Raw genomic sequence first — 57,268 nt, forward strand, 5'->3', positions numbered from 1 at the left:
GGGGTCAAGCCCGGCCATGACGACGAGGGGTGTGGACGGCACTGGGTCAAGCCCGCGGATGACGAGTTGAAAATCCGGTCCCACTAAACTCAGGCAGATTCTACACCGACTTGACGCTGCCCAGGAAAGTCTCGACGTGCTTGCCCAGGCTGGCGCCCGATTCGGCCAGGACGTCGGCGACCTTGTTCATGGATTCGGCGATATCGCCGGTCTCGGACGCCGCCCTCGACACCTCGCCGATATTGCGGGTGACATGGTGGTTGCCGTCGGCGGCTTCCTGAACGTTGCGGACGATTTCCTGGGTGGCGGCGTTTTGCTCCTCGACCGCAGCCGCGATCGACGAGACCACCTCGTCGACCTGGCCAATGGCCGAGCCGACCGTCTTGATGGCATCGACGGCGCCCTGGGTCGAGGTCTGGATCTCGCCGATCTGCATGGCGATCTCGTTGGTGGCCTGCGCCGTCTGGTTGGCCAGGGCCTTGACCTCGTTGGCGACGACCGCGAAGCCCTTGCCCGCCTCGCCGGCCCGGGCCGCCTCGATGGTCGCGTTCAGGGCCAAGAGATTGGTGCGTGACGCGATGTCGTTGATCAGCTTGACGATCTCGCCGATCTTGCCGGCCGAGGCGCTGAGCCCTTCGATGGTCTGGTCGGCGGCGGACACGCCATCGACCGCGTCGCGGGTGATGCGGGTGGAATCCTGGACGCGCCGGCTGATTTCCATGGTCGAGGCCCCCAGTTCCTCGGCGGCGCTGGCCACCGTCTGGATGTTGGCCGACGCCTGTTCCGCCGCCGCGGCGACGGCGGCACTGCGCTGGCTGGTCTGGCTGGCCGCGTCATGCAGGCTGTTCGATGTGGCGTGGACGTTCTGCACGGTGATATCGACCTTGGCGATGACGCGGCGGATCATCACGTCGAAATCGGCGGTCAGCAGCTCTCGGGTGCGGCCGCGGGCCAGTTCGCGTTCCTGGTCGGCGCGGGCCTGGGCTTCCATCTGGCGGCCCAGGATCAACTGCTCCTTGAAATGGCTGACCGCACGGGCCATCAGGCCGATTTCATCCTTGCGGGTGGTCGACGGCACGGCGACATCAAGGTGGTCGGCGGCCAGTTCCTCCATCACCCCGGTCATCTCGCCCAGCGGGCGCACCACCGACCGGGTCACCAGGGCGCCGACGATGGCGCCTACCAGGATCGACAGCACCCCCAGCCCCATGACGAAGCCCATGGCGTCGCTGGCGCCCTTGACGTTGGCGGTCGAGGTGGCCGACAGGTCGGCGGCGGCCTTGTCGACCTTGGTGGTGATCATCGTGCCGCCTTGGGTGGCGGCGTCCTGGATGCGGCCGGCGACCGCGTCGAACGCCTCCATCATGGCGTTGCCGGCTTTCGGTCCGCCGGCGACATAGGCTTCGGCCATCTTCAGGCCGGTCGCGTAATAGGGCTCGAAATCGACACCCATCTGGTCGAGCAGGCGGCTCATCTCGGGCATGCCGGCGGCGCTGGCCACCTTCTTGGCCTCGACCAGGCGGCTGCGGAAGGTGTCGGCGTGGGCGGCGGCCTGCTTGAGGCCGTCATCCAGGCCATCCTGGCCGCGGGTGGCCGAGATGTCTTGCAGGAATTGCTGGACCTGCACCACTTCCAGGCGCAGCGAACGCAAATGCCCCAGCAGCACGATGTCGGTCTTGGTGAAGGATTCCACCGCCTGCAGATTCTCGACGATTCCTTCCTGCAGATCGACGATGGCATGGCGGGTGACCAGCAGCGACACCACGAACGAGGCGAAAATCGCCGCCAGCATTCCGAACAGCTTGAACTTCAGCGACATGCGCCCCCCACCGGTTTGGCCCGGCCCGCGAAGAATTTCGCTCGGCCTGCGCCGTCTACCCAAACCCTACCAAGAGCATAAGGGCTTTCGAGTGGGGAAGGCCATTGATTTATCAATAACTTAGTGTCTGCTAATAAAAGATGAGTCTGATCTTGGTGGGCCGGCCCTTCAGGCCTGCGGCAAGAAATGGCCCCGCCGCACATCGCCTCACGGACCAACCAACGGCAGATGGCGCATTCACCCTTTGCCTTCGCCGCAAACCGTGCAACATGCTGTTTACGTTAAGGGTTTCATGGATTCGGACATGGTCCATCACACAGACGATAGCCTCGGCCCACGGGCAAACTCTTCAAGAGGAACCCCTGTCGACGAGGATGGCGCGCCGCGGGTCTCGCTGAAGTTCAATCAGCTTTCGCACGGGCCGTCGCCCTGGCTGCTGATCTTCAGGATTCATTCCAGAACCCACAAGGTCTGCTGGCTGGGCCCCATGTATCTCCTGCCCGTGATCGGCTATTTGATCTATTTGGGCTATGGCGAAAATGCCGCGATGGTCGTCGGCCTGGTTTGGATCGCCTGGTCCTTTTTGTCGGCCCCGCTGATCGGACTGGCTATCCGCAATTGGGGCGACCGGTTCCTTGGCTGCGACTTTTCGCGCAACATCAACCCCACCAAAATGGAACGCCGCATCGCCGAAATCGGCATGTTGGTGCCGATCCTTTCCGGTCTTGCCTATATTGGCATGGCCCTCATTGCCAATGGCTTCCACGAGATCCTGGCAAGTCTTGGCAGCGGTTTGGCCGTTGCGGTTTTCCTGACCTTTTTTGGCGCCTTCATTCTTCCCTTCCTGATCATCGTCGGCACCGGCTTCAAACTGCGCCCGGTTATTGACGACGTCGATCGCAGTGAAGAGGTCAGCGTCATGCTACAGGGCAGCAATAGCTGACGAGCCACACCCCAGCGACATCCGGCGACGCTGCCGCGGCGACATCACGCCACCAAGCGCTCGGCCAGGACCGAGGCGATCCGCATCTTGCCCGACCCCTGCCTTCCGAGGGCGGCGGTCGTTTCCCCCTTTGCCTTCCCGCCCGGCTTGCGCTATATGAACCCTTCGCCGTTCGCGGCCTTGCGCAGCCGTAGCTCAGCTGGATAGAGCGCTGCCCTCCGAAGGCAGAGGTCGTAGGTTCGAATCCTACCGGTTGCGCCAATCTCTCTCTTTCCACGCCGCCAATATCCGCTAAGGCGTCGATGCCAGCGGGACGGTGACGCTTACCCGCGTTCCCTGGCCCGGCTCCGAGAACAGGCTCAGTCGTCCGCCCTGCATCTCGGCAAAACTGCGACATAACGGCAGGCCCAGTCCGGTGCCCTCCAAGGCGGGGGAGCCGTGCTCGATCTGGACGAAGGGGCGCATCGCCGCTTCCGCTTCGGCTGCGGTCATGCCTTGGCCGGTGTCGCTGACGCTGATTTCGGCGAAGCCGCCGCTGGCGGTGGCCGCCAGGGTGATGGTGCCGCCGCGCGGGGTGAACTTGACGGCGTTGGTCATCAGGTTCAGCAGGATCTGCTTGGTGGTGCGGCGGTCGGCCCACAGGCCGGGCAGGTCGTCGGGCATCCGGTTGACCAGGGTGATGCCCTTCCGGGCCGCCTGAAGCTCCAGCATGGTCAGGGCTTCGGGCGCCACCTCCTGGACAAGGAAGGATTCGGGATAAAGATGGTATTCGCCGGCCTCGATCTTCGACAGGTCCAGAATCTCGTTGATCAGGCTAAGGAGATAGGTGCCGCTGCTGCAGATATCGTGGGCATATTCCACGTATCGCGCCGGCGTGATCGGCCCGAACACCTCCGAGCGGATCAGGTCGGAAAAGCCGATGATGGCGTTGAGCGGCGTGCGAAGTTCATGGCTCATGGAGGCCATGAATTTCGATTTGAACTGGTTGGCGTGGTCGGCGCGGTCACGCTCGACCCGCAATTCCGCCGTCCGTTCCTCGACGGCGGTGCGCAGCAAGCGATTGATGCGCGTTTCCGAGTGAAGCACCGCCAGTCCCATGGCGAAGGTCAAGACCAGCACCAGGCCACTAAGACCCAGGGTGCGGGTCAAGGTGCCGGACAGGGTGTTCTGAAGGGCGGCGGAATTCCGGTCGGACAAGGTCGTGTAGTAATCGGCGAACTCGACGATGGTGTTTTGCAGGTCGAGCTGTTGGGTTCGGGCTTCGCGCATCGCGGACAGGAATGCCTCGCTGCCGGGGTTCTCGACGGCCAATTCCATGGCGTGGTCGACGATCGGGCGCATCGTCATGATCGCCTTGCCCATGCGGGCAAAGAAGGTCTGCTCCACCTCGTTCAGCCCCATCTGTTCCAATTCCAGGCGGGCTTCGATCATATGGCGGGCATGCTCGTTGAACTTCTGGCGTTCCTCGTCGCGTTCGAAATAGTCGTCGATCGTGGCGACGTAGGACAGCATGTAGGTGCGGTAATACACGATTTCACGCATCGCCGCCGCCAGCTTGGCCTTTTCGCGCAGGACGATGTTCTGGTCATAGGCCGCCTTCGATACGTCCAGATAGGACGAGACCAGATAGACCAAGGTGGCGATGCAGGCGAAAATCGTCGCCAGCCCCCCGAACAGGACGACGTTCGACCGCAGCCGCGACGCGGGTCGTGCGCCCATGGATGCTTGCCACCGGGTCACCGTGATCGCCCCCCAAATTGCGTCCCCGATCCGACAAGGGGTAGTGAAACACGGTTGCTGTTTCGATCCTAGACGGGATATGCCTGATTATACCAACGGTCGAAACCATCGACCGTTGGGCGGCTACACGTCCAGATTGGCCACCTTCAGCGCGTTCGACTGGATGAATTCGCGGCGCGGCTCGACGACGTCGCCCATCAGGGTCGAGAACACCTCCTCGGCGTCGTCGGCGTGGGCCACCTTGACCTGCAGCAGCGAGCGGGCCTCGGGGTCCAGCGTGGTTTCCCACAGCTGGTCGGGGTTCATCTCGCCCAGGCCCTTATAGCGCTGGAAGGCGATGCCCTTCTTGCCCAAATCCATCACCGCGCCGACCAGGGCGACCGGGCCGTCGATGCGGGTCTCCTTGTCCTTGGCGACCAGGGTGGCGGCGCCCTGATAGGTCTCGATCAGGGTGGCGGCGATCTCGTCCAGGCGCCGGGCCTCTTGCGAGCGCACGATGGCGGCGTCCACCGCGTGGGTCTCGGTGACGCCGCGCAGGGTGCGGCTGAACAGCCAACCGTCGCCTTCCACCCATTGGGCGGCCCAGCCGCGTTCCAGGTGGCTTTCCAGCGCGTTCAGGCGGGCGGCGATGGCGGTGCCCATGGCCTCGCCGCTGGCGCGGTCGGTCAGCAAGCCGCTCTTGAAGGCGCCGGCGATGGCGGCCTGCTCGACCACCTTCATCGGCAGGCGCCGGGTCAGCGGGGTGATCAAGGTGCGCACGGTGCGGGCCTGCTCGGTCAGACGCTTGAGGTCGGCTCCGCCCAACTGGGCCCCCGACGACAGGTTCAGCACCGCGTCGGCCAGGCCGCCGTCGATCAGATATTCCTCGAGCGCGCGCTCGTTCTTCAGATAGACCTCGGACTGGCCGCGCTTGGCGCGGTAAAGCGGCGGCTGGGCGATGTACAGATAGCCCTTCTCGATGATCTCGGGCATCTGGCGATAGAAGAAGGTCAAGAGCAGGGTGCGGATGTGGCTGCCATCGACGTCGGCGTCGGTCATGATGATGATCTTGTGATAGCGCGCCTTGGCGATGTTGAAATCGTCGCGGCCGATGCCGGTGCCAAGTGCGGCGATCAGCGTGCCGATTTCCGCCGACGACAGCATCTTGTCGAAGCGGGCGCGCTCGACATTCAAGATCTTGCCCTTCAAGGGCAAGATGGCCTGGTTGGCGCGGTTGCGCCCCTGCTTGGCCGAACCACCGGCCGAGTCACCCTCGACGATGAACAATTCCGACAGCGCCGGGTCGCGTTCCTGGCAATCGGCCAGCTTGCCGGGCAGGGTGGCGATGTCCAGCACGCCCTTCCTGCGCGTCAATTCGCGGGCCTTGCGGGCGGCCTCGCGGGCGGCCGCCGCCTCGACCGCCTTGCCCACCACCTTGCGGGCCTCTTGCGGGTGTTCCTCGAACCATTCCGCCAGCTTCTCCGACACCAGCGATTCGACGATCGGGCGCACCTCGGACGAGACCAGCTTTTCCTTGGCCTGGCTCGAGAACTTGGGGTCGGGCATCTTGACCGACAGCACGCAGGTCAGGCCCTCGCGCATGTCGTCGCCCGACAGCGCGATCTTTTCCTTCTTGGCGATGCCCGATTCGTTGGCATAGGCGTTGATGGTGCGGGTCAGCGCGGCGCGGAAGCCGGCCAGATGGGTGCCGCCGTCACGCTGGGGCACGTTGTTGGTGAAGCACAGGCAGGTCTCGTGGTAGCTGTCGGTCCATTCCATCGACAGCTCGATGCGCACGGTTTCCTTTTCGGCGGTGACCAGGATGGGGGCGTGCAGCGCCTCCTTCGAGCGGTCCAGCCACTGGACGAAGGCCTGGACGCCGCCATCGTAATGCAGCTCCACCTCGTGCGGCTCGGCGTGGCGGTGGTCCTTCAGGGTCAGGGTGGCGCGCCAGTTCAGGAAGGCCAGCTCGCGCAGGCGGTGTTCCACCGTGGCGAAGTCGAATTCGGTGAACGAGAAGGTGCCCTTGGACGGCAGGAACAGGACCTGGGTGCCGGTGCGGTCGCCGCAATCGCCGACCACCGCCAGCGGCGCCTCGGGCTCGCCCAGGCGGAAGCGCATGAAATGTTCCTTGCCGTGGCGCCAGATGCGCAGCTCCAGCCATTCCGACAGGGCGTTGACCACCGAGATGCCGACGCCGTGCAGGCCCGACGAGATGCGGTTGGAATTCTGGTCGAACTTGCCGCCGGCATGCAGCTTGGTCAGCGCCACCTCGGCCGCCGAGATGCCTTCCTCGGCGTGGATGGCCACCGGGATGCCGCGGCCATTGTCGGTGACCCGCACCGAGCCGTCGGCATTCAGGATCACTTCGCAGGAATCGCCATAGCCGTTCATGATCTCGTCGATGGCGTTGTCGACCGCCTCGTAGATCATGCGATGCAGGCCCGAGCCGTCGTCGGTGTCGCCGATATACATGCCGGGACGCTTGCGCACCGCTTCCAGGCCGCGCAGGACCTTGATGGAATCGGCGCCGTACTCTTCTTCGGCGATGGCGGTCACGGGTTCGGTCATCGAAATTGATCCTCTGCTCACTCATCATGGGCGACGGAGGACTCCGCCACCTTGAAGAACTGCGCCCGTTCGCCGAAGCCGGCGAACAGATGGGCGTCGGTGCCGGTCAGCCAGCTTTGCGCCGACAGCCCGGCCAATTGGTCGAACAAGGCGTTGCGGCGCTCCTCGTCCAGATGCGCCGCCACCTCGTCCAACAACATCAGCGGCGCGATGCCGCTGACGGCCGTCTTGACCCGGGCCTGGGCCAGGACGATGGACACCAGGACCGCCTTCTGCTCGCCGGTCGAGCATTGCCCCGCCGGCATGTCCTTGGCGGCGTGCCACACCCCGACATCGGTGCGGTGCGGCCCGAAGGTCGCCGCCCCCGCCGCCCCGTCACGCGCGCGCGCGCGTAAGAGAGCGGCCCGGACCATGTCCTCGGCCTGGGCCATGTCGGCCCCGGCCAGCATCTCCTCGACCTCGCCGGCCAGCGTCAGGCGCGCCGCCGGAAACGGCCCGCTTTGACCGCCGGCCTCGGCGTTCAGCCGTTCGGCCGCCCGGACCCGGGCTGAAGCCATCGCCACCCCGTGGCGGGCCATGCCGTCCTCCAGCATCGCCAGCCAAGCCCCGTCGGCTCCGCCCCCCTTCAAAAGCCGCGTGCGTTCCCGCATCGCATGCTCGTAGGCGGCGGCATGGGCGCCGTGCTCGGCTTCCTGGCCCAGCGTCAGCCGGTCGAGGAAGCGGCGCCGTCCGCCGGCACCTTCGATCAGCAACCGGTCCATCGCCGGCGTCAGCCACAGGGCCGAGGTCAACAGCCCCAATTGCTGGGCCTTGGCGACGCGGCCGCCGATCTTGACCACCCGGCGTTCGGTGCCGGGCTGGCGGCCGGTGCCGATCTCGACCTGGCCGTCCGGCCCATCCAGAACCGCCGCCACGCCCCAGCCGTCGACGGCGGCGCCCTTGCGCGTGACCTCGGCCAGGGTGGCGCGGCGCAATCCGCGTCCCGGCGTCAGGAATGACAGCGCTTCCAGAAGGTTGGTCTTGCCCGCCCCGTTGGGGCCGGTCAGCACCACCGGACGCGCATCGGCGTCCAGGCGCAGGAAGCGGTAACAACGGAAATCGGTCAGCGTCAGACGGCGAACCGCCAGATGCTGCGACCGCAGGCTGGTATCCTCGCGCTCCGTGATCACACCCGCATCGGCATCAGCACATAGACGGCGCTGCCATCGGCGGAATCCTTGACCACCGTCGGGCTGGCGGCGTCGGCCATCGAGAAGCGGGCGCCGTCTCCCTCGACCTGGGACAAGATGTCCAGCAGGTAGCGGGAGTTGAAGCCGATTTCCAACGGCGCGGCGTCGTAATTGGCCTCGATTTCCTCGGTGGCGTTGCCGTTCTCGGGGCTGGAGGCCGACAGGGTGACGGTGCCCTTTTCCAGGGCCAGCTTGATGGCGCGGCTTTTCTCGGTCGAAATGGCCGAGACGCGGTCGACTGCCTGGGCGAAGCTTTTCACATCGACGTCCAGGGTCTTGTCATTGCCCTCGGGGATGACCCGCTCGTAATCGGGGAAGGTGCCGTCGATCAGCTTGCTGGTCAGCACCGCATCACCGAAGGCGAAGCGGATCTTGGTTTCCGACAGCGACACGGTGATTTCGCACTCGGTCTCGTCGATCAGCTTGCGAATCTCGTTGACGGTCTTCCTGGGCACGATGATGCCCGGCATGCCCGCCGCGCCGTCGGGACGGGTGATTTCCACCCGGGCCAGGCGATGGCCGTCGGTGGCGGCGGCGCGCAACACCTCGCCAGCCGGCGAGGTCGCGGCATGCAGGTAGATGCCGTTCAGGTAATAGCGGGTTTCCTCGGTCGAGATGGCGAAGCGCGTGCGGTCGATCAGCGTCTTCAGCTCGGCGGCCGACAGGGCGAAGGCGTGGGGCAGCTCGCCGCCCGACAGCACCGGGAAATCCTCGACCGGCAGGCAGGACAGCGAGAATTTCGACCGCCCCGAGCGCAGCGACAGCAGGCCGTCCTCGGAATGGTACTCGATCTCGACCTGGCTGCCGTCGGGCAGCTTGCGCACGATCTCGTAGAAGGTGTGGGCCGGGGCGGTGGTGGCGCCCGGCCGGCTGACGTCGGCCGGCACCGTCTCGACGATGTCGAGATCCATGTCGGTGGCGTTCAAGGACAGCGAGCCGGGACGGCCCTCAAGCTTGACGTTGGACAGGATCGGGATGGTGTTGCGGCGTTCGACGACACTCTGGACGTGAGCCAGGGACTTCAACAGCTGGGAGCGCTCGATGGTCAGCTTCATGGCGTTCTGGATGGATCCGTTGATGCCTTGTGGTCCCGCTGGCAGGCAGGGTCGCGCAGTATATCACAGCAAGGCTAACCGCAAAGCGGATTCAAGGGCTTGGTCAGACCGGTGGAAAGTGAAGCCAAGGCCCGGCTCCAATCGCCGTCGGCGGCTTGGCGGTACACGCGGCAGGCGGGAAACCACGGTGATCTTTCGCCGGTCACGAGCCAACGAAATTCCGGCGGCCGCGGCACCAGCACCTCGACCGGTCGACCCAGCGAGGCGGCCAGATGGACATTGGTGTTGCTGACCGCCACCTGGCGCTCCAGCAGCGACAGCAAGGCGGTCATCGCCTCCAGGTCGTCATTGGCGTCGGAACAATCCAGAACCTCGCGGCCCAGGGCGGCGGCGAAGGCGTCGATCTCGCCCTGGCCGGGGCCGCGCTGCAGCACGACGATGCGGGCGTCGATGCCCCGCAGGGCGGCTGCCAGCAGGCCGGGCGCGATATCCTTGGACAGTTTGTTGAAGCCGGCGATGCCGGCCCGCCAGGTCACCCCGACATAGGGCGGCGGGCCGAAGGCGGCCAGGCGGGCGCGGGCCTGTTCGACCCGCTCCGGCAGCGGCTTCAGGGTGATGGGCGGCAGCGGCCCGGGCTCGGCCAGCAGCCACGGCAGGTCGCCGGCCCAGATGCCGATATTGGCGGTGATCTTGCTGGTTCCGTCGGCGGTGCGGGCCAGGAACGGCAGACGGGCGGCGATCGGGGCCAGCTTCGGCCCCGGCACATAGGTCAGGTTGGCGCCGCGCGCGGCGAGGCGTTCGACGAAGCGCATCAGGAACAATTCGTCGCCCAGACCCTGCTCGCGGACCACCAGCACGTCATAGCCGTCCAGCCGCTCGGGCAGCGGCCGCACCGGAATGCCCGGACGGCCCAGGGCGGTGTGGCGATAGCGGTAATGGTCCCAGCCTTCGGCCAGGCGTCCCAGCGCCAGCAGCATCATCGCCAGCGATCCGCGCGCCCGGTGGTTGCCGGGATTGCGCTTCAGGCACTCGGCCCAGGCCGCCTCGGCCTCGTCATAGCGCTCCAGGGCGTACAGCGCCTGGGCCAGCGAGTTCAGGCTTTTGTCGGTATTGGCGTCGGGAACGGACAGCGCCTTCCTCAGCAACGGCACCGCCTCGGCCGAGCGGCCCAGCAAGTGCAGGCAGGTGCCCTCGATGGCAGTGGCGCCGACGGTGCGGGCCTGGTCCAGCGCTTCCTCGGTGCGGCCGGCTTCCATCAAGATCGAGGCCAGCAGGTGGCCCAGGCCGGGATGGCTGGGCGCCAGCTCCAGCGCCTTGCGCAGGGGGGCAACCGCCTCGTCGGGCAATTGCACGGCGGCCAGGGCTTGGCCCAGGAAGCGCCAGACATCGGCGGAAGGGGCCAGGCGGGCCAGCCGCTTCAAGGGCGCCACCGCCTCGCCGGGGCGGCGATCGGACAGCATGATGGCGGCCAAGAGGTGCAGGGCGTTGGGATCGTCGGGGGCCTGGGCCAGCAGGGCGCGGCATTCGCCTTCGGCCTCGGCCAACCGGCCCTGGTCCTTCAGGGCGATGGCGGCGGCCAGGCGGTCGGATTGGTGCGCCTGCCCGGTCAAATCGGCGGTCAGGGCCGCCAACGCCGGGCGCCAGGTGCCCCCGGCCTCCTGGCGGTACAGCCGGATGCCGGGAAACCACGGCGATTCCTCGCCCTGATCCATCCAGCGAAATTCCGGCGGATGCGGCAGCAGCAGGCTGGCCGGCTTGCCCAGCAGGGCGGCAAGGTGAATGTTGGTGTTGCTGACCGCGACCTGGCGATCCAGCAGGGACAGCGCCGCCAGCATGTCTTCCAGATCGTCATTGGCGTCGGACAGGTCCAGCACCGGCCGGCCCAGGGCGGCGGCGAAGCGATCGATCTCGCCCTCGTGGGGGGCGCGCTGCAGCACCACGATGTCGGCCTCGACCGGGGCCAGGGCGGTGGCCAGCCCCTCGGCCGACAGCGCCTTGGACAGCCGGCCGACCAACTGGAGGCCGGCCCGCCAGGTCACCCCGATCAGCGGCCGGGTCGAAAAGGCGGCCAGCCGGGCCTGCATGGCCTCGACCCGATCCGGCAGGGGCGCCAGGGTCAGAGAGGGCAGGGGGGAATCGGCATCCAACAGCCACGGCAGGTCGCCCAGCCACACATGGTGGTCGGCCTTGGGACGCTCGTCGGGGCCGACCGTTCCGGCCAGCACCGTCAGCCGGCCGGCCAGGGCGGCCAGCTTGGGCGACGGCCGGTACAGCACGCGGGCGCCGCGGGCGGCCAGGGGGGCGGCGAAGCGCAGAAAGAACAATTCGTCGCCCAGGCCCTGCTCGGTTTCCACCAGGATCGTCTGGCCGTTCAAACGCTTGGGCAGGTGGCGTGCGGGCGGGTGCGGGCGGGCCGAGACGTGGCGGCGGCGATAGAACGACCAGCCGTCGGCGAACATCCCGCGTGACAGCCGGATCAGCCCCAGAGCGGCGGCGGCGACATTCATGCCCGGTTCCAGTTCCAGGCACCGGGTCAGCGCCGCTTCCGCCTCGTCGGCCCGGCCCAGGCTCCACAACAGGATTCCGAAATGACCGAAGGCCTGAGCCCGTTCGGGATGGCTGTCGATCAGGCGGCGATAGGTCGCCTCGGCCGCGTCGTGGCGGCCTTCGGCGACCGCCACCAGGGCCAGCACCGTCTCGGCGGCATAAAGCTCGCCGCCGGCCGCGTCGATGGCCGCCTGCGCGGTGGCCTTGGCGTCGGCCAGTCGGCTGCAATCATGGAGCGCCATGGCCAGTTTGGCGCGATTGTCGGGACTGGCCTCGATGGCGGCGGCGGCCTGGCGGCAGCACAGGACCGAACCCAACCGGCCCAGCCGGGCATGGGCTTCGGCCATCAGGTCCAACAGGTCGGTACGGGTAGGCGTGGCGGCGAAGGCCTGGCCCAGCAGGGACAGCGCGCGATCGGCCTCGCCGTCCAGGATCAGGCCGGCGGCGCGCACCAAGATGTCCTGGTCATCGCCCCCGGCCATCGGTTGCCCCTAGCCTTGCAGCATACGGCGCAGCAGGTCCACGTCTTCCGAGAAATTCTGGTCCGAGGCCTTCAATTCCTCGACCTTCTTGACCGCGTGCATGACGGTGGTGTGGTCGCGGCCGCCGAACTTGCGGCCGATTTCCGGCAAACTGCGGCTGGTCAGCTGCTTGGCCAGATACATCGCCACCTGGCGCGGACGGGCGACCTGGCGCGAGCGCCGGGCCGAGCCCATCTCGGCCAGCTTGATGTTGAAATGCTCGGCGACCCGCTTCTGGATCTCCTCGATGGTGATGCGCCGGTCCGAGGCGCGCAGCAGGTCGTGCAGCACTTCCTGGGTGGTTTCCAGGGTGATGGCGCGGCCGACCAGCTGCGAATGGGCGACGACGCGGTTCAGCGCGCCTTCCAGCTCGCGGACGTTGCTGGCGATCTTGTGGGCCAGGAATTCCATCACCTTGGGCGGCACCGGCACGCCCATCTGCTCGGCCTTGGATTCCAGGATGCCCAGGCGCAGCTCGTAGGTGGTGGCGTGCAGGTCGGCGACCAGACCGGAATTCAGCCGCGACTTCAGGCGCTCTTCCATGCCTTCCAGGTCCGACGGCGACTTGTCGGCCGAGATGACGATCTGGCGGCCCTGATCGACCAGGGCGTTGAAGGTGTGGAAGAACTCTTCCTGGGTGGCGTCCTTGCCGGCGATGAACTGGACGTCATCGACCATCAGCACATCGACCGAGCGGAACTGTTCCTTGAAGCTCATGGTGTCCTGGCTTCGAAGCGCCCGGATGAAGCGGTACATGAACTTCTCGGCCGACAGGTAAAGGACGCGGCGGCTGGGATCGTGCTCGCGGATGTGCCAGGCGATGGCGTGCATCAGATGGGTCTTGCCCAGGCCGACGCCGCCATAGAGGAACAGCGGATTGAACGACACCTGGGCGGCCTCGGCCACCCGGCGGGCGGCGGCATAGGCGAATTCGTTGGGCTTGCCGACGACGAAATTCTTGAAGGTCAGGCGCTGATCCAACTGGGCGCCCAGTTCCTCGACCTCGGGGGCCGCCGGGCTGGCGGCGATGGCGGCCGGCGCCGAGGAGGCGACCAGGGTCGGCTTGGCAAGGGCCGTCTTGCCGGCCGCGGTGGCCCCGGCATCGACGACGATGTCGACGGCGCGGATCGACGGGTCCTCGGCGCCCCACAGGGCGCGCAGACGCTCGCCGTAATGGGTGGCGACCCAATCGCGCATGAAGCGGGTCGGCAGGGCCAGGCGGACGGCGCCGTCCTTCAGGCTGTGCACCACCACCGGGCGCAACCAGCTGCGCCAGGCGGCATCGCCGACCTCGTCGCGCAAGCGGCCTGCAATCCGCTCCCATTGGCTGTTGATCATTATTCTATCCCCGAACACTAGCCTTTAACGGACGTAAGATCGCCCGATCGTCTTGACCGGACGTCCCTTGGCCGAACACAAAAACGCGAGCGATGCGCGATGTGCGCAACCCCTCCCGTTTCGACGAACCCGATGTGAATGAAGGATTTCTTCCCTCATCCACGCCAACGCGCCGCGGTCCCCAAACCGGTGATCGGCGCGGTCGGCAGGTCCTTCCCACCCTGTAATCCCCAAACCCAATTAGTAGGTAACCACAATATGTGAACGCAAGGCAACGGCAATAAAGTAGTAGCACAATAAAAGTATCGCGCCCCCAATAAATAGCGGGGGTTATATTTAAAATTATAGCAAATGTTTGTCAGATTTACTTCGCTCGGGTCGAGCGAGGAACCGGACTCTATCGATCGATCCGACTCGATTCAACGGGATCGGAACAGGAACATGACAAATTTTTCGCTTGCAATCCGAAACCCCAGGGAATCCGCCGATTGCAAACGACAAGGGCCGCGCCCGAAAGGCGCGGCCCTTGAAAACAAAGGATTTTTCGCCCAGGCTTTAGGCCAGCGGCTTCATGTCCTTGACGCGGGCGGCCAGGCGCGAAACCTTGCGCGACGCGGTGTTCTTGTGCAGCACGCCAGCCTGGGCGCCGCGCACCAGCTCCGGCTCGGCGGCCAGGAAAGCGGCCTTGGCTTCTTCGGCGTTACCGGCAGCGATCGCCAGCTCGACCTTCTTGACGAAGGTGCGGATGCGGCTCACGCGGGCGCGGTTCACCTCGGTGCGGCGCTCGGTCTGGCGGATGCGCTTCTTTGCCGACTTGTGATGGGCCATGTGATCAACCTGCAAGATAAGGGTTCAGTCGAAATCGAAGGCGCGTTTATAAGTGCAGGGCATCGGGGGCGTCAAGCGGGAATCTTCACCGCGGGTCGGCTGGTGCAGGCGCGGGGGTGACTTGGGCTCCGTGGCGCGCTATGGTTCTTGATCACTTCGTTGCGCGAAAAGGCCGCCGCCATGGCCAGTGCCGTCCGCTTGATGCCGAACCATGACCCCCACTGGCGGGCCCGTCTGGCCCAGGCCCGGGCGCGTCAGGCCGACCTTCTGGGGCACGAGGGGCTGCTGACCGCCGCCGAGCAGGCCGAGCTTGAAAGCCTGCGCGGAATCATCAAGGAAGCCTTCCGCTCGGGCTTTCGCACCACCGCCGAATATCGCGATTTCCAGTTCGCGCGCGCGCGCGAGGTTCTGGATGCCGAGGGCATCGCCCTGGATCTGCCGTTCCTGCCCGACGACGCCACCCTGGACGAGATCGACCGCGCCCTGGCCGCCATCCGCCAGACCATCGAGGCGGCGACGGCGGGTTAGCCCCCCGTGAAAAAGTCCCTCGGCTCCCCTCATGGCGGCGGTCAAACACGAAAAATAGGCGCAGGGCCGCCCAGCAACCTGCCTGACAAGACAGTTGCCGAGCGGCCCCAGCCCCGGCCGATCGGACTATTGCGGAAGGACGACCATCGATACCGCCCCGCGCACGCGGCTGACGGCGTCTTGCATCTCGGTCTGGAAGCGCTCGCTGATGGCCTTGGCCGCCTGGGCCTGGTCGGCCGACATGGTGCGGAACACCTGCTCGGCCGATTCCTTGGTGCCGGTCAATCCGGCCTCGACGGCATCGACCGCCTTGCCGGCTTCGCGCACCTGGGTCTGGACCATGTTCAGGGTCTGCGGGTCCAGCGCCGACAACAGGTGCCCCAGGCCGCTGACGGCGTTGCGCAACTGCGCCCCGGTCTGCGACACCGGCAGGGCGGCGCCTTGCTGGACGGCGTTGTCGGCCAGGGTTCGCACCGCGGCGATCATGGTCTGCAATTGCTGGACGATGTCGGCGGGACCGGCGCCCTGACGCTGGCGCTCGTGGTCCTGCTGGGCCATCGAGGCTTCGGTCTGGCGCAAGGATTCCGGAAGCTCCCGATCAGCCGAGGACACCGCCGCAGCGGATTCGGATGCGGGAGACAACGAACTCAGGAATGAGGCGATTCTGCCGATTCCCATGAGCAAACCCCAAGAACGCGTCCTTTGGACGCTGAAGGACATCCTTTTCAGGAACTTACAGTGTAGCCTACTTTCTCGAAGGATTTCAAGTTGTGCGCAACGGCGCGGCCCGAGGGCCGCGCCGTCGGCGATCTGGAGCCGATCATTCGGCTGCGGCCGCCTCGGTCACCGGATGATCCAGCCGGGTCAGCATCTCCTTGGGGATCACCTGGACGAAGCGGGCGGATTCGCGGTCCCAATCGGCCAGCAATTCCTCGGCCCACTTGGATTGGGTCTCGAGGGCGTGCTCGCGCAGCAATCCTTCCAGCACGCCCAGCCAATGATTGGTCTGGACCTTCTGCCACACCACGCTTTCCGGGTTGACCCGGTTGCGGAAGGTGTCGTCGCCGTCATAGACGAAGGCCATGCCGCCGGTCATGCCGGCGGCGAAGTTGGCGCCCACCGGCCCCAGGATCACCGCGGTACCACCGGTCATGTATTCGCAGCCGTTGGACCCGCAGCCCTCGATCACGGTGATCGCCCCGGAATTTCGGACGGCGAAGCGCTCGCCGGCCTGGCCGGCGGCGAACAGCTTGCCGGCCGTCGCTCCGTACAGGCAGGTGTTGCCGATGATGGTGTTGAGGTTCGACGCAAGGTTGGACGATACCGACGGACGCACGACGATGGTGCCGCCCGACAGGCCCTTGCCGACATAATCGTTGGAATCGCCGAACACCTCGAGCTTCAGTCCCTGGACGGCGAAGGCGCCCAGGCTTTGCCCGCACGAGCCGCGCAGCCGCACGGTGATATGGCCGGGATTAAGCCCGGTCATGCCGTACTTCTTGGTGATCTTGTGGGACAGCTTGGTGCCGATGGCGCGTTGGACGTTGCGGACATTATAGGCCAGCTGCATCTTCTCGCCGTCTTCCAGGGCCGGGCCGGCATCCTGGATCATCTGGGCGTCCAGGGTCTCGGGAACCTCGTTCCTTTCTTCCTGGGTGCAGTGGCGGGCGAAGCCGCCGGCGTCGGCCTGGGCCAAGAGCGGGTTCAGGTCCAGATCGTCCAGGTGGGCGGCGCCGCGGCTGACCTGGCGCAGCAGGTCGGTGCGGCCGACGATCTCGTCCAGCGAGCGGGCCCCCAGGCTGGCCAGGATCTCGCGCACTTCCTCGGCGATGAAGGTGAACAGGTTTACCACCTTCTCGGGCGAGCCGGTGAAGCGGGCGCGCAGTTCGGGGTCCTGGGTGCAGACGCCGACCGGGCAGGTGTTGGAATGGCACTGGCGCACCATGATGCAGCCCAGCGCCACCAGGCTGGTGGTGCCGATGCCGAATTCCTCGGCGCCCAGCATGGCGGCGATGACGATGTCGCGGCCGGTCTTCAGGCCGCCATCGGTGCGCAGCTTGACCCGGTGGCGCAGCCGGTTCAGCGTCAGCAATTGGTGCGCTTCCGACAGACCCAGTTCCCACGGCAGGCCGGCGAACTTGATCGAGGTCTGGGGGCTGGCGCCGGTCCCGCCGACATTGCCGGAAATCAGGATGGTGTCGGCCTTGGCCTTGGCGACGCCGGCGGCGACGGTGCCGATGCCGGACCGGGACACCAGCTTGACCGTGACCCGGGCGTCGGGGTTGATCTGCTTCAGGTCATAGATCAACTGGGCCAGGTCTTCGATGGAATAGATGTCGTGGTGCGGCGGCGGGCTGATCAGCATGACGCCGGGGGTGGCGTGCCGAAGCTTGGCGATTTCCACCGTCACCTTGAAGCCGGGCAACTGGCCGCCCTCGCCGGGCTTGGCGCCCTGGGCGACCTTGATCTCGATCTCGCGGCACATGTTCAGGTATTCGGCGGTGACGCCGAACCGGCCCGAGGCGATCTGCTTGATGGCCGAGTTGGCGTTGTCGCCGTTGGGGCGCGGGCGATAGCGCTCGCGGTCCTCGCCGCCCTCGCCCGACACCGACTTGGCGCCGATACGGTTCATGGCGATGTTCAAGGTGCCGTGGGCTTCCGCCGACAGCGCCCCCAGGCTCATGCCCGGGGTCAGGAAGCGCTTTCTGATTTCAGTGATGGATTCCACCTCGTCGATCGGAATCGCCGCCGCATTGGGCTGGAAGTCCAGCAGGTCGCGGATGGTGATGGGCGCCAGCCGGCGCACGCCGTCGGAATATTTCTTGTAGGTGGTGTAGGAATCGGTCGACACCGCCGTCTGCAGCAGATGGATAAGCGTGCCGTCGAAGGCGTGGGCTTCCTGGCCGCGCCGCACGCGATAGAAGCCGCCGACCGGCAGCACCGCCGAGGCGGTGGCGAAGCCGGCGGCATGCTGGCGGGTGGTCTTCTTGGCGATGCCGTTCAGGCCGATGCCGGAAATGCGGCTGGTCATGCCGGGGAAGAACTCGGCCACCAGCGAGCGGGACAGGCCGATGGCCTCGAAGTTGCAGCCGCCGCGATAGGACGAGATCACCGAGATGCCCATCTTCGACATGATCTTCAGCAGACCCTGGTCGATGGCCTTCTTGTAGTTGCGCACGCATTCTTCCAGCGTGAGCCCGGGGAACAGGCCGCGGCGCCAGCGATCGGCGATGGCTTCCTGGGCCAGATAGGCGTTGACGGTGGTGGCGCCGACACCGACCAGCACGGCGAAGTATTGGACGTCCAGCGCCTCGCCCGAGCGGACGTTCAAGGACGTCCAGGTGCGCAGGCGCTCGCGCACCAGATGCGAATGCACGCCCCCGGCGGCCAGGATCATCGGCACGGCGGCGCGGCACGAATCCATGCTCTTGTCGGACAGGATCAGGTGGGTGCAGCCGGCGCGCACCGCCTCTTCCGCCTCGCGGCGGATGCGGGCCAGCGCGTCCTTCAGGGCATGCTCGCCGGCACTGGGATCGAAGGTGCAGTCGATCTCGGCGGCGGCGGCTCCCATGTGGCGGCGCATGGCCTCGAACTCGGCGGTGGACAGGACCGGGCTGTTGAGCGCCAGCACGTCGCACTGGCTTTCATGCTCGTCCAGGATGTTGCCCAGATTGCCCAGCCGGGTCCGCAGGCTCATCACCCGGGATTCGCGCAAGGAATCGATCGGCGGGTTGGTGACCTGGCTGAAGTTCTGCTTGAAGAAATGGTGCAGGCCCCGGTACTGGTCCGACAGGACCGCCAGCGGCGTGTCGTCGCCCATGGAACCGACCGCTTCCTTGGCCTCCTCGACCATCGGCTGCAAGATCAGCTCCATGTCTTCCATGGTCAGGCCATAGGCCAACTGGCGGCGGCGCAATTCCTCGGTCGACAGCTCGGCCGGCTCGTTGGCGGCGCTCTTGACCAGGCTGTCCAACTCGGTGATGCGCTTGGTCCACTCGCCATAGGGCTTCAAGGATGACAGCCAGTCCTTCAACTCGCCGTCGCGGTAAAGGCGGCCTTGTTCCAGATCGACGGCGATGGTCTGGCCCGGCCCGACGCGGCCCTTCTCGATGATGTCGGATTCCGCCACCTTGACCATGCCGGTTTCCGAGCCGACGATCAGCAGGCCGTCGGTGGTGATGGTGACGCGCATGGGACGCAGGCCGTTTCTGTCCATGCCGGCGATGACCCAGCGGCCGTCGGTGGCGCAGATGGCGGCCGGGCCGTCCCACGGCTCGATGACGGCGTTGCAATAGCCGAAGAAATGGCGGTGGGAATCGGGCATCAGGGCGTTCGAGCCCAAGGATTCCGGCACCAGCATCTGCTTGACCATCGGCGCGGTGCGGCCGGCGCGGACCATCACCTCGAAAACGTTGTCGAGCGCGGCCGAGTCCGAGCCGCCGGCCTGGATCACCGGCTTGATGTCCTCCATGTGGTCGCCGAAGGCTTCGTGGCCCATGCGCGGCTCGTGCGCCTTCATCCAGTTCAGGTTGCCCGACAGGGTGTTGATCTCGCCGTTATGGGCCAGCATGCGGAACGGCTGGGCCAGGCGCCAGGTCGGGAAGGTGTTGGTGGAATAGCGCTGGTGATAGATGGCGAAGCGCGACACGAAGCGCTCGTCCAGCAGGTCGGGATAGAAGCTGGTCAGCTGCTCGGCCAGGAACATGCCCTTGTAGATGATCGAGCGGCCCGACAGCGAACAGATATAGAAGTCGGTGATGTGCTCGGCCAGCACCAGCTTCTCGATGCGCCGGCGCAGGATGTAAAGATCGGTTTCGAACCGCTCTTCCGGCGTGCCAAGGGTGTTGGCGATCATGATCTGCTCGATCTCGGGGCGGGTGGCGTTGGCCTTCTCGCCGATGATCGAGACGTCGACCGGCACCTGGCGCCAGCCATAGATGGCATAGCCGAAATTCAAGATCTCGGCCTCGACGATGCAGCGGCAGCGTTCCTGCGCGCCCAGGTCGGCCTTGGGCAGGAAGATCATGCCCACACCCAGCCGGCCCGGCACCGGCTCGTGGCCGGTGTGGCGGATATGTTCCCGGAAGAAGTCCTGCGGCAGCTCGACATGGATGCCGGCGCCGTCGCCGGTCTTGCCGTCGGCATCGACGGCGCCGCGATGGAACAGCACCTTCAGGGCCTCGATGCCGGCGACCACCACGTCGCGGCGGGGCTTGCCGTCCAAGGTGGCGACCAGGCCGACGCCGCAGGCGTCGTGCGGCATGGTGTCGATGCCGGCCGCTTCCAGGATGGCGGCGTTCTTCAGGTACTCGGCTGCGAATTGCTCGCTCATGACAGGCTCCACGGTCGGGATGGTCCCGGAAGGGTCGAATGGGTTACTGGGCCGCCTTGGGCTTGGGCTTGGCCTTGTCCTTGGTCTTGTCCCGGGGCTTGGCCTTGATGTGGGAATCGATGGCGGCCGCCGCGTCGCGGCCGTCCTTGATCGCCCACACCACCAGCGAGGCGCCGCGCACGATGTCGCCGGCGGCGAACACGCCGTCCAGGCTGGTCATCAGGCGGTCGTCCACCGTCAGGGTGCCCCAGCGGGTGGTCTTCAGCCTGGGTTCGCCGAACAGGGCCGGCACGTCCTCGGGCTCGAAGCCCAGGGCCGAGATGACCATGTCGGCCGGCAGGTCGAAGCCCGAGCCCTCGATCACCTGCGGGCTGCGCCGGCCCGACGAATCGGGCATGCCCAGATGCATGCGGTGGGCGCGCACGGCCGTCACCTTGGTCTCGCCCAGCACCGCTTCGGGGGCGGCCATCCACACGAACTCGACGCCTTCTTCCTCGGCGTGGGCCACCTCGCGCTGGCTGCCGGGCATGTTGGCGCGGTCGCGGCGGTACAGGCACTTGACCGAGCGCGCGCCCTGGCGGATGGCGGTGCGCACGCAATCCATGGCGGTGTCGCCGCCGCCGATCACCACCACATTCTTGCCCTTGGCGTCGAGCGCCGGGTCAAGCCCCTGGTCGCCCAGATCGGCGCGGTTGGACCGGATCAGGTAATCCAGCGCGGCATGAACGCCGGCCAGCTTGGCGCCTTCGCAATCCAGCCCCCTGGCGCGATAGACCCCGGTGGCGATCAGGACGGCGTCGTGGCGCTCGCGCAGGTCGGCGAAGGACAGATCGCGGCCGATCTCGGTGCCCGAGACCAGGGTGACGCCGCCTTGCGCCAGCAGCTTGGTGCGGCGCTCGACCACGTTCTTTTCCAGCTTGAAGCCGGGGATGCCATAGATCAGCAGGCCGCCCATGCGGTCGTGGCGGTCATAGACGGTGACCTGATAGCCGATCCGGCGCAGCGCTTCCGCCGCCGCCAGACCGCCCGGCCCGCCGCCGACGATGCCGACCGAGGCGGCCAGTTCGCGCGGCGGCACCACCGGCTCGACCCAGCCCTCGGCGAAGGCGGTTTCGGTGATGTGCTTCTCGATGGCGCCGATGGTGACGCCGCCATGCTTGGATTGCTCGAGGACGCAATGGCCCTCGCACAGGCGGTCCTGCGGGCAGATGCGGCCGCAAATCTCGGGGAAGGAATTGGTCGAGGCGGCCATCTGGTAGGCCTCCTCCATCCGGCCGGTGGCCGACAGCATCAGCCAGTCGGGGATGTTGTTCCCCAGCGGGCAGCGGATTTGACAGAACGGAATGCCGCATTGCTCGCAGCGCGAGGCCTGGTCGCCGGCCCGCTCGGGTTCGAAGGCGCGGCTGATCTCGCGGAAGTCGCCGCGCCGCTCGGCCGCCGGGCGCTTGGCGGGCTGGCAGGGATCCAGGCGGGTGAATTGCAGCATCTTGCGAGCCATGGCAACGGACCTTGGAAAGGGAATGATCGGACGATTCTTTTACGGCAGGAAGGTTGCCGAATTCCAGAAGATTCTTCGGCAAAGGACAGTCATGCTGCCATAAAATGACAGATTGAACCGGTGCGTCGGCCGACCGGGGCTGGAATCTTCGGCGAATTGGTACCGAAACGAGACTATCGCGCTTTAACAATCGGTTAAGAAATGCCCTCCAATACCCTGACCTCATTCATTTTTCTTGTCATTGTGGACCGTGAAACACTATAGTCGCGGGGTCTGGAAAACAGGGGGTCTCCCGTCGTGCCGTACCGCGCCCTTGCCGTGCTGTGTTTGCTGCTGGCCTTGTCGGCCTGCGCCCGCGGTCCGGCGCCCTCGGCCTTCGTCTTCGGCCCGCCGGCCCAGCCGCCGTTGGTCGATCCCGACGCCGCCTGCCTGCAGGACTTGGCGGCGCTGCAGGTGGCCTATCAGCCGGTGCAGGCCTTCGGCGACCCCGAACAGGGGTGCGGCATCGCCAATCCGGTCAGCGTCAGCGCCTCGGGCGCCCAGTTCAACCGCCCCAGTGTGATGACCTGTTCCCTGGCCCGCACGGTGGCGCAGTTCGAGCAGCAGATCATTCAGCAGGCGGCGCTGGCCCGCTTCGGCCAGCCGGTCAGGAAGATTCTGCATGCCGGCACCTATGATTGCCGCATGCGCAGAAACGGCGCCACCTTGGCCGCCGCCGGCTCGACGGCGTCGAAGGGCGGCCGGTTGTCCGAGCATGCCAAGGGTCAGGCCATCGACATCGTGGGCTTCGAACTGGCCGACGGCACCCCGATCTCGGTCAAGAAGGACTGGCGCGGGGCCGGCACCAAGTCGGCCTTCCTGCACGAGGTGGCGCGGGGGTCATGCAGCACCTTCAATGTGGTGTTGACCCCCAACCATGACCGCTTGCACCAGGACCATCTGCATCTGGATATCGGCCCCCACACATTGTGTGGTTATTAGGGGCTCCACCACCTTGTGATTTGGTGGTCGCATGTTATGATTCCCGACCGCCCGCGATAACAACAAGCCGTACAAGCGGGCCGGCCAAAAACCCTGTTCAGGGGGCGGAGGACACTTTGGAGATGAAGCAACCATCCGGTCGCGGCCGGGCGGGGGGCGGGCTGTCATGCTGATCGCCAGCGCCCTTTTGTCCTTGCCGCTGCTGTCGCTGTTCATCATCGCCTTCGGGCGGTGGGAGCGGGCGCACGCGGTGGCCTATGCCGGTTGCTTCATCGCCTGCGTCTCGCTGTTTTCGGGCGGGCTGGAACATCTGGGCGGGGTGTGGGGGGCGCCCAGCCTGGTGCTTCCGTTCGGTCTGCCGTGGCTGAAGGCGCATTTCCGCATCGACAATCTGTCGGCCCTGTTCCTGCTGGTGATCAATTTCTCGGGTGCGATCGCCTCGGCCTACGCCATCGGCTATTCCGAGCATCTGCATGAACGCCGCCGGGTCACGCCGTTCTATCCCTTGTTCCTGTTCGGCATGAACACCGTGCTGGTCGCCGACGACGCCTTCGTCTTCCTGGTGGCGTGGGAATTCATGTCGCTGGCCTCGTGGCTGATGGTGCTGGCCGACCATGAAAAGCCCGACAATCGCCGGGCCGCGGCGGTCTATCTGATGATGGCGGTGTTCGGCACCTTCTGCCTGTTGCCGGCGCTGGGCCTGATGGCCGGGGCCGGCGGCGACTATACCTTCGCCGCCATGCGGCTGAAGGACCTGACCGGGGTGACCGGCTTCCTGGTGGTGCTGCTGACCCTGTTGGGCACCGGTTCGAAGGCCGGACTGGTGCCGTTGCATGTGTGGCTGCCATTGGCCCATCCGGCCGCGCCCAGCCATGTCTCGGCCCTGATGAGCGGCGTCATGACCAAGGTTGCCCTGTACGGGCTGATCCGCATCCTGTTCGACCTGCACGGCGATGTCGGCTGGCAGTGGGGCGCGGCGATGATGGTGGTCGGCGGCATCACCGCCGTCATGGGCGTGCTGTATGCGGTGATGCAAGACGACATCAAGACGCTGCTGGCCTATTCCACCGTCGAGAATGTGGGCGTGGTGGTGATCGGTCTGGGCCTGGCCATCGCCTTCAAGGCCGACGGCGAGAATCTGCTGGCCGCCCTGGCCCTGGTCGCCGGGCTTTACCACATCGTCAACCACTCGGTATTCAAAAGCCTGCTGTTCCTGGGGGCCGGCGCGGTGATCACCGCCACCGGCAAGCGCTCGATCAGCGCGCTCGGCGGATTGCTGAACCGGCTGCCGGTGACGGGCGCGGCCTTCCTGGTCGGCGCTGCCGCCGCCTCCAGCCTGCCGCCCCTGAACGGCTTCGTGTCGGAATGGCTGATCCTGCAGACCCTGTTCAAGGGGCCGGGCCTGCCCCATTGGGCGATGAAGTTCGGCGTGCCGGTGGTCGGCGCCTTGCTGGCCCTGGCCGCCGCCCTGGCCGCCGCCTGTTTCGTCAGGGCCTACGGCGTCGCCTTCCTGGGCCGGCCGCGCACCGATGCCGCCCGCCAGGCGGGCGAGGTCACCTTCGGCATGCGCGCCAGCCTGGTGGTGCTGGCCGGCGCCTGCGTGGTGCTGGGCGTCATCCCGGTCACCGTCACCGACGCGCTGTCCCATGTGGTGCAGCCGCTGACCGGGGTGTCGTTCAAGGTGTCGGCCGATCTGGGCTGGCCGTGGCTCAGCCCGGTCTCGTCCAATCGCGGGTCCTATTCCGGCACGGTGCTGGTGATGGTCGGGCTGGCGCTGTTCGGGGCGGTGATCTTGCTGGTGCACCGTTTCGGCACCGAGGCGGTGCGCCGCGCGGACGCCTGGGATTGCGGCCACCGGGAAGACATTCCCCAGACCCAATATACCGGCCCGTCCTTCGCCCAGCCGATCCGCCGGGTGTTTGGCGGCACCGTGTTCCGGGCGCGTGAGAGCGTGATGATGCCGCCGCCCGGCGACGATTCGCCCGCGCGCCATACGGTGTCGATGATCGACCCGGTGTGGGACGGCGTCTATGGCCGCATCGGCGGCATCGTCAACTGGGCGGCCGATCTGGTCAACCGGCTGCAATACCTGACGGTGCGCGGCTATCTGCTGATGATGTTCTGCACTCTGGTCTTCATGCTTCTGGTGGTCGCGGTGAGGCAGCAATCATGACGGCGGTGGTCTGGCAAATCGTGCAGATCGTGCTGGTGCTGGCGACGGCGCCGCTGGTCACCGGCTGGGTGCGCTGGGTCAAGGCGCGCCTGAACGGCAGGCGCGGTGCGCCGCCCTGGCAGCCCTACCGCGATTTCTATCGTCTGCTGCAAAAGGAAGCGGTGGTGGCCCATTCGGCCTCGTGGATCTTCCGCGCCGCGCCCTACATCACCTTCGCCTCGGTGTGGCTGGCCGCGTGCATCGTGCCGACCTTCACCACCAACATCTTCCTGGCCCCGGCCGCCGACCTGATCGCCCTGGTGGCGTTGCTGGCCATCGGCCGGTTCTGGACCGCGCTGGCCGGCATGGATGTCGGCACCGCTTTCGGCGGCCTGGGTGCTTCCCGCGAGATGATGATCGCCTCGCTGGCCGAGCCGGCCATGCTGATGGTGACCTTCTCGCTGTCCTTGGTGGCCGGCACCACCCAGCCGGCGCAGATCGTCGTGTTCGTGCTGGGCGGCAATGTCGGCATCGAGGTCAGCCTGGGCCTGGCGCTGGCCGCCATGCTGATGGTGGCCATCGCCGAGAACGGCCGCATCCCCATCGACAACCCCGCCACCCACCTGGAGCTGACCATGGTGCACGAGGCGATGGTGCTGGAATATTCCGGCCGCCACCTGGCGATGATCGAGGCGGCGCAGATGGTGCGGCTGACCTTGTTCATGGCCCTGATCGCCTGCCTGTTCGCGCCGTGGGGCATGGCCATGCCCGGGGCCGGGCTGCCCGGCATCCTGGTCGGCATGGCCGCCTTCGCCGCCAAGCTGTTCATCCTGGCCACCGCTCTGGCCTGGTTCGAGACGGTGATCGCCAAGATGCGGGTGTTTCGTTATTCCGACTTCCTGGGCGGCGCCCTGCTGCTGGGACTTCTGGCCACCATCTTCCTTTACGTGTCGGAGGCTGTCTGATGCTGCAGCAGTTCTCCTATGACCTTGCCCACCTGATCGGCGCCACCGTGCTGATGGCCGGGTTCGGCATGCTGTACCAGCGCCGGCTGTTCGCCGTTTTGAACACCTTCGCCTTCCAGGCGCTGGCCCTGGCGGCGGCGGCCGCCTGGCAGGCCCATGTCCAGAACGCGCCGCATCTTTACGCCACCGCCGCCATCGCCCTGATCTTCAAGGCCATCGCCGTGCCGATCGCCCTGCATTGGCTGGTCGAACGCCTAGGCATCCACCGCACGGTGGAAACCGCCTTGTCGATCGGCTGGACCATGATCGTCGGCGTCGCCCTGGTGGCGCTGGCGATCATGCTGGTGCTGCCGGTCACCGCCAAGGCCGCGGCGCTGACCCGCGAATCGCTGTCGATCGCGATGTCGGTCGTGCTGCTGGGCATGCTGATGATGATCACCCGCAGGAATGCGGTGACCCAGGTGGTCGGCTTCATGGCCCTGGAAAACGGGCTGATCCTGGCCGCCGTCTCGGCCAAGGGCATGCCGCTGGTGGTGGAAATCTCGATCGCTTTTTCGGTGCTGGTGGCGATGACGGTGTTCGGCATCTTCTTCTTCCGCATCCGCGAGCGCTTCGACAGCCTGGATCTGCATTTCCTGGAAACCTATCGGGGGGACCGGCAATGAGCGTGACAGCGGCCATGCAGGCCGGCGCCGCCAACCCGATCTTGTGGATCCTGGCCATACCGCTGGGGGCCGCCGGCTTCCTGGCCGTCCTGCCGGGCTGGCGGCTGGCGACCTGGCTGAACGTGGCGGTGTCGGGGGCGACGTTCCTGTCGTCGCTGGTGCTGTTCCAGCACCGCCCCGAGCCGACCCGATTGCTGTTCATCGACGATTTCAACGTCTATCTGGTGGCGCTGACCGCCTTCGTCGGCTTCACCACCTCGATCTTCTCGGCCGCCTATATCAGCCGGGAATCACGGGCCAAGCATCTGTCGGACATGCATCTGCGCTTCTATCACGCGATGTATCAGGCCTTCTTGTTCACCATGCTGCTGGCCCTGGTCGCCAACAATATCGGCGTGATGTGGGTGGCGGTCGAGGCGGCGACCCTGACCACCGTCTTGATGGTCAGCCTGTACCGCACGCGCGAAGCCATCGAGGCGGCGTGGAAATATTTCATCTTGTGCTCGGTCGGCATCGGCCTGGCGCTGTTCGGCACCACCTTGGTCTATCTGGCGGCCCAGCCGGTGATGGGCGACGGCGCCGACGCCATGGCCTGGACCTTGCTGATCACCAAGGCGGCCGGCTTCCACCCCGACCTGTTGAACCTGGCCTTCGTGTTCCTGCTGGTGGGCTATGGCACCAAGGTCGGTCTGGCCCCCTTGCACGCCTGGCTGCCCGACGCCCACGCCGAAGGCCCGACGCCGATCTCGGCGGTCCTCTCGGGGCTGCTGCTGAACGTCGCCCTTTATGCGTTGCTGCGCTTCAAGATGCTGATCTCGACCAATCCCGAGACGCTGGCGCCCGGCCCGCTGATGATCATGATGGGCCTGTCCAGCCTGTTCCTGTCGGGCTTCATGCTGTACCGGCGCGGCGACATCAAGCGGTTGTTCGCCTATTCCTCGATCGAGCATATGGGCGTCATCACCTTCGCCTTCGGCCTGGGGGGCGCGGTGGCCAACTTCGCCGGCCTGATGCACATGACCATGCACAGCCTGACCAAGTCGGCGATCTTCTTCGCGGTGGGCATCATCACCCAGAATGCCGGCACCAAGCGCATCGCCGACATTCGCGGCCTGACCGCCAGCCATCCGGTGCTGGGTTGGGGCTTCGTCATCGCCGTGCTGGCCATCGCCGGCCTGCCGCCGATGGGGGTGTTCATGAGCGAGTTCCTGGTCGTCACCTCGGCCTTCTCGAAGCAGCCGCTGCTGGCGCTTCCGCTGGTGGTCGGGCTGCTGCTGGCCTTCGGCGCCCTGGTGTCGCGCCTGCAGGGCATGGCGTTCGGGCCGCCGCCGCCGCCCAACCGCCGCGCCCATGGCGGCGGCAACTGGCTGGGAACCATGATGGCCACCGTGCCGCTGTGGCTGCATGTGGCGTTGGTGATGATCGCCGGCCTTTGGCTTCCGGCGCCCCTGGTGGCGTGGTTCGAAGCCGTGGCCAAATTGCTGGGATGACCGCGCGATGATGGGCAACATCACCCTGATGGAGTTTCTGTCGGCCGGCCGCGAGGTGGCGGGCCACAAGCCCTGGCCGCGCTTCCAGCTGGATGCCCGCACCTGGCGCAAGCTGGCCGAGCAGATGACGGTGTCCAACTGGGAAATCATGGCCGAATGGGGCGAGCCGGCCGAGGTGCACGTCCTGCTGCGCGGCGAGGATTCGGGCGCCATCGCGGTGGCGTCGCATCCTTGTCCCGACGGCAAGTTCTTCGCCCTGGGCCAGGCGCGACCGTCGGCGATCCGGCTGGAGCGGGCCATCCGCGACCTGTGGGGCCTGGTGCCCGAGGGGCTGGAGGACCAGCGTCCGTGGCTGGATCATGGCCGCTGGGGCGTCAAGCACCCGCTGGGCAAGCCGCGCGAGACCGAGGCCAAGGCCACCACCTATCGCTTCCACACCGCCGAAGGCGACGGCCTGCACCAAATCCCGGTCGGCCCGGTCCATGCCGGCGTGATCGAGCCCGGCCATTTCCGCTTCCATTGCCAGGGCGAGACGGTGGTGCGGCTGGAACAGCGGCTGGGTTATGTCCACAAGGGCATCGCCGGGCTGACCGCCGGCAAGCCGATCATGGATGCCGGTCGCATCGTCGCCCGCGTCTCGGGCGATGCCACGGTGGCCTATTCGCTGGCTTTCGCCCGCGCCGTCGAGGCGGCCCTGGGGCTGGAGCCGCCGCCGCGCGCGGTATGGCTGCGCGCCCTGATGGCCGAGTGCGAGCGCATCGCCAACCATCTGTTCGACATCGGCGCCATCTGCAACGACGCCGCCTTCTCGATCATGCTGTCCCATCTGGGCGCGCTGCGCGAGACGGTGCTGCGGGCCAACGCCGCCTGTTTCGGCCATCGCCTGCTGATGGACCAGATCATCCCCGGCGGCGTCGTCCGCGACCTGCCCGACGATGGCCCGGCCATCTTGCACCACGCCCTGCATGCGGTGAAGAAGGGCTTCCACCGCGCCATGCAGTTGTACGACGAGACGCCGTCGCTGTTGGACCGCACCACCGGGACCGGCTTCCTGTCCGGCGCGCTGGCGCATCGCTTCGCCGCCGGCGGCTTCGTCGGCCGCGCCTCGTCGCGCGGCCAGGATGCCCGGCGCAATCCCGGCTATCCGCCCTATGAGGACCTGACCTTCACCGTGCCGGTGATGAATGACGGCGACGTCCATGCTCGCCTGATGATCCGCGCCGAGGAGATCAAGGCCTCGGTTTCCCTGATCGAGCAGATCCTGGCCGCCATGCAGCCCGGCCCGATCGCGGCGCCGGTCGCTCTGCGCGGTGCCGGCGAGGGGGTGGCGGTGGTCGAAAGCTTCCGCGGCGACGTGGTGGTGTGGGTGCGGGTGTCGGAAGCCGGCAAGATCGTGCGGCTGCATGCCCACGATCCGTCCTGGTTCCAATGGCCGCTGCTGGAAGCCGCCATCGAGGGCAACATCGTCGCCGACTTCCCGTTGTGCAACAAGTCCTTCAATTGTTCCTATTCGGGCCAGGATTCGTGACATGCCGCTGATTCCGCCGATCGCCCGCATCATCGCCCGCCACCTTCTGCGCGGGCCGCTGACCATGAAGGGCGCGCCCGATCCCGATCCGGCCGGGCTGATGGAGCTGGGCGATTCCCTGGGCGATCTGTCGCGCGCCCGTCTGGGCCGCAGCCTGGCGATTCGCGCCGTCGATGCCGGCAGCTGCAATGGCTGCGAGCTGGAAATCCACGCCGTCAACAATCCGGTTTACGACCTGGAACGCTTCGGCATCCGCTTCGTCGCCAGCCCGCGCCATGCCGACGTGCTGCTGGTCACCGGGCCGGTGGCCTGGAACATGGCCGAAGCCCTGCGCCGCACCTATGACGCCACGCCCAACCCGCGTTGGGTGGTGGCGATGGGCGATTGCGGGCGCGACGGCGGCTGCTTTGCCGGGTCCTATGCGGTGGCGGGCGGGGTGTCGGCCATCGTGCCGGTCGACCTGCATATTCCCGGCTGTCCGCCGACGCCGACCGCACTGCTGTCCGGCTTGTTGGCCCTGCTGCAGACGGTGGACGGAAGGTAGGCGATCACATCGCGAAGGCTTTTTCCGCCTGGCGGATCTGGCCGATGCCCTGGATCATTTCCGAGGCCATGAAGTCGGCGCGCTTGACCGGGCCGCCCATGTTGGGGCGCGGGAACATGCGGGCGAAGGAATTCATCTTCACCGTCAGGCCGCACAGCACCGATCCGATGGTGACGTGATAGCGCTCGATCAGCGTCTTGACCTGGCGGAACTCTTCCTGGTTCAGGTTGCCCCACATCTCGCGGGTGCGCTTCTCGAACACTTCCAGCCGGCCGGTGATGGCCGCCGACATGTTGTTGATGGTGTCCTCGATGGTGTCGCAGGTCTTCATCAGACCGGCATCCTGCTTCAGCTGGAAATGCGTGCGGATCGGCTTCATCGATTCGACGCAGGCGGTGAAATAGGGCTCCAGCCGGTCCAGGCAGTGGCGGAAATAAGACAGCGACAGGAAGGTGTCGCCGTAATCTTCCAGGAAGCGCGGCACCTCGAAGATGTCGATGTTCAAGCTGGTGGCCATCTGTTCCAGGCGCTGACGGGCCTTGCGGACGTCGGGGTCGCGGAACAGATGCAGCAGGTCCTCGTAGGTGTTCACGTTCACCGCTTCGTCGGCATAGATCAGCTTCATCAGCGGCCGGGTGAACATCATCATGTACTTGGTCAGCTCGTTGGCCTTGTCCGGCGACAGCTTCAGGGCCGAATAATCGTTCACCGGAATGCCGTGCTCGCGCAAGCTGATGCGCAGCGAATAGACGTCGTAGCTGGGCAGCAACGCCAATCGGCGCAAGATCGCGTGATCGGGATGCAGTTCGATATCCGGCCAGTTGAACATGCGCGGCAGGCTGTCGATATCGACCTGGCCCGACCCGGTCTGGGCGTCCTGGAAGATTTCGATCACGCTCTTCAGGCGCACGTTCTTGATCAGCTTGGCGCTTTGCAAAGCCGGCGTCTGCAACGGAATGATCGACAGCGGCAACACGAACATGGAATCCATGTCGCTGTCGGCTATCGCACTAAGCTCTTCGTCCATCGAACCCCTAGTGCACTGACTTGTTCAAATGGCACACTGACCCTTTGAACAAGTCAGTGCACAATCCATCGATCTCGTGGCCCGATGCCTGCGAAAGATGCTCCCCCGCAATTTCGCAGGCATTGGCGCACGGGCACCGAAGCCGGTTGCGCCGCCATATTGCCGTGAAAAGTGATCGTGGGAAACTGCGAAATTGCCGCGATTATATAAGGACATTTTAATGTGACGCGGTATATTGGGGCCAGCGTCACCCCGCCCGAACCGGAGGACCCGTCCCGTGACCCGCGCCCGACTGATTGCTTTCGCCCTGCTGGCGACGTTTCTTGTCTCTGTCGCCCAGGCGGCTGACATTCGATTCTTTCAGTTGGGAACCGGTCCGACCGGCGAGACACGCTTTCCCATCGGCGGCCTGATCGCCAACGCGCTGTCGAACCCGCCGGGTTCGCGCGAGTGCGAAAAGGGTGGCAGCTGCGGCGTGCCGGGCATGGTGGCGGTGGCCAAATCGACCGGCGGCTCGATCGCCAATGTCGAGGCCATCGGCGCCAAGCGGCTGGATGCCGCCCTGGTCCAGGCCGACATCGCCTATTGGGCCTATCACGGCTCGGGCATCTACAAGGCCAAGGGCGCGGTGCAGAACCTGCGCGGCATCGCCATGCTGTATCCGGAAAGCATGCATCTGGTCGCCCGCAAGGATGCCAAGATCAAAAGCGTGCGCGACCTCAAGGGCAAGCGGGTGTCGTTCGGCGAGAAGGATTCCGGCTCGCTGGTGCATGGCCGCGTGCTGTTGACCGCCTATGGCGTGGCCGAGACCCAGGTCAAGCTGTCGTTCCTGAAGCCCGGCCCGGCGGCCGATGCCATGGCGGCCGGCCAGTTGGACGCCATGCTGGTGGTCGATGCCTATCCGGTCCCGACGGTGGCCGAATTGGCCAAGACCACCGCCATCGACCTGGTGCCGATCTCCGGCCCCGAGGCCGAGAAGATCCTGGCCCAGATGCCGTTCTTCCAGGCCGGCAGCATCCCTGCCGCCTTGTACGAGGGGGTTCGCGACGCCAACCTGACGCTGGATGTCGGCGTCGCCCTGGTCACCGGCGCCGAGCAGCCCGACGCCCTGATCTACGACATCACCAAGGCGCTATGGCAGCCCTCGACCCAGAAGCTGCTGGCCGAGGCCAACAGCCGCGGCCGCTTGATCAAGCTGGACGCCAAGGCGATCGCCCGCATGGGCATCCAGCTGCATGGCGGTGCCTCCAGCTATTATTTCGATGCGGGGATGACGCCTTAGGGCGGGCCGACCTTCAGGCGATTCCTGCCAAAATGAAGTGACGGCAGAGATTTCAGACACAGATGAACACAGATAAACGCAGATGAAATAAGGGCTTTTTCATCGGTGTCCCGCGCAGCGGGAATCTGTGTTCATCGGTGTCCCATATCCAGCCCTTGCCGAAGGGTAGCGCGCCCCGGCTCTATTTCTCGGGGTGGACGTCCAGGAAGACCTTGGCCTCGAAGACGATGTAGGCGTCGATCATGGCGCGGTAGATGTTCTCGATCAGCGTCGGATCGCAGCCTTCCTCGTTGGCCAGATGGCGGACCTTCGAGATCACTTCTTCGATGCGGTCGCGATCGACCACCTGATGCTTGGTCGCCTTGAAGTTGGGGGCCTGGGCGACGTAGGTGGCGCGCTCGGCCAGCAGCGGCACGATCTGGCGATCCAGGCGGTCGATATGGGCGCGGACGTCGTTCAGGTCCTTGCAGTGGGCCATTTTTAGCTCTCCTTAGTACGCATACTCGGCGAACAAGGGATCGACGCTCCCCTGCCAGCGGCCGATATAGGCTTCCAGCATCTCCTCGGCCGGCGTCCGGCCCGATTGCAAGATGGCCATCAGCGGCTCGAGATAGATGCTCTCGTCACGGCCCGATTCCGAGAGGCGGGCGCGGTTCTTCAGGCCGATCGCCGCCAGGTCCAGCACGTCTTCCCCGATCTCCTCCAGGCTGCGGCCGCCGACGCGGGCGGCCAAGCCTTCGCGCGGGACGGCGGTGCGCAAGCGTTCGCGTTCCTCGATCGACCAATCCTTGACCAGATCCCAGGCGCCATCCAGGGCGGCGGTGTCGTACAGCAGGCCGACCCACAGGGCCGGCAGGGCGCAGATGCGCCGCCACGGCCCGCTGTCGGCCCCGCGCATTTCCAGATATTTCTTCAGCCGCACTTCCGGGAAGGCGGTGGTCAGATGGTCCATCCAGTCGCCGATGGTGGGGACCTGGCCGGGCAGGGCCGGCAGGCGGCCGGCCATGAAATCCCTGAACGACTGGCCCGAGGCATCGATGTACTGACCGTCGCGATAGACGAAATACATCGGCACATCCAACATGTAATCGACATAGCGTTCGAAGCCGAAGCCCGGCTCGAACACGAAAGGCAGCATGCCGCAACGATCGGGATCGGTGTCGGTCCACACGTCGGAGCGGGTCGACAGCAGGCCCGACGGCTTGCCCTCGATGAAGGGCGAACTGGCGAACAGCGCGGTCGCCAGTGGCTGCAGCGCCAGCGACACCTGGAACTTGCGCGCCATGTCGGCTTCCGAGGCGAAGTCCAGATTGACCTGCACGGTGCAGGTCCTGAGCATCATGTCCAGCCCCTTCGATCCGCGCTTGGGCATGTAGTCGCGCATGATGCGATAACGGCCCTTGGGCATCCAGGGCGTGTCCTCGCGGCGCCATTTCGGCTGGAAGCCGACGCCCAGGAAGCCGATATCCAAGGGGGCGGCGACGTCCTTGACCTGCTTCAAGTGGGTATAGGTCTCGACGCAAGTCTGATGGATGGTTTCCAAGGGCGCGCCCGACAATTCCAGCTGCCCGCCCGGCTCCAGCGTCACCGACGAGCCGGTATCGTCGATCAGGGCGATCAGGGTGCCGTTTTCCAGCACCGGCCGCCAGCCGAAGCGCGACAGACCTTCCAGCATGGCGCGGATGCCGCGCTCGCCCTCATAGGCCAGCGGGCGCAAATCGTCCATGGTGAAGCCGAACTTCTCGTGCTCGGTGCCGATACGCCAGGCCTCGGCCGGCTTGCAGCCCGATTCGATGTACTCGACCAACTGGCGCTTCGACGTGATCGGCTCGCCGCTGGGTTTGGCCGGTGCGGACATGGGATTCCTTGACAAGTGGGGGGCGGCACCGCGCTGTGCTGACCAGCAAACGCCTTCGCGTCCGCAGCGTCAAGCGTCCATTTGGAGACGGAAAGTCCCGCCGTCAATGGGCGGGCGTGGGTTCCGGGCGGCCCTGTACCGCCTTGGCCGGGACGGTTTCCGGGTCGCGCAACACGTAGCCACGCCCCCACACCGTCTCGATATAGTTGTCGCCGCCGGTGGCGGTGGACAGCTTCTTCCTGAGCTTGCAGATGAAGACGTCGATGATCTTCAATTCGGGCTCGTCGATACCGCCATACAGGTGGTTCAGGAATTGCTCTTTGGTCAGGGTCTGGCCCTTGCGCAAGCTCAACAGTTCCAGGATGCCGTATTCCTTGGCGGTCAGGTGCAACGGCTCGCCTTCGGCATCCACCGTGCGCTGATCCAGGTTGACCGCCAGCTTGCCGGTCTTGATCACCGACTGGGCGTGGCCCTTCGAGCGGCGCACGATGGCCTGGATGCGGGCCACCAGTTCGCCCTTGTCGAACGGCTTGGTCAGGTAATCGTCGGCCCCGAAGCCCAGGCCCTTGATCTTCTTGTCCGGCTCGGTCAGCCCCGACAGGATCAGGACCGGCGTCTCGATGCGCGATGACCTGAGGCGTCGCAGCACCTCGTAGCCGTCCATGTCGGGCAGCATCAGATCCAGCAAGATGATGTCGTAATCATAGAGCTTGCCGATTTCCAGCCCGTCCTCGCCCAGCGCGGTGGAATCGACCACCATGCCTTCGGCCTTCAGCATCGTCTCGATCAACTGGGTCATCATCCGGTCGTCTTCGACCACCAACACGCGCATCGTGGCAATCCCTGTTCGGCGGGGTCCATTGAGGATGTGGTAACCTTCGCGGGCGTATATTAACCATTTCCGGCGGCTGTTGTTAACCTCTTATCAAGATTCGCTCCAATCGATGAAATTTCTCGTCCGAAACGTGGTCACCGACATCGAGCGCGTCACCGGCATCCAGGTCTATGGCCGGGTGGCGGCGGTGCAGGGCATGCTGATCGAGGCCGGCGGCGTGCAGCGCCAGATTTCGGTCGGCGACCGCTGCCATGTCATCGCCCGCGACGGCCGCCGCGTGCCCTGCGAGGTGGTGGGGTTCCGCTCGGGGCGCGCCCTGTTGATGCCGTTCGTCGCCATCGATGGTGTCGGCCTGGGCTGCCGCACCGAGGTCCAGGATTCCGAGCCGGTGATCTATCCCGAGTCTCATTGGCTGGGCCGGGTGATCAACGCCTTCGCCCAGCCGGTCGATGGGCTGGGGCCGTTGCCGGTCGGCGACGAGGCCTTTCCCATCCGCGCCCGGCCGCCTTCGGCCCATTCGCGCCAGCGTGTGGCCGGCAAGGTCGATCTGGGGGTGCGCTCGGTCAACACCTTCCTGACCATGTGCCGCGGCCAGCGCATGGGCATCTTCGCAGGCTCCGGCGTCGGCAAAAGCTCGATCCTGTCGATGATGACCAAGAACACCAGCTGCGATGTCGCGGTGATCGGGCTGATCGGCGAACGCGGCCGCGAGGCGCGTGAATTCATCGAGGACGATCTGGGGCCCGAGGGCATGAAGAAGGCCGTGATGGTGGTATCGACCTCGGACGAAAGCCCGCTGATGCGCCGCCAGGCCGCCTATGTGACGCTGGCGGTGGCGGAATATTTCCGCGACCAGGGCAACGACGTCTTGTGCATGATGGATTCGGTCACCCGCTTCGCCATGGCCCAGCGCGAGATTTCGCTGTCGGCGGGCGAGCCGCCGGCCTCGAAGGGCTATACGCCGACGGTATTCGCCGAATTGCCGCGCCTGTTGGAGCGCGCCGGCCCCGGTACCGCCAAGGGTTCGATCACCGGCCTGTTCACCGTGCTGGTCGATGGCGACGACCATAACGAGCCGATTTCCGACGCGGTGCGCGGCATCCTGGACGGTCACGTCGTGCTGGACCGCGCCATCGCCGACCGTGGCCGCTATCCGGCGGTCAACGTGCTGCGCTCGGTGTCTCGAACCATGCCGGCCTGCAACAACGAGCAGGAAAACGCCCTGGTCAGCAAGGCCCGGCGGCTGATGGCCACCTACGAGGACATGGCCGAGCTGATCCGCCTGGGCGCCTATCGGCGCGGCACCGACCCGGCGGTGGACGAGGCCATCCATTATTACCCGCAACTGGAAGCCTTCCTGGGCCAGAAGAAGACCGAGGCCAATTCGCTGCAGCAATGCTACGCCATGCTGGCCAACATCCTGGGCATGCCGTTCGACGGCGACGGGATGGGAGGACGCTAATCCATGGCCAGGAACGCCAAGGGCATCAAGACCCTGATCCGACTGTCGAAGTTCAATGTCGATGAAAAACGCCGGGTGCTGACCAGCCTGCAGACCGCCGAGGACCAGATCCTGGCCGATATCGATCACGCCGAACACCGCCTGATCGAGGAACAAAAGATCGCGGCGGCCGACGCCACCGGGGTCGGCTATCTGTACGGGGCCTATCACCGCGCCTGGCGCGACCACAGGAACGAGCAGGACCGCGCCCTTTTGAACGTGCGCGCCCAGATCGAGGCCGCCCGCGACGATTTGGCCGAGGCCTACCGTGAACTCAAGACCTACGAGGTCACCCAGGCCAATCGCGAGAAGCAGGAACGCGAGGAAGCCGACCGCAAGGAACAGATCTTCCTGGACGAGGTCGGCATGACCCAGTTCCGCCGCAGGGAAGAGGCCGCGAGCGAGGGCTGACCAGCGTCAAGGCGTGGCGGGCCGTATATCACTATGTCGTGATATTTACGCGCCACCGGAGTCCGCCGCCATGCCCCGCCGTTTCGTCCACCGCCATCAACAACCGCTGCACCCGCGCACCTGGATCAAGGCCGCGCTGGGCGGCCTGATCGGTGTCGGCCTGGTGGCGATGCTGGGCGAGTGGAGCGGCCTGCCGCTGCTGGTGGCGCCGCTGGGGGCATCGGCGGTGCTGTTGTTCGGCCTGCCGGACAATCCGCTATCGCAGCCGGCCAATCTGATCGGCGGCCATCTGATCGCCACCACCCTGGCCCTGCTGCTGGATGCCTGGCTGCCCCACAGCTTCTGGACCATGGCGTTGGCGGTAGGGCTGGTCATCGGCATTCTGGGACTGGCGCGCCTGACCCATCCGCCGGCGGGGGCCGACCCGATCGTGGTGATGATGGTCCATCCCGGCTGGGACTTCCTGTTGACCCCGGTGCTGGCCGGCACCGTGGCCCTGGTGTTGCTGGCCCTGGCGATCCACCGTTTGCCGCCGCGGGTGGTCTATCCGCTGCCGGTCGGCCGATCGGGCTGAGCGGCGAAAAGCCGTGTACAGCGTCGGGTCGGCTGTGGTTCTTAGGGGGCGTCTTCGTCCGCTTGCCAAGTGATGCCCGCACCCGTGACCCAACTGACCGCCTATCTCGCCGCCGAAGGCTTCGAGGCCGACCTGGACCAGGAACTGGCCGGTGCCGCCATCTTGCGCCGGCACGGCCGGCTGGTCCTGACCGAAGGGCCGGCCATCGCCGCCGCCTGGGCGGCCAATATCTGGCATGACGCCCGCATCATTCCCATCGCCTCGATCGGCGAGGGCGCCAAGGCGTTGCGCGCCATCCAGCGCAATTGGTGGCCCTATGCGCCGACGCTTCACCGCCGCACCGCCTTGATGGTGGAAAAGCTGCCCAAGGTGTCGGCCAAGCCGATCAGTTTCGGCCAGCCGGCTCCCACCGCGCCGCTGGGTTCGTTCACCTTGCTCGACGAGTCCACCCTGCTGGCCGCCGGCCATTGCTCCAGCGCTTTCCCCAATGGCGAGCTGACTTTCGTCGAGGATCGGGTCAATCCGCCCAACCGCGCCTATCTGAAACTGTGGGACGTGTTCACCCGGCTGGGCGTCCATCCGGCCCCCGGCGAACTGTGCGTCGATCTGGGCGCCTGTCCCGGCGGCTGGACCTGGGTGCTGGCCGGACTGGGGGCCAGGGTGATCAGCGTCGACAAGGCGCCGCTCGACCCCAGGATCGAGGCGATGGAGGGCGTGATGGTCCGCAAGGAAAGCGCGTTCGGTCTTGCCCCGGCCGACCTGGGGCCGGTCGATTGGCTGTTTTCCGACGTCATCTGCTACCCCGAGCGGCTGCTGCGTCTGGTCGAGCGCTTCATCGCCGCCGGCACCGTCAAGAATTTCGTCTGCACCATCAAGTTCCAGGGCGAGACCGACCATGCCATGGCCGCCGCCTTTGCCGCCATTCCCGGTTCGGCGGTGATGCATCTGCATCATAACAAGCACGAACTGACCTGGGTGCGGTTGGCCACAGTTGCCTTGCCCGACGGGACGGTTTAAACCTTCCCTGTGCATTTCCGCCCGCCTGCAGGGGTACCATGTCCAGCGCAACCCTTCCGCCGCCGATCGATATCGACGCCGACACCAAGAAGGCCATCATCGAAGGCCTGAAAGCGGTGCTGGCCCTTTTGCAGCGGGCCGGCGTGGTCGATGGCCAACTGACCTATCAGATGCTGATCGCCAGCCCCGAGGCGCTGGATGCCTTCATCACCGCCTTCATCGCCAACCGGGCCGTCTGCGACGTGGTGGTCAAGGCGGCGGACGGCAAACCGGTGCGCGACGAGTCCCAGACGTTGGTCTGCGGCGTCAGCCTGAACCAGATCCAGCAATTGCTGGTGCGCACCTGCGCCAAGAAGATGTTCGAGTCCGAGAAAACCGAGCAGACGGTGACCGAGACGGTGACCAAGAAGGCGCTGTTCGGCCTGATCACCAAGACCGAGCAGGTCGAGGTCACCCGCATGGGCCACGACCCGGTGGAAGAGCGCAAGCTGCGCCATCTGGCCAATTACATCGCCTTCGGCTGGCAATTGCCGCTGCTGTCGGTTTATCGCCACCACCTCTCCTATCCGCAGATCATGGAACTGGGCGAGGATGTCCTGGCGCTGCGGACGGTCGAGGCGATCGCCGCCGTCGGCCAGTTCCCGCCGGAAATGGTGAAGAAGGTCCGGGCCGCCGCCGGCGAGGATTTCGTCGATATCCTGGTGCACCGGCCCCAGGCCATCGCCGGCGTCGCGGTGTGGAACCGCGACATGTACGATTTCTATCGCAAGCTTCTGGGCGACAGCGCCTGGGACTTCTTCGCCCGCGACAAGGCGTTCTTCAACGTGGTGGCGGCGCTGGACAAGAGCTCGGCCAAGATCTTCGGCGACATCTTGTGCTGGATCGCCGCCGAGAATCTGGAAGACCTCGAGCGGTTGAACATCGACAAGCTGGAAGTGCTGGTGACCTCGATGCGCGCGGCGTTGGGCAACAAGCTGCCGATGGTGGTGGCCAATCCCAACTTCTCGAAGGACATCCTGCGCAAGGTCGTCGACAACATGCTGCACATGAACCAGGAAAAGGACAAGCTGATGGCGTCCTTCGCCCTGACCTTCAAAGCCATGGTCCCCACCATCAACGAGTGGCTGGCCAAGCAGCCGCATGGCTGACATGGGCCTGCTGGCCCAGGGGCTCGTCGGGTTGGCCGGACTGGTCGGCCTGGCTTGGTTGATGTCGGAAGACCGCAGGCGTGTGTCGTGGCGTGTCGCGGCGGCCGGCTTGGCCGCGCAGTTCCTGATCGCCGCCTTGCTGCTGAAAGTGCCGGCGGCGCAAGGCCTGTTCCTGGGCCTCAACCGCATCGTCGATTCCTTGCAGGCCGCCACCCGGGCCGGCACATCCTTCGTGTTCGGCTATATCGGCGGGGGGGCCGCGCCCTATGCGGTGGCCGACCCGGCCTCGTCCTTCGTGCTGGCCTTCCAGGCCTTGCCGCTGGTTCTGATCATGAGCGCGCTGTCGGCCCTGCTGTATCACTGGCGCATCCTGCCGGTGGTGGTCAAGGCGATGAGCTGGGCGCTGGAGCGGGCCATGGGCCTTGGTGGTGCGGTCGGGGTGTCGTCGGCGGCCAACGCCTTCGTCGGCATGGTCGAGGCCCCCTTGCTGATCCGTCCCTATATTTCCGTGCTGTCGCGGGGCGAGCTGTTCGTGGTGATGACCGGCGGCATGGCCACCATCGCCGGCACGGTGATGGTGCTGTACGCCACCTTCCTGGCCGGCGTGGTGCCTGATCCGGTCGGCCACCTGCTGACCGCCTCGCTGATCAGCGTGCCGGCGGCGGTGATGGTGGCCAAGATCATGATCCCCGACGATGCCCGCACCGGCGGCGGCGAGACGCCCGCGGCCTATGGCGGTTCGATGGACGCGGTGGTCAAGGGCACCAGTGACGGCGTGCAATTGCTGATCAACGTCATCGCCATGCTGATCGTGCTGGTGGCCCTGGTGTCGCTGGCCAACGGCGCGCTGTCGCTGCTGCCCGATGTGGGCGACCAGCCTTTGACGCTGCAGCGGATGATGGGCTGGCTGATGGCGCCGATCGTCTGGCTGATGGGCATCCCGGCGTCCGAGATGGTCACGGCCGGCGCCCTGATGGGCACCAAGACGGTGCTGAACGAGCTGTTGGCCTATCTTGATCTGGCCCGGCTGCCGCCCGAGGCATTGTCGGTGCGCTCGCGCATCATCATGACCTACGGGTTGTGCGGATTCGCCAATTTCGGCTCGCTGGGGATCATGATCGCCGGGCTGTCGGCAATGGCGCCCGAGCGTCGCGACGAGATCGTCGCCCTGGGGGGGCGGTCGGTGATTTCCGGCACTCTCGCCTCGTGCTTGACCGGAGGTATCGTCGGTCTGCTGCTTTAGGTAAGTCTCAAGATCGTTAGCATCCGTTTACATCGGCTTGAGGATGCTGCATCTTGCCAAGGTCATGACAGTCGCCACCGCCGCCACGCGTCTCCTCGTCATCGAGGATAATCCCGGAGACCAGCGCCTCATCGAGATCAAACTCGCCGAGGCGATGGTGCCGTGGCGTGCCGATTGCCGCGCCACCCTGGCCGAGGGCGCGGCACTGGCGCAATTGCCGGACTATATCTGCATCCTGGCCGACCTGGGGCTGCCCGACGCCTCGGGGCTGGAATCGGTGTTCCGCCTCAAGGCGGCGGCGCCCGACACCGCCCTGGTGGTGCTGACCAGCCTGGACGACGAACGGGTGGCGCAAGACGCCATCCGCGCCGGCGCCCAGGATTACGTGGTCAAGTCGCTGGCCGGCCTGGAATTGCTGCCCCGCGTCATCCGCCACGCGGTCGAGCGTCAGCAGGCGCAAAAGGCGCTGGAGCTGTCGCACCACACCACCCAGGCCCTGCTGGATGCCAGCCATGATTTCGCAGCACTTCTGGATGCGAACGGCGTGGTCATCACCGTCAACGCCCAGGCCGCCGAGACCCTGGGGCGCCGGCCCGACGAGTTGGAAGGCCAGGACGTCTTCACCTTGATGCCCAAGGCCCTGGCCGATCGGCGCCGCGATTTCTTCGCCCAGGCCCTGGCGGCCGGGCGCACCATCGAGTTCGAGGATAGTGACGGCCCGCGCTGGTTCGCCGGCCGGTTCCTGGCGGTGGGCTCGCCCGACGACCGCCGCTGCGCTTTTTTCCTGCGTGACATCACCAGCGAGCGCAACGCGGCGGAAGTCCTGGCCGAGGCCAAGGAAGAGGCCCAGTTGGCCAACCGGTCGAAGACCGAGTTCATGGCGCGCATGAGCCGCGACATCCGCACGCCCCTGAACGACGTCATCGGCTTCGCCGAGATGATCCATTCCGAGATGCTGGGGCAGATCCAGCCCTCGGGCTATCGTGACTATGCCGACAGCATCTTGAATTCCGGCTCGCAGATCCTGAAGCAGCTGGACCGCATCACCGACCTGTCGATGCTGGAAACCGCCCTGCTGAAGGACCAGGCCTCGTACCGCGATCTGGTCGAGCTGTCGCCCGACCTGATCTGCGTCTGCGTCGACGGCGTGATCGAGCGCATCAACGCGGCCGGGCTGGGCATGCTGCGGGCCCCTTCGGAATCGGCGTGCGAGGGCAAGGAATTCGTCGATTTCGTCCACCCGGATTTTCGCGGCGTGCTGGCGACCGGCATCGAGGCCTTGTTCAACGAGGATCATCCCGTCCCGGTCAAGATCACCACCTTCGCCGGCCGCACCCGCGACGTCGAACTGAACGCCGTGCCCTTGAAGCGGGACGGCCAGACCGCCGCCCTGGTGGTCGGCCGCGATACCACCGAGGTAACGGCGGCGATGCGGGCGGTGGCGGCACGCGAACACCGCATCCGCGCCATCATGGACACCGTCCTGGATGGTATCCTGACCATCGACGAGGACGGCATCATCGTCAGCGCCAATCTGTCGGTGGAACGGATCTTCGGCTCGTCGCTGGCGGAACTGATCGGCGCCAATGTCGCGGTCCTGATGCCCGAATCGGCCGATTTCAGGGCCTATCTGCACGGGCAGGGCAACCTGGCCGCCGGCACCGAGGTCATGGGGCGGCGCAAGGACGGCTCGCTGTTCCCGATCCACCTGGCGGTGTCGGAACTGCGTCTGGACAATCGCCGTCTGTTCACCGGCACCATCCGCGACCTGACCGAGAACAAGCAGCTGGCGCAGCGCGTGGCCTATCTGGCCAACCACGATCCGCTGACCGACTTGCCCAACCGCTCGCTGCTGATCGATCGTCTCGGCCAGGCCTTGGGCCAGGCCCGCACCGGCGGTCACCATGTGGTGGTGATGACCATCGACCTGGACGGTTTCACCACCGTCAACGATTCCATGGGCCACGAGATCGGCAACGCCGTCCTGCGTGAAACCGCCCGCCGGCTGTCGCAAGTGGTCGGCGGGGTGCAGGGCACGGCGGCGCGGCTGGCCGGCGACGAATTCGCCGTGGTGGTTTCCGGCCTGGATGGATTGGCCGACGCCACCCGCATCACCGGCACCGTCCAGGATGCGCTGCTCGAGCCGTTCCTGCTGCAGGGCCACGAGATCAGCCTGCCGGTGGATATCGGCATCTCGGTGTTTCCGCGCGATGGCGACGAGGCGCTCGAGCTTCTGCGGAACGCCGAAATGGCGCTGCACCAGGTCAAGAAGCGCCCGGACGAGCGGCTGGGCTTCTTCGACGCCGCCATGAGCTTCGCGGTCAGCGAGCGCATGACCCTGGAACGCAGCCTGCGCGACGCCCTGAAGGTCGGCCAGTTCGAGCTGTTCTACCAGCCCCAGGTCAAGCTGAAGGAGATGCGCCTGGTCGGTGCCGAGGCGCTGATCCGGTGGCGCCATCCCGAATTGGGGATCATCGGCCCCGACAAGTTCATTCCTGTCGCCGAACAGACCGGCCTGATCGTCGAGATGGGCCGCTGGGTGCTGGAAAGCGCCTGCGCCGAATTGCGCTCGTGGGATCGGCAGGGCCTGCCGCCGTTGCGCCTGGGGGTCAACATCTCGGGGCGCCAGTTCCACGAAGCCGATCTGGCCGACACCGTGGCCGGCGTCATCGCCGATTCCGGCATCAATCCGCGCCAGCTCGACCTGGAATTGACCGAAAGCATGCTGATGGCCGATGGCGAATCGACGCTGCGGCTGTTGCGGCAATTGGCCGACCTGGGGGTGTCGCTGTCGATCGACGATTTCGGCACCGGCTATTCGTCGCTGGCCTATCTCAAGCGTTTTCCGGTCAACACCGTCAAGATCGACCGCGCCTTCGTGCGCGACCTCGATCATGACGAGGACGGGCGGGTGATCGCCAACGCCATCATCTCGTTGGCCCATTCGCTGTCGCTGTCGACCATCGCCGAGGGTGTCGAGACCGAGTCCCAGGCCGCCTTGCTGGCCCGGCACGGCTGCGACGAGATTCAAGGCTACCTGATCGGCCGGCCGGTACCGGCGACGGACTTTGTGGCTTTCGTGCGTTCTTTCAACGGTACAACGGCCATCGCCGGAAAATCATAGGAGTGGGGCCATGACCGGGACGGTGGTCATCGTCGAAGACAATGCCATGAACATGAAGTTGCTGGAGCAGGCGCTGACCATCGCCGGCTATGGCACCGTCAAGTCGCAAGATGGCGACGGGCTGGTCGAGATGACCGCCAATTCGGGCGCCAAGCTGATCTTGATGGATATCCAGCTGCCCCGGCAGTCGGGCGTCGATCTTTTGAAGCAGTTGAAGGCGGACGACCGCACCGCCGAGGTGCCGGTGCTGGCGGTGACCGCCTTCGCCGATCCGGAATCGGTGGCGGCCTTCATGAAGGAAGGGTTCGACCAGGTGATCACCAAGCCGATCTCGATCCGCAAGCTGCTGGACGAAGTGGCCCGCTATTGCGCCGAAGAGTGATGCTCGGGGACAAGGACCCCGGGGCGAAGCAGAGCCGTTGGGACTAGGTGTGTTTGATGTCAGCCCCGCAACAGGCCATGCGCCAGTTGCGGGGCTATTCATTTGCCGAAGAATTTTTCTGTCATGGCCGGGCTTGACCCGGCCATCCACGCGCATCCACATAACGCGATGTTTCCATTCGATTTTGTTCGGCGCCACGGGGATGCCCGTGTCAAGCACGGGCATGACGGAGTGTGGGGCGATGGCGTCGCGTTTCTTCCGGGCTCGAGGCTTTGAAAAGCGCGCGCCACAAGAGTTTGCGCCGCGACGCCTCAGATTGAACCGGACAGAAGTGGGCTTGACCCGGCCACCCACGGCTACGCCAGCCGCTCGTACAGATCGTCCCAGTTTGGGTTGTCAGCCAGGATCAGCTTGACCTTCCACGCCCTCGGCCAGTGCTTGAGGTTCTTTTCCCGCTGAATGGCAGTGCGGATGTCCTCGTATCGCTCGGCATAAACAAGCCGTTTCAGCCCGTACCGCTTGGTGAAGCCATCGGCAACGCCTTCCCGGTGTTCCCAGGCTCGACGCGCCAAGTCACTGGTCACGCCGACGTACAGCGTGCCATTCGGTCGGTTCGTCATGATGTAGATCCAGCCATCCTGTATGCATCGCATGATGCGGCTAGCCTTGAATGTCTGCAGCCGACAGCGTAGATGGCCGGGTCAAGCCCGGCCATGACGAAACACACCTAGTTCCAACGGCTCAGAGGCGAAGCCGAGGGACTTTTTCTCGGCTGGCCGCTACCAGCGCAGCACGCCGCCCAGCGGCTTCTTCTTGGCCTGATCGAAGCCGCGCTTGGTCACCAGCACCCATTCGTTGACCTGCATGAAACGCGGCGCCAGGAACTGGTACAGGTCGCGGATGCGCAAGACGTTTTCGTCGGACTTGACGACATAGACCGACTTCCATACCGGGAAGTAATCCTCCCACGGGATCATGCGGCGGTGCAGTTCGTCGCGGGCCGAGCGGATATAGTCGGTCTGGTTGTCGATGTTCTTCAGCATGGCCAGGATTTCGCCGGTCTGGGCGTCGATCTGGTCGAAATTCTCCTGGAATACCTTCAAGGCGCGCTGGCACAGGCGGGCGACCTGGTCGACCGTCTCGATCATGCCGCGGTCCGAGCCGTAGATGCGACGCAGGCCCTGGACCTTGTCGTCGATCTTCTTGATTTCGGTGAAGACGTCGCGTTCGGCCTCGATATAGGCCAGTTCCTTGGCCAGGGTCTCGATGTAGGTGACCACCTCTTCGCGGCGTTCGCGGCCCAGGCCCAGTTCCTCGGCCGCTTCGGCGAAGGCCAGGTTGATGTTCTTCTTGACCTGCGGGTCCTCGGCGACCTGTGCCAGTTCCTCGGGCGAGGTGAAGATGTGTTCGTCGCCGGTCAGCCAGGTCACCAACTGCATGGTCAGGCGCTGGCGGGCGATGCGGCGGTGGCGGTCGGTCGGTTCCCACGACGCTTCGCGGGTGGTGACTTCCTTGGGCAGCACGTCGCCGGGCTTCAGGCCGCGCACATATTGCAGGCCCTCGGCGATCTTGGTGAGCAGGCGGCCGTCGGCGGAATCCTCGGTCAGGCCGAACTCGCGCTTGATGCCGTCGAAGGCCAGGATCGCCTCGTTGCCGGCCATCTTCAGCACGACCACCGCCTCGCCGGTGTCGGTCAGGCGGAAGTACAGCTCTTCGAACGAGGTGAAGAACTTGTGCTCGAACTTGATGACGTTGTCGTCGCCATCCTTCGATTTTGCCGGATTCGCTGTATTCGCTTCGTCCGCCGCTGCCATACCTGAAAGTCCCCGATCACCCACGCGCATCCCGCCGGACGGCCCCCAAAGCCGGTCCCGGGTCGGCGCTAGTATGCCGGGGCCGCGTGCCGCGGACAAGAGGCCTACAGGTCGGCCTCGACGAACAGATGCCCTTCCCGACCATGCACATAGCCGTTCGAGAATTCCGCCCGTGGGCACAGGGCGGCCAATCGGTCGGCGGCGTCGGCCGGTTCGACGGCGCCGTCCAGCACGGCGCGGTAAAGGGCGGCCACCGCGACCATGTCGACATCTTGCGGCCACAGGCGGAACCGGTTGATCCCGCGCGCGCGCAAGGCCGGCAGATCGTGCAGCAGGTCCAGGTAATGGTACGACATGGTCTGGGTGCCGTTGACCGCCAGGAACGGCTCGTCGTCCAGGGTATCGACGGCCATTCCGTCGGGATCGTCGGCGCAGACGTACTGGCAACCATCCTTGGCCAGGTTGCGCGAGCGGGCATGGTAGCAGCGGGCGGAAATGGCCAGCGGCAGCCGGCCGAAGGCCTGGATCTCGATTTCGCCCTTGGCGGCCCCGGCCAGGGTGGCCAGGATGTCGGCCGGCAGTTCGGCCGGCAGGCAGGTGCGCACCGCGCCCAGCTGTTCCAGGCAGGCCAGGGTGCCCTCGTTGTAGATGTTCAACAGCGGCCCGGCGACGAACGGGCGGCCCGCCAGCATGGACGCGACCGAGATGTCGTTGGCCTCGACCAGGAAGCCGGACTCGGCGGTGGCGAGCTGGCGGGCCTCGTTCGCCTCGCGCTCGGTCATGATCAGGGCCAGCGACGACAGCACCACCTCTTTGCCGGCGCTGGTCAGGCGCTCGATCACCTCGGGCAGGAGAGGGGCCAGGAACGGCGTGCGCTTGGAGCACACCACCTCGCCGACGCAGACGGTATCGACGCACGATTCGTCGGCGATGCGGAAATAGAAGTCGCGAAAGGCTTCAGGGCGCCAGTTGAACAGAACCGGCCCCAAGGTCAGTTTGGCGGGATGGGTCAACGCCAGGTCCTCTCGTAGGCGCCGGTGGTCTGGCGGCCGCCCTCGGTGATGCGGTCAAGGTCGATGTCGGGCATGGGCCGTCCGGCCATGACCGCATCGACGCCCTGGCGGAAGGCCTGGACCACCGCGGCGACATAGGCGCGGCCGCGCTGGCGTCCCTCGATCTTGAAGGCGGTCACCCCGGCCTTGATCAGGTCGGGCAGCATGGCCAGGGTGTTGAGCGAGGTCGGTTCCTCGAACAGATAGCTGGTCTTGCCGTTGGCGACGAAGCGGCCCTTGCACAGGGTCGGATAGCCGGCCGGCTCGCCTTCGCCGAACTTGTTGATGGTGAAGCCGGCCAGTTGCGAGGTGATGCCGCCGGCTCGTTCCTCGTAGCGGACGTGGCTGGCCGGCGAGCAGACGCCGTTCATGTTGGGCGACTGGCCGGTGGCATAGGACGACAGGGCGCAGCGCCCTTCCGCCATCACGCACAGGCCGCCGAACACGAACACCTCGGTCTCGACCGGGGCGATGGCGGCGTTGACGGTGGCGATTTCCTGCACGGTCAAGACGCGCGGCAGCACCACCCGTTTCACCCCGAACCGTTCGGCGTAGAAGCGGATCGAATCGGGGTTGGACGCCGCCGCCTGGACCGACAGGTGCAGGCGCAGCTCGGGGTGGTGGGCGGCGGCGTGGGCCAACAGGCCGATATCGGCCAGGATCACCGCGTCGGCCTTCAGCCGTGCCGAATCGGCCACCGCCTGGTGCCACAATTCCGGGCGGCCGGCGCGCGGGAAGGTGTTGATGGCCACCAGCACCTTGGCGCCGTGGTCATGAGCGAAGGCGATGCCTTCCCCCAGTTCCTTGCGGCTGAAATTCAGGCCGGGGAAATTCCGCGCGTTGGTCTCGTCGCGAAAGCCGACATAGACGCAGTCGGCGCCGGCTTCGACGGCGCTTTTCAGCGCGGCCGGGGTGCCGGCCGGGCAAACCAGCTCGGGGCGAACCAACTCGGCCATCAGGCGTGGCCCCGCCGCGACGCCTTGCGCAAGGCCTTGACCTCGGCTTCCAGTTCGGCGATGCGGGCGTCGCGGGACGCGGCGCCCTGAACCGCCGGGGCGATCAGGGATTGGCGCAGCGTCTCGATGCCGGAGCGGACCGAATGGGCGGCTTCCAGGGCGGCGTCGGCCAGGCGCCGCGCCGGGTTGGCGAACGGGCCGAGCGCGCTGGTCAGGTCGGCGATCAGATCGATGCCGGCGCCGTCGATGGCGTTTCTCAGCGCCACCACCACCTCGGTATCACCCTCGATGACCAATTGGCGCGAGAAGAACAAGGCGTCGCCATCGACCTTGCCCTCGGCCAGGGCGATCAGGGTCTCCAGCGGGCCGCGGATGGTGGCGTGCACTTCATCGGCATCGACGAAGCGGCGCACGGTCAGGCGCGGCTCGGCCGGATTGGGTTCCAGCAAGATGGCGAAGGGCAGGTCGATGGGGTCGATGCAGACGACGCGGTCGCCATAGGCTTCCAGCCGTTCCAGGATGTCGGGGTGCTGGCGGCGCACCACCCGCAGCATGGCGTCGAACAGCGGCTGCAGCAGGGCGGGGCGAAGCGGCTTCAGGGCCAGCCCCAGCAGCAGCACGGGCGAGAAGGGCGGGGTCATCGGCTTGGCGCCCGGCCGGTACTGCCCTTCCATCATGTCGCTGGCCATCATATCCCTGGTCCTTTTGTCGGATGGGCGATCATGGGGACGGTCATAGCCCCCCTCATTGACCGCCGTCAAGCCACAGCTCCCCGTCGCAGCTCCCCGGGGGGCCAGCCTTAGGTCTCTCTTGGAGAGCGGGGGGCTGATGGGCTAGAAATGAAGCGCGGAGGTTTTTGCCAGCGATGATTGTCGATATCGACCTTTCCCCCCTGACCGTCATGGTCATCGACGACAGCCGGTACGCGCGCTCGTTCATGAAGTCGGCGCTGCAATCCTTCGGCGTGCGCACGATCCTCGAGGCCGGCGACGGCCCGACGGCGCTGCAGATCCTGGCCGACAACAAGGTCGACCTGATGCTGGTCGATCACGACATGGACCCGATGGACGGCGTCATGCTGACCCGCTTCATCCGCGAGGGTCATGTGCCGTCGTGCAAGGTGACGCCGATCATCATGGTGTCGGGCTTCGCCGAAATGGAAAAGGTGATGGATGCCAGGAACGCCGGGGTCAACGAATTCCTGGTCAAGCCGGTGTCGGCCGATTCGATGTTCCGGCGCATCCGCAACGCGCTGATCAATCCGCGCCCGTTCGTCGATGTCGCCTCTTATACCGGCCCGTGCCGCCGCTCGGTCGAGCGCGACATGCCCGAAGGCGGCAACCGCCGCCGCAATCCGCCCCTGCCCAAGCCGCCGCCCTTGATCGCCTTGCCGCCGGGGGTGGCGCAGCAGACCATCCGCCAGGCGGTGGCGCAGGGGCAATCGGCGTCGGCCGGCGCTTCGGAAAAGACCTCGCGCCGCCGTTTCGCCGCCGGCGAGGTCATCTTCTCCGAGGGCGAAGCCGGCAACGAGGCCTATGTCATCGAATCCGGCCGGGTCACCATCTTCAAGGAGGTCGATGGCCAGAAGGTGGCGTTGGGCGAGTTGGGCGCTTCGGGCGTGTTCGGCGAGATGGCCCTGATCGATGACGAGCCGCGCATGGCCTCGGCCGAAGCGGCGGCTCCCACCGTCTGCCTGGTCCTGCCCAAGGCGACCTTGAAGGCGCAGTTGAATCGCACCCCGGACCTGGTCATCCTGGTGGTCGAGACGCTGCTGCACGACATTCGCAAAATGGGGCGCGAATTGGTCGAGGCCCGCGCCCGTCTCAAGCACAAGCGCGGCGGCTGACCGCATCACGCAAAGGGGGGCGGTCATGCTGACGGTGCTGGTGGGCAACATCAAGGGCGGCTGCGGCAAGACCACCATCGCCACCCATCTGGCGGCGTCCTTCGCCCTGGCCGGTTTGCGCACGGCCATCGGCGATTGCGACCGGCAGCGTTCGGCGCTGAACTGGCTGCGGCGCCGGGGTGAGCGCGCACCGTCCATCGAGGGGCTGGACTGGTCCAAGGATGTCGGCAAGCCGGCCAAGGGGCTGGACCGCCTGGTCATCGACGCGCCGGCGGCGATGCACCACAAGGATGTCGAGGATCTGATCGACATTTCGGACGTGGTGGTCGTGCCGGTGCTGCCCGGCGCCTTCGACGAGGACGCCACCGCGCATTTCCTCAAGCGTCTGGCCGAGGTCAAGGCGGTGCGCAAGAACAAGCGGGTGGTCGCCATCGTCGGCAACCGCCTGCGATTGGGGACCAAGGTGTCCGACCATCTGGACGGCTTCTTCGCCCAGCTGGGATTTCCGGTGGTGGCCCGGCTGCGCGACAGCCAGATCTATCCCAACCTGGCGGCGCTGGGCCAGACCGTGCTGGAAGCCCCCGACCGCCGCTCGCGCGATTATGCCGCCGAATGGGCGCCGCTGCTGCGGCTGGTGGAGAGATAGCGCCGCAAACATCGACGGCCGCACCCCCAGGGGATGCGGCCGTCGCGTTTGCCGGATCGGCGCCGAAGCTTACTTCTTCGCGCTCTTCACGAAGGCTTCGCGGATCTCGTCCATGTTCTGGGTGAAGCGCTTGTTCAACAGGTCGAACGCCTCGTTGTTGGCCTTGGCGATCATCTCGGCCAGTTCGCGCATGTTGGACAGCGAACGCTCGAAGGCGTCCTTGGCCAGCTCGGTCTGCTTGGCGGCCTTGTCCTGCGGAGCGCCCGGCTCCGAGATGTCCTTGGTCGCCTGGGACACTTCGTCCATGGTCTGGCGCAGAATCTCGGCCTGACGCTTCAGAACGGCCTGCAGGCCGTCATAGGCCAGACGGTTGGCCTGGGTCAGGGCCTCGATGTTGCGGCGCTGGCTGCTCACGAGGGTCTCAACGTCAACGCCGGGGACCTTGAAGTCACCCATGTACTTGGTGATGTCGAAATCGAACAACTGCTCGGGCTGCTGCTTGCTGGCCATGACACGTCTCCAACCTGCGGGGGGTATGTTGCGGTGCAGCGAAACATACGCGCGCCGGTGCTGTTCGTCAACAAAATGAGTCGGTTAGTCCGTGCGAGCAAACAAATCGCATGGGGGTCTGTACGACCCATGAGGTTCGTATGATGGCCGAGGGCGAACATTCAGGCTCTCATCTGTGCTTGCATACAACCTAAAAAAGATTGAATAATGGAAAATACTCACGATGATGGTCGATCATGCACGCAGAAATGTTAAAAGCCGATAAGATCGTCAGTGCGGTTCTCGCTGGTGTCGTCGAGGCCCGTCACACCTATGCCGCCTGGACCGCCAACGGGGGCTATTTCTCGTGGGCGCCTGAATATTTGATCACCGTATCCGTGGCGCAGGCGGTGTGGGATTGGTGCGCCCCCCTGACGGTGTGGCCGGAATTTCCCTTGGGCGACGCCGCCCGCGATTCGGCGCCGGCGGGGCCGGGGCGGGCCTGGTTGGACGGCAATCGCCGCGTCGATCTGCTGATCTATCGGGGCGGGTCGCGACCGCACGCGGTGGTCGAGATCAAGCGCAACGTCGATGGCTGGGGCCGCATTACCGGCGACCTGGACCGCATGCGGTCGTTGCTGGTCGGCGAAGGCGGGTCGTTCCAACTGGGGGTGGTGGCCTTCAGCTGCACCTACATGGCGCCGGCCGAACCGCGCGAGCGCGAGCGGTTCGTGGCCCGCCTGCGCCGCATGGCCGAGGCGGCCGAGGCGGTGGACGAGCCGGGGTGGCAATGTCGTCTGACCGCCGGCGGAATCAATCATGATGGTCATGAATACTGGTCGGCGGCGGCGGTGGTGATGGAACGCGCCGATCGGGAACAGCGCCGCTCGCCAGCAAAGGCGCGGTATTCCCCTTGCGAATCGCGGTCGGCGCAAGTAACTTCGCCGCCTTGATTTCTTTCTGCCAGATGGGGAATACCATGCCGTTCATCGCAGACAGGCTGTCGGCCATCAAGCCCTCTCCGACCATCGCCGTGACCCAGAAGGCCGCCGAGTTGAAGGCTGCCGGCCGCGACGTCATCGGCCTGGGCGCCGGCGAGCCCGACTTCGACACCCCCGAAAACATCAAGGCGGCGGCCAAGGCGGCCATCGATGGCGGCCAGACCAAGTATGTGGCTCCGGCCGGCACCTTGGAACTGCGCAAGGCCATCGCCGCCAAGTTCAAGCGCGAGAACGGGCTGGATTACACCGCCGACCAGGTCACCGTCGGCGTCGGCGGCAAGGGCGTGATCTTCAACGCCTTCATGGCCACCATCAATCCCGGTGACGAAGTCATCGTGCCGGCGCCCTATTGGGTGTCGTACCCCGATATCGCCCTGATGTTCGGCGGTGTCCCGGTGTTCGTGGTCGGGCCTGAGGAAAAGGGCTTCAAGCTGCAGCCCGCCGACCTGGAAAAGGCCATCACCCCCAAGACCAAGTGGCTGGTGCTGAATTCGCCGTCCAACCCGTCGGGCGCGGCCTATTCGTGGGACGAGATGAAGGCCCTGACCGACGTGCTGGTCAAGCACCCGCATGTCTATGTCATGTCGGACGACATGTACGAGCACCTGGTCTATGACGGTTTCAAGTTCTGCACCCCGGCCCAGGTCGAGCCCAAGCTCTATGACCGCACGCTGACCATGAACGGCGTGTCGAAGGCCTATGCCATGACCGGCTGGCGCGTCGGCTATGCCGCCGGCCCGTTGCCGCTGATCAAGGCGATCAACATGATCCAGTCGCAGTCGGTGACCCACACCGCCTCGATCAGCCAGGCGGCGGCGGTGGAAGCCCTGAACGGCACCCAGGACTTCATCCCGAAGAACCAGGAGATCTTCAAGGCCCGCCGCGACATGGTGGTCAAGCTGCTGAACGATTGCCCCGGCATCACCTGCCGCACCCCGGAAGGCGCCTTCTATGTCTATCCGTCCTGCGCCGGAATCATCGGCAAGAAGACCAAGGACGGCAAGGTCATCGCCAGCGACACCGACTTCGTCGGCGCCCTGCTGGAGGCCGAAGGCGTGGCGGTGGTCCAGGGCGCGGCCTTCGGCCTGGAACCTTATTTCCGCATCTCCTACGCCACCTCGACCGAGGCGCTGACCAAGGCCTGCGAGCGCATCAAGCGCTTCTGCGAATCGCTGGTGTAAAACCCAGCCGTCGCGACCAAGGGGCGCCCCGCCGGGCGCCCCTTTTTCGTGGGCGGGTGCTGGAGAAATTGTCCTTTGAAATCGGGCGCCGCCGGATGATGATCAACCATTGATTCAATTCGGGCGCGTCGTCGATGGACCAGGGCAAGCCGAAACCGGAACGCAAGGGGGAAGGCGAAGACGCGGCCCCGTCGTTCCACCGGCTGGCCTTCGAGAACTCGTCGGCGGCGATGATCGGCGTCGATGCCGACGGCACCGTCGCGGTGGCCAACCGGGCGGCCTGCCGCCTGATCGGCGACGATCCGCGCGGCCGGGCGTTCCTGAGCTTGATCCGCGAGCAGGATCGACCGGGGCTGGACCAGGCGATCGCCACCTTCCTGGCCGGCGCCGAAGACGTTTCCGTCCTGCGGCGCGAAGCCAACGGCGTCATCCACCTTTTGCAGGGCGACGGGCAAGGATCGTTGCCGGTCGAGGTGGCGCTGTCGCGGGCCGGCCAGCGCCTGCTGGTCACCGTGCGCGACATCGGCTCGCGCATCGCGCTGCGCACCATCATCGAGAACATGCCGGGCGCCGTCACCTTGTTCGGGCCGGATCTGGAAATGCGGGCCTGCAATGCCAAGCTGCAGGCCTTGCTGGGCTTTCCCGACAGCCTGTTCGACGGTGGCCTGCCGTCGCTGGAGACCTTGCTGCGCTACAATGCCGAGCGGGGCGAATACGGCCCCGGCGACGTCGATGCCCTGGTGGCCGAGCGGCTGCGCCAGGCCCGCATTCCCGAAGCCCATGTGTTCGAGCGCCGACGCACCGACGGCACCACCTTGGAAATCCGCGGCGCGCCGCTGCCAGGCGGCGGCTTCGTGACCATCTATACCGACGTGACCGCCCGCAAACAGGCCGAGGAGGCCCTGCAGGCGGCGATGGCGGAATCGGAACGGGTCCGCGTTCATCTGCATTCGGTGATCGAGCATTTGCCGCAAGGGGTGACGGTGGTCGACCCAGGCCTAGACATCGTGGTGTGGAACCAGGCCTTCGCCCGCCTGTTGGATATTCCCGACACGGTGATGCCGCCCGGCGAGGTGGTGCCCTATGCCGACGCCATCCGCTTCGTCGCCGAACGCGGCGATTACGGCCCCGGCGATCCCGAGGATCATGTCCGCCAGCGGGTCGAGCTGGCCCGCAACCCGTCGCAGCATCGGTTCGAGCGGGTATTGCCGACCGGGCGGATCATCGAGGTGTTCGGCCGGCCGATGAGCGACGGCGGCTTCGTCACCACCTATACCGACATCACCGACATCCGCGCCTCGGCGCGGCAGTTGGAACGCACGCTGGCCCTGATGGACGAGATCATCTCGCGCTCGGTGATCGCGGTCTTCGAACTGGACGGCGACGCCCGGTTCCGGTTCGCCTCGGGGATCGAACGGGTGCTGGGCTACGAAATGGGCGAGATCGACGGACGCTCGCTCTTGGAATTCGTCGAGCCGACGGCGCGTCCGGTGGTGATGGGCTGGCTGGCTGGCGACCTGGCCCCGGGCGAGAAGGCGGTGGCGCCGTTTCGCTGCAAGGGCGGGCGCCAGGCCTGGCTGGAACTGTCGGGCTATGGCGTCGATGGCGGCTTCAGGGGTGTCGCCACCGACATCACCGAAAAGCACCATCAGGACCTGAAGATCAAGACGCTGGTCGAGCGGCTGGAGCAATCGGCGCTGCATGACGCCCTGACCGGCCTGGCCAACCGGACCAAGTTCACCCAGCGCTTCGATATCGAATGCGACCGTCTGGTGCGGTCGGGCAAACCGATGTCGCTTCTGGTCATCGATCTCGACCATTTCAAGGCGATCAACGACACCTTCGGCCATGTGGTCGGCGATCTGGTCCTGAAGGAAACCGCCGAGGTCCTGCAGGGATCGGTGCGGGCGACCGATCTGGTGTCGCGCTTCGGCGGCGAGGAATTCGTCGTGCTGCTGCCCGAAACCGATATGGAAGGGGCGCTGACCGTGGCGGAAAGCCTGCGCGGGGCCGTGGCTGACCGCAAGATTCGGGCCCCCGGGATTGCCGAGCCCATTTCGGTCACCGGAACCTTCGGGGTGTCGTCGATGGATCGCGACGAATTGCTGGCGCTCGACGATTTCATCGATGCCGCCGATCGCGCCGCCTATCGCGGCAAGCGCGCCGGCCGCAACCGGGTCTGCGCCGCTACCGACGACGCAGCCTGACCGCCGCCACCGGCTGCCGGGCCGGTCGGCAGACCACGGACCAATCCATGACGATAGGCGCCGATGTCGGCCGCCGCCATCTCCAGACAGGGGTGGCCGGGCGCCAGGGTCAGCCGTCGCCTGCCCAGCCGTTCCCGTCCCTCGCGCAGCAGGCGCGCCAGCAGGGCCACCGGGGGCGGGGGCGGGGCGGCCGGGTCGGCGGCGGGAATGGGGCCGTCATAGCGGCGTTCAAGCGCGGGTCGATCCATACCGCGATAGAACAATAAGTGAACAAAAAAGTCAAGCCGAAGGTGCGGGGCGAAGGTCGGCGGGGCGGTCAGATTATTGGCTGGCCCACAGGATGCGGGCCATCCACGCCACGTCCTCGGTGGCGAGGCTGCGGCCGGGATGGGCCGGATTGATCGAGGCCAGCTCGATGCGCTTGGCGGTCTGGCGCAGCAATTCCTTGGCCATCACCTCGCCCCCAGTGGTGCGCACGACGACGCGGTCGCCGCGCCGGACCGAGGCGCCGGGCGAGACGATGATGGTGTCGCCGGCCCGGTACAGCGGTTCCATGCTGTCACCCGATACTTCCAGGGCATAGGCGTGGGCGTCGCCGATCTCGGGGAACGGGATCTCGTCCCAGCCGCCGCCGACCGGATAGCCGGCATCGTCGAAGAAGCCGCGGTCGCCGGCCTGGGCGAAGCCGATCAGCGGCACCGTGGCAGTCGGGCGCGGCTGCCGGTTGCCGCCCTCGATATAGGTGACCAGGTCGCCCAGGGTGGCGCCCGTGGCCTCAAGGACCTTGGAGACGCTTTCGGTCGATGGCCAGCGGGGCTTGCCCTCGCGGGTGATGCGTTTGCTTTTGTTGAACGTGGTCGGGTCAAGCCCAGCCCGACGGGCCAGGGCTGACGCGGTCAACCCATTGTCGCGGGCCAGGGCATCAATGGCCGCCCAGATATCGGCGTGCTTCAACATGGGAAGATGGTCTCGCAAATCGTGCGATCCTGCAGCAGGAAAAAGAACCTAAAACTTCTTGACTCTAATCCGCTGCGCGCGCCATAAGAGTTTATCTAATGTTCTCAGCGATTGAGGGAAAGATGACGCGAATGCGCTACGTGCCGCGCCCGCTTGGGCGGGCGGATGGACAACCTTTCGGCAGCGCCGAGGAGGCCTGGATGTGGTTCGGCGCGTGCCAGTTGGCCCGGGCCGTGGGGGCGCGGTTGCAGGCTGGTCAGGGTGACGTTTCCAGGCCCTGCGATCCCGACGATATCTACCGTGCGGTGCAGCGGCTTTATCGTCTGCGGCGGATTGGCGGCCGGCATCTTCGCGTGCTGGGCCGCTTTGCCGCCAGCCAGTGCCCGCCCGATCCCCGGGCCGGCGACGGCGCGGGCCAGGCCGTGCTGTGGGCCGAGGCGCTGGATTACCTGGACGTCGACCTG

General features: G+C 66.1%; 47 protein-coding genes and 1 tRNA gene (1 of these 48 cut by a window edge). 25 read left to right on the forward strand and 23 right to left on the reverse strand.

From position 1 onward, the window contains the following. Positions 1-100: 100 nt before the first annotated feature. Positions 101-1,819, reverse strand: coding sequence for a methyl-accepting chemotaxis protein (locus MTBLM5_RS06100; protein ID WP_173974885.1), 1,719 nt, complete (start codon positions 1,817-1,819; stop codon positions 101-103). 292 nt (positions 1,820-2,111) lie between these two features. Between MTBLM5_RS06100 and MTBLM5_RS06105 the strand changes: the two genes are divergently transcribed. Continuing rightward, entirely contained in the window at positions 2,112-2,762 is a 651-nt protein-coding gene (locus tag MTBLM5_RS06105) for a hypothetical protein (protein WP_173974886.1), read from the forward strand. 184 nt (positions 2,763-2,946) lie between these two features. Continuing rightward, positions 2,947-3,023 (forward strand) — tRNA-Arg (locus tag MTBLM5_RS06110). Between the two features lie 30 nt (positions 3,024-3,053). On the opposite strand, the gene MTBLM5_RS06115 is transcribed toward MTBLM5_RS06110, so the two are convergent. The 7 genes from MTBLM5_RS06115 to rpsT form a co-directional block, all read right to left on the reverse strand. Then, positions 3,054-4,481 (reverse strand): HAMP domain-containing sensor histidine kinase, encoded by a 1,428-nt coding sequence (locus MTBLM5_RS06115; protein ID WP_173974887.1) that lies wholly within the window; start codon positions 4,479-4,481, stop codon positions 3,054-3,056. Positions 4,482-4,625: 144 nt separating this feature from the next. Beyond that, positions 4,626-7,052: a DNA topoisomerase (ATP-hydrolyzing) subunit B gene (gyrB, locus tag MTBLM5_RS06120; RefSeq protein ID WP_173974888.1), complete on the reverse strand. Its 2,427-nt coding sequence runs from the start codon at positions 7,050-7,052 to the stop codon at positions 4,626-4,628. A 17-nt stretch (positions 7,053-7,069) separates the two neighbouring features. After that, positions 7,070-8,221 (reverse strand): DNA replication/repair protein RecF, encoded by a 1,152-nt coding sequence (gene recF / locus MTBLM5_RS06125; RefSeq protein WP_173974889.1) that lies wholly within the window; start codon positions 8,219-8,221, stop codon positions 7,070-7,072. Beyond that, positions 8,218-9,336 carry a DNA polymerase III subunit beta gene (dnaN, locus tag MTBLM5_RS06130; protein WP_173974890.1) on the reverse strand — a complete coding sequence of 373 codons (1,119 nt, stop codon included), beginning with the start codon at positions 9,334-9,336 and terminating at the stop codon, positions 8,218-8,220. The genes recF and dnaN overlap by 4 nt, the downstream gene beginning before the upstream one ends. A gap of 74 nt (positions 9,337-9,410) precedes the next feature. After that, complete coding sequence (locus MTBLM5_RS06135; RefSeq protein WP_173974891.1) at positions 9,411-12,365, reverse strand: tetratricopeptide repeat protein; 2,955 nt, start codon at positions 12,363-12,365, stop codon at positions 9,411-9,413. Between the two features lie 9 nt (positions 12,366-12,374). Then, positions 12,375-13,742, reverse strand: a complete 1,368-nt coding sequence (gene dnaA / locus MTBLM5_RS06140; RefSeq protein WP_173974892.1) for a chromosomal replication initiator protein DnaA — start codon at positions 13,740-13,742, stop codon at positions 12,375-12,377. A 555-nt stretch (positions 13,743-14,297) separates the two neighbouring features. Then, entirely contained in the window at positions 14,298-14,570 is a 273-nt protein-coding gene (rpsT, locus tag MTBLM5_RS06145; protein ID WP_173974893.1) for a 30S ribosomal protein S20, read from the reverse strand. Positions 14,571-14,717: 147 nt separating this feature from the next. On the opposite strand from rpsT, the gene MTBLM5_RS06150 reads away from it, so the two are divergent. Continuing rightward, positions 14,718-15,098, forward strand: a complete 381-nt coding sequence (locus MTBLM5_RS06150) for a hypothetical protein (RefSeq protein WP_173974894.1) — start codon at positions 14,718-14,720, stop codon at positions 15,096-15,098. A gap of 126 nt (positions 15,099-15,224) precedes the next feature. On the opposite strand, the gene MTBLM5_RS06155 is transcribed toward MTBLM5_RS06150, so the two are convergent. From MTBLM5_RS06155 to MTBLM5_RS06165, 3 genes are all read right to left on the reverse strand, one after another. Then, the gene (locus MTBLM5_RS06155; protein WP_173974895.1) at positions 15,225-15,677 is read right to left on the reverse strand and encodes a hypothetical protein; all 453 of its coding nucleotides are present in this window, start codon (positions 15,675-15,677) and stop codon (positions 15,225-15,227) included. A 241-nt stretch (positions 15,678-15,918) separates the two neighbouring features. After that, entirely contained in the window at positions 15,919-20,430 is a 4,512-nt protein-coding gene (gltB, locus tag MTBLM5_RS06160; protein WP_173974896.1) for a glutamate synthase large subunit, read from the reverse strand. A 43-nt stretch (positions 20,431-20,473) separates the two neighbouring features. Next, on the reverse strand, positions 20,474-21,928 hold the full coding sequence (locus MTBLM5_RS06165; protein ID WP_173974897.1) for an NAD(P)-dependent oxidoreductase: 1,455 nt from the start codon (positions 21,926-21,928) through the stop codon (positions 20,474-20,476). A 297-nt stretch (positions 21,929-22,225) separates the two neighbouring features. Here MTBLM5_RS06165 and MTBLM5_RS06170 point away from each other — a divergent pair, with 297 nt between their 5' ends. From MTBLM5_RS06170 to MTBLM5_RS06200, 7 genes are all read left to right on the forward strand, one after another. Then, positions 22,226-22,909 (forward strand): extensin family protein, encoded by a 684-nt coding sequence (locus tag MTBLM5_RS06170; RefSeq protein ID WP_254430929.1) that lies wholly within the window; start codon positions 22,226-22,228, stop codon positions 22,907-22,909. Positions 22,910-23,075: 166 nt separating this feature from the next. Then, complete coding sequence (gene hyfB, locus MTBLM5_RS06175; protein WP_173974898.1) at positions 23,076-25,082, forward strand: hydrogenase 4 subunit B; 2,007 nt, start codon at positions 23,076-23,078, stop codon at positions 25,080-25,082. Further along, on the forward strand, positions 25,079-26,026 hold the full coding sequence (locus MTBLM5_RS06180; RefSeq protein WP_068498503.1) for a respiratory chain complex I subunit 1 family protein: 948 nt from the start codon (positions 25,079-25,081) through the stop codon (positions 26,024-26,026). Before hyfB ends, MTBLM5_RS06180 begins: the two co-directional genes overlap by 4 nt. Continuing rightward, positions 26,026-26,691 carry a hydrogenase-4 component E gene (locus tag MTBLM5_RS06185; protein ID WP_068498501.1) on the forward strand — a complete coding sequence of 222 codons (666 nt, stop codon included), beginning with the start codon at positions 26,026-26,028 and terminating at the stop codon, positions 26,689-26,691. Before MTBLM5_RS06180 ends, MTBLM5_RS06185 begins: the two co-directional genes overlap by 1 nt. Next, positions 26,688-28,181, forward strand: coding sequence for a hydrogenase 4 subunit F (locus MTBLM5_RS06190; RefSeq protein WP_173974899.1), 1,494 nt, complete (start codon positions 26,688-26,690; stop codon positions 28,179-28,181). The genes MTBLM5_RS06185 and MTBLM5_RS06190 overlap by 4 nt, the downstream gene beginning before the upstream one ends. 7 nt (positions 28,182-28,188) lie before the next feature. After that, positions 28,189-29,709, forward strand: coding sequence for a hydrogenase expression protein HypE (locus MTBLM5_RS19105; RefSeq protein WP_305792050.1), 1,521 nt, complete (start codon positions 28,189-28,191; stop codon positions 29,707-29,709). Between the two features lies 1 nt (position 29,710). Next, positions 29,711-30,253, forward strand: a complete 543-nt coding sequence (locus tag MTBLM5_RS06200) for an NADH-quinone oxidoreductase subunit B family protein (RefSeq protein WP_217424982.1) — start codon at positions 29,711-29,713, stop codon at positions 30,251-30,253. 4 nt (positions 30,254-30,257) lie between these two features. On the opposite strand, the gene MTBLM5_RS06205 is transcribed toward MTBLM5_RS06200, so the two are convergent. Then, entirely contained in the window at positions 30,258-31,280 is a 1,023-nt protein-coding gene (locus MTBLM5_RS06205) for a hypothetical protein (protein WP_173974900.1), read from the reverse strand. A 277-nt stretch (positions 31,281-31,557) separates the two neighbouring features. Between MTBLM5_RS06205 and MTBLM5_RS06210 the strand changes: the two genes are divergently transcribed. Next, positions 31,558-32,562 (forward strand): TAXI family TRAP transporter solute-binding subunit, encoded by a 1,005-nt coding sequence (locus tag MTBLM5_RS06210; RefSeq protein ID WP_254430930.1) that lies wholly within the window; start codon positions 31,558-31,560, stop codon positions 32,560-32,562. Between the two features lie 181 nt (positions 32,563-32,743). Here MTBLM5_RS06210 and MTBLM5_RS06215 read toward each other — a convergent pair whose 3' ends face one another. From MTBLM5_RS06215 to ctrA, 3 genes are all read right to left on the reverse strand, one after another. Beyond that, positions 32,744-33,040, reverse strand: a complete 297-nt coding sequence (locus MTBLM5_RS06215) for a chorismate mutase (protein WP_068498491.1) — start codon at positions 33,038-33,040, stop codon at positions 32,744-32,746. Positions 33,041-33,052: 12 nt separating this feature from the next. Next, positions 33,053-34,420 carry a glutamate--cysteine ligase gene (locus MTBLM5_RS06220; protein WP_173974902.1) on the reverse strand — a complete coding sequence of 456 codons (1,368 nt, stop codon included), beginning with the start codon at positions 34,418-34,420 and terminating at the stop codon, positions 33,053-33,055. Between the two features lie 103 nt (positions 34,421-34,523). After that, on the reverse strand, positions 34,524-35,252 hold the full coding sequence (gene ctrA, locus MTBLM5_RS06225) for a response regulator transcription factor CtrA (protein ID WP_173974903.1): 729 nt from the start codon (positions 35,250-35,252) through the stop codon (positions 34,524-34,526). A 112-nt stretch (positions 35,253-35,364) separates the two neighbouring features. Here ctrA and fliI point away from each other — a divergent pair, with 112 nt between their 5' ends. From fliI to MTBLM5_RS06265, 8 genes are all read left to right on the forward strand, one after another. Continuing rightward, complete coding sequence (gene fliI, locus MTBLM5_RS06230) at positions 35,365-36,717, forward strand: flagellar protein export ATPase FliI (protein ID WP_173974904.1); 1,353 nt, start codon at positions 35,365-35,367, stop codon at positions 36,715-36,717. A 3-nt stretch (positions 36,718-36,720) separates the two neighbouring features. After that, a complete protein-coding gene (locus MTBLM5_RS06235) occupies positions 36,721-37,167 on the forward strand; it encodes a flagellar export protein FliJ (protein WP_173974905.1) in 447 nt (148 codons plus the stop codon). A gap of 70 nt (positions 37,168-37,237) precedes the next feature. Then, positions 37,238-37,741 (forward strand): HPP family protein, encoded by a 504-nt coding sequence (locus tag MTBLM5_RS06240; RefSeq protein ID WP_173974906.1) that lies wholly within the window; start codon positions 37,238-37,240, stop codon positions 37,739-37,741. Between the two features lie 72 nt (positions 37,742-37,813). Continuing rightward, positions 37,814-38,758 (forward strand): SAM-dependent methyltransferase, encoded by a 945-nt coding sequence (locus MTBLM5_RS06245; RefSeq protein ID WP_173974907.1) that lies wholly within the window; start codon positions 37,814-37,816, stop codon positions 38,756-38,758. Positions 38,759-38,796: 38 nt separating this feature from the next. Then, entirely contained in the window at positions 38,797-39,906 is a 1,110-nt protein-coding gene (locus MTBLM5_RS06250) for a hypothetical protein (protein WP_173974908.1), read from the forward strand. Further along, a complete protein-coding gene (locus tag MTBLM5_RS06255) occupies positions 39,899-41,149 on the forward strand; it encodes a NupC/NupG family nucleoside CNT transporter (RefSeq protein WP_254430931.1) in 1,251 nt (416 codons plus the stop codon). The genes MTBLM5_RS06250 and MTBLM5_RS06255 overlap by 8 nt, the downstream gene beginning before the upstream one ends. A 43-nt stretch (positions 41,150-41,192) precedes the next feature. Next, positions 41,193-44,273: an EAL domain-containing protein gene (locus MTBLM5_RS06260; protein WP_173974909.1), complete on the forward strand. Its 3,081-nt coding sequence runs from the start codon at positions 41,193-41,195 to the stop codon at positions 44,271-44,273. Between the two features lie 10 nt (positions 44,274-44,283). Continuing rightward, complete coding sequence (locus MTBLM5_RS06265) at positions 44,284-44,655, forward strand: response regulator (protein ID WP_173974910.1); 372 nt, start codon at positions 44,284-44,286, stop codon at positions 44,653-44,655. 356 nt (positions 44,656-45,011) lie between these two features. Here the strand turns inward: MTBLM5_RS06265 and MTBLM5_RS06270 are convergent, their stop codons facing one another. From MTBLM5_RS06270 to MTBLM5_RS06290, 5 genes are all read right to left on the reverse strand, one after another. Then, positions 45,012-45,308: a GIY-YIG nuclease family protein gene (locus MTBLM5_RS06270; RefSeq protein WP_217424983.1), complete on the reverse strand. Its 297-nt coding sequence runs from the start codon at positions 45,306-45,308 to the stop codon at positions 45,012-45,014. A 126-nt stretch (positions 45,309-45,434) separates the two neighbouring features. After that, on the reverse strand, positions 45,435-46,469 hold the full coding sequence (locus tag MTBLM5_RS06275; RefSeq protein ID WP_254430933.1) for a hypothetical protein: 1,035 nt from the start codon (positions 46,467-46,469) through the stop codon (positions 45,435-45,437). A gap of 104 nt (positions 46,470-46,573) precedes the next feature. Then, positions 46,574-47,482 (reverse strand): U32 family peptidase, encoded by a 909-nt coding sequence (locus tag MTBLM5_RS06280; RefSeq protein WP_173974911.1) that lies wholly within the window; start codon positions 47,480-47,482, stop codon positions 46,574-46,576. Then, a complete protein-coding gene (locus MTBLM5_RS06285; protein WP_173974912.1) occupies positions 47,479-48,477 on the reverse strand; it encodes a peptidase U32 family protein in 999 nt (332 codons plus the stop codon). The genes MTBLM5_RS06280 and MTBLM5_RS06285 overlap by 4 nt, the downstream gene beginning before the upstream one ends. Next, positions 48,477-49,169 carry an SCP2 domain-containing protein gene (locus MTBLM5_RS06290; protein ID WP_245644210.1) on the reverse strand — a complete coding sequence of 231 codons (693 nt, stop codon included), beginning with the start codon at positions 49,167-49,169 and terminating at the stop codon, positions 48,477-48,479. Before MTBLM5_RS06290 ends, MTBLM5_RS06285 begins: the two co-directional genes overlap by 1 nt. 173 nt (positions 49,170-49,342) lie before the next feature. Here MTBLM5_RS06290 and MTBLM5_RS06295 point away from each other — a divergent pair, with 173 nt between their 5' ends. Then, the gene (locus MTBLM5_RS06295) at positions 49,343-50,323 is read left to right on the forward strand and encodes a cyclic nucleotide-binding domain-containing protein (protein WP_173974913.1); all 981 of its coding nucleotides are present in this window, start codon (positions 49,343-49,345) and stop codon (positions 50,321-50,323) included. A 25-nt stretch (positions 50,324-50,348) separates the two neighbouring features. Further along, the gene (locus tag MTBLM5_RS06300; protein ID WP_173974914.1) at positions 50,349-50,969 is read left to right on the forward strand and encodes a ParA family protein; all 621 of its coding nucleotides are present in this window, start codon (positions 50,349-50,351) and stop codon (positions 50,967-50,969) included. Between the two features lie 69 nt (positions 50,970-51,038). Here MTBLM5_RS06300 and MTBLM5_RS06305 read toward each other — a convergent pair whose 3' ends face one another. Then, positions 51,039-51,479: a phasin family protein gene (locus tag MTBLM5_RS06305; RefSeq protein ID WP_173974915.1), complete on the reverse strand. Its 441-nt coding sequence runs from the start codon at positions 51,477-51,479 to the stop codon at positions 51,039-51,041. A gap of 248 nt (positions 51,480-51,727) precedes the next feature. On the opposite strand from MTBLM5_RS06305, the gene MTBLM5_RS06310 reads away from it, so the two are divergent. From MTBLM5_RS06310 to MTBLM5_RS06320, 3 genes are all read left to right on the forward strand, one after another. After that, positions 51,728-52,411, forward strand: a complete 684-nt coding sequence (locus MTBLM5_RS06310) for a hypothetical protein (RefSeq protein WP_173974916.1) — start codon at positions 51,728-51,730, stop codon at positions 52,409-52,411. Between the two features lie 26 nt (positions 52,412-52,437). After that, positions 52,438-53,640: a pyridoxal phosphate-dependent aminotransferase gene (locus MTBLM5_RS06315; protein ID WP_173974917.1), complete on the forward strand. Its 1,203-nt coding sequence runs from the start codon at positions 52,438-52,440 to the stop codon at positions 53,638-53,640. A gap of 134 nt (positions 53,641-53,774) precedes the next feature. Further along, entirely contained in the window at positions 53,775-55,847 is a 2,073-nt protein-coding gene (locus MTBLM5_RS06320) for a PAS-domain containing protein (RefSeq protein ID WP_173974918.1), read from the forward strand. Here the strand turns inward: MTBLM5_RS06320 and MTBLM5_RS06325 are convergent. Together MTBLM5_RS06325 and MTBLM5_RS06330 are read right to left on the reverse strand one after the other, a co-directional pair. Beyond that, entirely contained in the window at positions 55,787-56,095 is a 309-nt protein-coding gene (locus MTBLM5_RS06325; RefSeq protein WP_173974919.1) for a hypothetical protein, read from the reverse strand. The two genes, MTBLM5_RS06320 and MTBLM5_RS06325, sit on opposite strands and share 61 nt — an antisense overlap. Positions 56,096-56,168: 73 nt before the next feature. Next, positions 56,169-56,804, reverse strand: coding sequence for a helix-turn-helix transcriptional regulator (locus MTBLM5_RS06330; RefSeq protein WP_173974920.1), 636 nt, complete (start codon positions 56,802-56,804; stop codon positions 56,169-56,171). Between the two features lie 131 nt (positions 56,805-56,935). On the opposite strand from MTBLM5_RS06330, the gene MTBLM5_RS06335 reads away from it, so the two are divergent. Next, a protein-coding gene (locus tag MTBLM5_RS06335; RefSeq protein WP_254430934.1) for a hypothetical protein crosses the window boundary here: on the forward strand, positions 56,936-57,268 show its 5' portion. 24 nt of this gene lie beyond the right edge of the window; 333 of the gene's 357 nt are visible here — the first part of the coding sequence; the start codon lies at positions 56,936-56,938; its stop codon lies off the right edge, out of view.

The sequence above is a fragment of the Magnetospirillum sp. LM-5 genome (assembly GCF_902729445.1).
GTDB lineage: Bacteria > Pseudomonadota > Alphaproteobacteria > Rhodospirillales > Magnetospirillaceae > Magnetospirillum.

What these genes read in the sequence shown, in the direction of transcription:
- MTBLM5_RS06100 (WP_173974885.1), bottom strand. Translation starts at nt 1,819, where the DNA reads ATGTCGCTGAAGTTCAAGCTGTTCGGAATGCTGGCGGCGATTTTCGCC.
- MTBLM5_RS06105 (WP_173974886.1), top strand. Translation starts at nt 2,112, where the DNA reads ATGGATTCGGACATGGTCCATCACACAGACGATAGCCTCGGCCCACGG.
- MTBLM5_RS06115 (WP_173974887.1), bottom strand. Translation starts at nt 4,481, where the DNA reads ATGGGCGCACGACCCGCGTCGCGGCTGCGGTCGAACGTCGTCCTGTTC.
- gyrB (WP_173974888.1), bottom strand. Translation starts at nt 7,052, where the DNA reads ATGACCGAACCCGTGACCGCCATCGCCGAAGAAGAGTACGGCGCCGAT.
- dnaN (WP_173974890.1), bottom strand. Translation starts at nt 9,336, where the DNA reads ATGAAGCTGACCATCGAGCGCTCCCAGCTGTTGAAGTCCCTGGCTCAC.
- MTBLM5_RS06135 (WP_173974891.1), bottom strand. Translation starts at nt 12,365, where the DNA reads ATGGCCGGGGGCGATGACCAGGACATCTTGGTGCGCGCCGCCGGCCTG.
- dnaA (WP_173974892.1), bottom strand. Translation starts at nt 13,742, where the DNA reads ATGATCAACAGCCAATGGGAGCGGATTGCAGGCCGCTTGCGCGACGAG.
- rpsT (WP_173974893.1), bottom strand. Translation starts at nt 14,570, where the DNA reads ATGGCCCATCACAAGTCGGCAAAGAAGCGCATCCGCCAGACCGAGCGC.
- gltB (WP_173974896.1), bottom strand. Translation starts at nt 20,430, where the DNA reads ATGAGCGAGCAATTCGCAGCCGAGTACCTGAAGAACGCCGCCATCCTG.
- MTBLM5_RS06165 (WP_173974897.1), bottom strand. Translation starts at nt 21,928, where the DNA reads ATGGCTCGCAAGATGCTGCAATTCACCCGCCTGGATCCCTGCCAGCCC.
- hyfB (WP_173974898.1), top strand. Translation starts at nt 23,076, where the DNA reads ATGCTGATCGCCAGCGCCCTTTTGTCCTTGCCGCTGCTGTCGCTGTTC.
- MTBLM5_RS06180 (WP_068498503.1), top strand. Translation starts at nt 25,079, where the DNA reads ATGACGGCGGTGGTCTGGCAAATCGTGCAGATCGTGCTGGTGCTGGCG.
- MTBLM5_RS06185 (WP_068498501.1), top strand. Translation starts at nt 26,026, where the DNA reads ATGCTGCAGCAGTTCTCCTATGACCTTGCCCACCTGATCGGCGCCACC.
- MTBLM5_RS06190 (WP_173974899.1), top strand. Translation starts at nt 26,688, where the DNA reads ATGAGCGTGACAGCGGCCATGCAGGCCGGCGCCGCCAACCCGATCTTG.
- MTBLM5_RS19105 (WP_305792050.1), top strand. Translation starts at nt 28,189, where the DNA reads ATGATGGGCAACATCACCCTGATGGAGTTTCTGTCGGCCGGCCGCGAG.
- MTBLM5_RS06200 (WP_217424982.1), top strand. Translation starts at nt 29,711, where the DNA reads ATGCCGCTGATTCCGCCGATCGCCCGCATCATCGCCCGCCACCTTCTG.
- MTBLM5_RS06205 (WP_173974900.1), bottom strand. Translation starts at nt 31,280, where the DNA reads ATGGACGAAGAGCTTAGTGCGATAGCCGACAGCGACATGGATTCCATG.
- MTBLM5_RS06215 (WP_068498491.1), bottom strand. Translation starts at nt 33,040, where the DNA reads ATGGCCCACTGCAAGGACCTGAACGACGTCCGCGCCCATATCGACCGC.
- MTBLM5_RS06220 (WP_173974902.1), bottom strand. Translation starts at nt 34,420, where the DNA reads ATGTCCGCACCGGCCAAACCCAGCGGCGAGCCGATCACGTCGAAGCGC.
- ctrA (WP_173974903.1), bottom strand. Translation starts at nt 35,252, where the DNA reads ATGCGCGTGTTGGTGGTCGAAGACGACCGGATGATGACCCAGTTGATC.
- fliI (WP_173974904.1), top strand. Translation starts at nt 35,365, where the DNA reads ATGAAATTTCTCGTCCGAAACGTGGTCACCGACATCGAGCGCGTCACC.
- MTBLM5_RS06235 (WP_173974905.1), top strand. Translation starts at nt 36,721, where the DNA reads ATGGCCAGGAACGCCAAGGGCATCAAGACCCTGATCCGACTGTCGAAG.
- MTBLM5_RS06240 (WP_173974906.1), top strand. Translation starts at nt 37,238, where the DNA reads ATGCCCCGCCGTTTCGTCCACCGCCATCAACAACCGCTGCACCCGCGC.
- MTBLM5_RS06245 (WP_173974907.1), top strand. Translation starts at nt 37,814, where the DNA reads ATGCCCGCACCCGTGACCCAACTGACCGCCTATCTCGCCGCCGAAGGC.
- MTBLM5_RS06250 (WP_173974908.1), top strand. Translation starts at nt 38,797, where the DNA reads ATGTCCAGCGCAACCCTTCCGCCGCCGATCGATATCGACGCCGACACC.
- MTBLM5_RS06255 (WP_254430931.1), top strand. Translation starts at nt 39,899, where the DNA reads ATGGCTGACATGGGCCTGCTGGCCCAGGGGCTCGTCGGGTTGGCCGGA.
- MTBLM5_RS06260 (WP_173974909.1), top strand. Translation starts at nt 41,193, where the DNA reads ATGCTGCATCTTGCCAAGGTCATGACAGTCGCCACCGCCGCCACGCGT.
- MTBLM5_RS06265 (WP_173974910.1), top strand. Translation starts at nt 44,284, where the DNA reads ATGACCGGGACGGTGGTCATCGTCGAAGACAATGCCATGAACATGAAG.
- MTBLM5_RS06270 (WP_217424983.1), bottom strand. Translation starts at nt 45,308, where the DNA reads ATGCGATGCATACAGGATGGCTGGATCTACATCATGACGAACCGACCG.
- MTBLM5_RS06275 (WP_254430933.1), bottom strand. Translation starts at nt 46,469, where the DNA reads ATGGCAGCGGCGGACGAAGCGAATACAGCGAATCCGGCAAAATCGAAG.
- MTBLM5_RS06285 (WP_173974912.1), bottom strand. Translation starts at nt 48,477, where the DNA reads ATGGCCGAGTTGGTTCGCCCCGAGCTGGTTTGCCCGGCCGGCACCCCG.
- MTBLM5_RS06290 (WP_245644210.1), bottom strand. Translation starts at nt 49,169, where the DNA reads ATGATGGCCAGCGACATGATGGAAGGGCAGTACCGGCCGGGCGCCAAG.
- MTBLM5_RS06295 (WP_173974913.1), top strand. Translation starts at nt 49,343, where the DNA reads ATGATTGTCGATATCGACCTTTCCCCCCTGACCGTCATGGTCATCGAC.
- MTBLM5_RS06300 (WP_173974914.1), top strand. Translation starts at nt 50,349, where the DNA reads ATGCTGACGGTGCTGGTGGGCAACATCAAGGGCGGCTGCGGCAAGACC.
- MTBLM5_RS06305 (WP_173974915.1), bottom strand. Translation starts at nt 51,479, where the DNA reads ATGGCCAGCAAGCAGCAGCCCGAGCAGTTGTTCGATTTCGACATCACC.
- MTBLM5_RS06310 (WP_173974916.1), top strand. Translation starts at nt 51,728, where the DNA reads ATGTTAAAAGCCGATAAGATCGTCAGTGCGGTTCTCGCTGGTGTCGTC.
- MTBLM5_RS06315 (WP_173974917.1), top strand. Translation starts at nt 52,438, where the DNA reads ATGCCGTTCATCGCAGACAGGCTGTCGGCCATCAAGCCCTCTCCGACC.
- MTBLM5_RS06320 (WP_173974918.1), top strand. Translation starts at nt 53,775, where the DNA reads ATGGACCAGGGCAAGCCGAAACCGGAACGCAAGGGGGAAGGCGAAGAC.
- MTBLM5_RS06325 (WP_173974919.1), bottom strand. Translation starts at nt 56,095, where the DNA reads ATGGATCGACCCGCGCTTGAACGCCGCTATGACGGCCCCATTCCCGCC.
- MTBLM5_RS06330 (WP_173974920.1), bottom strand. Translation starts at nt 56,804, where the DNA reads ATGTTGAAGCACGCCGATATCTGGGCGGCCATTGATGCCCTGGCCCGC.